The 57,671-nt window shown below is 45.1% G+C and carries 51 protein-coding genes and 1 tRNA gene (2 of these 52 cut by a window edge); 38 read left to right on the top strand and 14 right to left on the bottom strand.

The window, feature by feature from the left end; all coding sequences use genetic code 11:
• The 3 genes from AC0J2X_RS12825 to glpK all read right to left on the bottom strand — a co-directional run.
• Nucleotides 1–59: the 5' portion of an SLC5 family protein gene (locus tag AC0J2X_RS12825; protein WP_039217377.1), read on the bottom strand. Its footprint begins 1,396 nt before the window's first position; the window shows 59 of its 1,455 coding nt (coding positions 1–59); its start codon is at nucleotides 57–59; its stop codon lies beyond the left edge, outside the window.
• Nucleotides 60–125: 66 nt separating this feature from the next.
• Nucleotides 126–2,870: a TonB-dependent receptor gene (locus tag AC0J2X_RS12820; RefSeq protein WP_014947886.1), complete on the bottom strand. Its 2,745-nt coding sequence runs from the start codon at nucleotides 2,868–2,870 to the stop codon at nucleotides 126–128.
• A 305-nt stretch (nucleotides 2,871–3,175) separates the two neighbouring features.
• Nucleotides 3,176–4,660 (bottom strand): glycerol kinase GlpK, encoded by a 1,485-nt coding sequence (glpK, locus tag AC0J2X_RS12815; protein WP_061439046.1) that lies wholly within the window; start codon nucleotides 4,658–4,660, stop codon nucleotides 3,176–3,178.
• 160 nt (nucleotides 4,661–4,820) lie between these two features.
• Here glpK and AC0J2X_RS12810 point away from each other — a divergent pair, with 160 nt between their 5' ends.
• The 29 genes from AC0J2X_RS12810 to tldD all read left to right on the top strand — a co-directional run bounded on the left by AC0J2X_RS12810 (nucleotide 4,821) and on the right by tldD (nucleotide 36,979).
• Nucleotides 4,821–5,579 (top strand): DeoR/GlpR family transcriptional regulator, encoded by a 759-nt coding sequence (locus AC0J2X_RS12810; protein ID WP_014947888.1) that lies wholly within the window; start codon nucleotides 4,821–4,823, stop codon nucleotides 5,577–5,579.
• 304 nt (nucleotides 5,580–5,883) lie between these two features.
• The gene (gene glpD, locus AC0J2X_RS12805; RefSeq protein WP_061439048.1) at nucleotides 5,884–7,431 is read left to right on the top strand and encodes a glycerol-3-phosphate dehydrogenase; all 1,548 of its coding nucleotides are present in this window, start codon (nucleotides 5,884–5,886) and stop codon (nucleotides 7,429–7,431) included.
• A 113-nt stretch (nucleotides 7,432–7,544) separates the two neighbouring features.
• Entirely contained in the window at nucleotides 7,545–8,123 is a 579-nt protein-coding gene (locus AC0J2X_RS12800) for a phosphoglycerate mutase family protein (protein WP_232376016.1), read from the top strand.
• 135 nt (nucleotides 8,124–8,258) lie between these two features.
• Nucleotides 8,259–8,762 (top strand): hypothetical protein, encoded by a 504-nt coding sequence (locus AC0J2X_RS12795; protein WP_061439053.1) that lies wholly within the window; start codon nucleotides 8,259–8,261, stop codon nucleotides 8,760–8,762.
• A 166-nt stretch (nucleotides 8,763–8,928) separates the two neighbouring features.
• Nucleotides 8,929–9,843, top strand: coding sequence for a hypothetical protein (locus tag AC0J2X_RS12790; RefSeq protein WP_061439054.1), 915 nt, complete (start codon nucleotides 8,929–8,931; stop codon nucleotides 9,841–9,843).
• Entirely contained in the window at nucleotides 9,840–10,466 is a 627-nt protein-coding gene (locus AC0J2X_RS12785) for a PilN domain-containing protein (protein ID WP_061439056.1), read from the top strand. The genes AC0J2X_RS12790 and AC0J2X_RS12785 overlap by 4 nt, the downstream gene beginning before the upstream one ends.
• A complete protein-coding gene (locus AC0J2X_RS12780; protein ID WP_014947894.1) occupies nucleotides 10,441–11,088 on the top strand; it encodes an agglutinin biogenesis protein MshJ in 648 nt (215 codons plus the stop codon). Before AC0J2X_RS12785 ends, AC0J2X_RS12780 begins: the two co-directional genes overlap by 26 nt.
• A 9-nt stretch (nucleotides 11,089–11,097) precedes the next feature.
• On the top strand, nucleotides 11,098–11,418 hold the full coding sequence (locus AC0J2X_RS12775) for an agglutinin biogenesis protein MshK (protein WP_014947895.1): 321 nt from the start codon (nucleotides 11,098–11,100) through the stop codon (nucleotides 11,416–11,418).
• Nucleotides 11,402–13,150, top strand: coding sequence for a pilus (MSHA type) biogenesis protein MshL (mshL, locus tag AC0J2X_RS12770; protein ID WP_014947896.1), 1,749 nt, complete (start codon nucleotides 11,402–11,404; stop codon nucleotides 13,148–13,150). Before AC0J2X_RS12775 ends, mshL begins: the two co-directional genes overlap by 17 nt.
• A 2-nt stretch (nucleotides 13,151–13,152) precedes the next feature.
• Nucleotides 13,153–14,055 carry an ExeA family protein gene (locus tag AC0J2X_RS12765; RefSeq protein ID WP_039236883.1) on the top strand — a complete coding sequence of 301 codons (903 nt, stop codon included), beginning with the start codon at nucleotides 13,153–13,155 and terminating at the stop codon, nucleotides 14,053–14,055.
• Entirely contained in the window at nucleotides 14,052–15,278 is a 1,227-nt protein-coding gene (locus AC0J2X_RS12760; protein WP_342340799.1) for a tetratricopeptide repeat protein, read from the top strand. Before AC0J2X_RS12765 ends, AC0J2X_RS12760 begins: the two co-directional genes overlap by 4 nt.
• Nucleotides 15,278–16,990, top strand: a complete 1,713-nt coding sequence (locus AC0J2X_RS12755) for a GspE/PulE family protein (RefSeq protein ID WP_039236887.1) — start codon at nucleotides 15,278–15,280, stop codon at nucleotides 16,988–16,990. Before AC0J2X_RS12760 ends, AC0J2X_RS12755 begins: the two co-directional genes overlap by 1 nt.
• Nucleotides 16,990–18,225, top strand: coding sequence for a type II secretion system F family protein (locus AC0J2X_RS12750; RefSeq protein WP_342340800.1), 1,236 nt, complete (start codon nucleotides 16,990–16,992; stop codon nucleotides 18,223–18,225). Before AC0J2X_RS12755 ends, AC0J2X_RS12750 begins: the two co-directional genes overlap by 1 nt.
• Nucleotides 18,226–18,252: 27 nt before the next feature.
• On the top strand, nucleotides 18,253–18,747 hold the full coding sequence (locus AC0J2X_RS12745) for a hypothetical protein (RefSeq protein WP_061439071.1): 495 nt from the start codon (nucleotides 18,253–18,255) through the stop codon (nucleotides 18,745–18,747).
• A 44-nt stretch (nucleotides 18,748–18,791) separates the two neighbouring features.
• A complete protein-coding gene (locus AC0J2X_RS12740; protein WP_014978004.1) occupies nucleotides 18,792–19,379 on the top strand; it encodes a prepilin-type N-terminal cleavage/methylation domain-containing protein in 588 nt (195 codons plus the stop codon).
• Nucleotides 19,380–19,401: 22 nt separating this feature from the next.
• Nucleotides 19,402–19,914 (top strand): prepilin-type N-terminal cleavage/methylation domain-containing protein, encoded by a 513-nt coding sequence (locus AC0J2X_RS12735; protein WP_061439073.1) that lies wholly within the window; start codon nucleotides 19,402–19,404, stop codon nucleotides 19,912–19,914.
• A gap of 1 nt (nucleotide 19,915) precedes the next feature.
• Entirely contained in the window at nucleotides 19,916–20,377 is a 462-nt protein-coding gene (locus AC0J2X_RS12730; protein WP_061439074.1) for a type II secretion system protein, read from the top strand.
• Nucleotides 20,367–20,921, top strand: a complete 555-nt coding sequence (locus AC0J2X_RS12725) for a type IV pilus modification PilV family protein (RefSeq protein ID WP_061439076.1) — start codon at nucleotides 20,367–20,369, stop codon at nucleotides 20,919–20,921. The genes AC0J2X_RS12730 and AC0J2X_RS12725 overlap by 11 nt, the downstream gene beginning before the upstream one ends.
• Nucleotides 20,921–21,676, top strand: coding sequence for a PulJ/GspJ family protein (locus tag AC0J2X_RS12720; RefSeq protein WP_061439078.1), 756 nt, complete (start codon nucleotides 20,921–20,923; stop codon nucleotides 21,674–21,676). Before AC0J2X_RS12725 ends, AC0J2X_RS12720 begins: the two co-directional genes overlap by 1 nt.
• On the top strand, nucleotides 21,666–22,121 hold the full coding sequence (locus AC0J2X_RS12715; protein WP_061439080.1) for a hypothetical protein: 456 nt from the start codon (nucleotides 21,666–21,668) through the stop codon (nucleotides 22,119–22,121). The genes AC0J2X_RS12720 and AC0J2X_RS12715 overlap by 11 nt, the downstream gene beginning before the upstream one ends.
• Nucleotides 22,121–25,813, top strand: a complete 3,693-nt coding sequence (locus AC0J2X_RS12710; RefSeq protein WP_061439082.1) for an H-type lectin domain-containing protein — start codon at nucleotides 22,121–22,123, stop codon at nucleotides 25,811–25,813. The genes AC0J2X_RS12715 and AC0J2X_RS12710 overlap by 1 nt, the downstream gene beginning before the upstream one ends.
• A 355-nt stretch (nucleotides 25,814–26,168) precedes the next feature.
• Complete coding sequence (locus tag AC0J2X_RS12705) at nucleotides 26,169–27,212, top strand: rod shape-determining protein (protein ID WP_014947909.1); 1,044 nt, start codon at nucleotides 26,169–26,171, stop codon at nucleotides 27,210–27,212.
• Between the two features lie 37 nt (nucleotides 27,213–27,249).
• Nucleotides 27,250–28,152: a rod shape-determining protein MreC gene (mreC, locus tag AC0J2X_RS12700; protein ID WP_014978010.1), complete on the top strand. Its 903-nt coding sequence runs from the start codon at nucleotides 27,250–27,252 to the stop codon at nucleotides 28,150–28,152.
• Entirely contained in the window at nucleotides 28,145–28,621 is a 477-nt protein-coding gene (mreD, locus tag AC0J2X_RS12695) for a rod shape-determining protein MreD (RefSeq protein WP_014978011.1), read from the top strand. The genes mreC and mreD overlap by 8 nt, the downstream gene beginning before the upstream one ends.
• A 36-nt stretch (nucleotides 28,622–28,657) precedes the next feature.
• Nucleotides 28,658–29,248 carry a Maf family protein gene (locus AC0J2X_RS12690; protein ID WP_039236916.1) on the top strand — a complete coding sequence of 197 codons (591 nt, stop codon included), beginning with the start codon at nucleotides 28,658–28,660 and terminating at the stop codon, nucleotides 29,246–29,248.
• Nucleotides 29,245–30,711, top strand: a complete 1,467-nt coding sequence (gene rng, locus AC0J2X_RS12685) for a ribonuclease G (RefSeq protein ID WP_014947913.1) — start codon at nucleotides 29,245–29,247, stop codon at nucleotides 30,709–30,711. Before AC0J2X_RS12690 ends, rng begins: the two co-directional genes overlap by 4 nt.
• 26 nt (nucleotides 30,712–30,737) lie before the next feature.
• On the top strand, nucleotides 30,738–34,733 hold the full coding sequence (locus tag AC0J2X_RS12680) for a YhdP family protein (protein WP_239302011.1): 3,996 nt from the start codon (nucleotides 30,738–30,740) through the stop codon (nucleotides 34,731–34,733).
• Nucleotides 34,726–35,544, top strand: a complete 819-nt coding sequence (locus AC0J2X_RS12675; RefSeq protein WP_171336922.1) for a carbon-nitrogen hydrolase family protein — start codon at nucleotides 34,726–34,728, stop codon at nucleotides 35,542–35,544. Before AC0J2X_RS12680 ends, AC0J2X_RS12675 begins: the two co-directional genes overlap by 8 nt.
• On the top strand, nucleotides 35,537–36,979 hold the full coding sequence (gene tldD, locus AC0J2X_RS12670; protein WP_039217280.1) for a metalloprotease TldD: 1,443 nt from the start codon (nucleotides 35,537–35,539) through the stop codon (nucleotides 36,977–36,979). The genes AC0J2X_RS12675 and tldD overlap by 8 nt, the downstream gene beginning before the upstream one ends.
• An 87-nt stretch (nucleotides 36,980–37,066) precedes the next feature.
• Here tldD and AC0J2X_RS12665 read toward each other — a convergent pair whose 3' ends face one another.
• On the bottom strand, nucleotides 37,067–37,495 hold the full coding sequence (locus AC0J2X_RS12665) for a hypothetical protein (RefSeq protein ID WP_156085774.1): 429 nt from the start codon (nucleotides 37,493–37,495) through the stop codon (nucleotides 37,067–37,069).
• Nucleotides 37,496–37,556: 61 nt separating this feature from the next.
• Complete coding sequence (gene yjgA, locus AC0J2X_RS12660; RefSeq protein ID WP_014975398.1) at nucleotides 37,557–38,114, bottom strand: ribosome biogenesis factor YjgA; 558 nt, start codon at nucleotides 38,112–38,114, stop codon at nucleotides 37,557–37,559.
• A gap of 72 nt (nucleotides 38,115–38,186) precedes the next feature.
• Between yjgA and pmbA the strand changes: the two genes are divergently transcribed.
• Nucleotides 38,187–39,518, top strand: coding sequence for a metalloprotease PmbA (pmbA, locus tag AC0J2X_RS12655; RefSeq protein ID WP_039236933.1), 1,332 nt, complete (start codon nucleotides 38,187–38,189; stop codon nucleotides 39,516–39,518).
• Here the strand turns inward: pmbA and AC0J2X_RS12650 are convergent.
• Complete coding sequence (locus AC0J2X_RS12650; RefSeq protein ID WP_472996073.1) at nucleotides 39,515–40,369, bottom strand: AraC family transcriptional regulator; 855 nt, start codon at nucleotides 40,367–40,369, stop codon at nucleotides 39,515–39,517. The two genes, pmbA and AC0J2X_RS12650, sit on opposite strands and share 4 nt — an antisense overlap.
• A 104-nt stretch (nucleotides 40,370–40,473) precedes the next feature.
• On the opposite strand from AC0J2X_RS12650, the gene AC0J2X_RS12645 reads away from it, so the two are divergent.
• Nucleotides 40,474–43,593 (top strand): beta-galactosidase, encoded by a 3,120-nt coding sequence (locus AC0J2X_RS12645; RefSeq protein WP_472996072.1) that lies wholly within the window; start codon nucleotides 40,474–40,476, stop codon nucleotides 43,591–43,593.
• A gap of 157 nt (nucleotides 43,594–43,750) precedes the next feature.
• Here AC0J2X_RS12645 and arcA read toward each other — a convergent pair whose 3' ends face one another.
• The 6 genes from arcA to AC0J2X_RS12615 form a co-directional block, all read right to left on the bottom strand.
• Nucleotides 43,751–44,458, bottom strand: coding sequence for a two-component system response regulator ArcA (gene arcA / locus AC0J2X_RS12640; protein ID WP_014947922.1), 708 nt, complete (start codon nucleotides 44,456–44,458; stop codon nucleotides 43,751–43,753).
• Between the two features lie 154 nt (nucleotides 44,459–44,612).
• Entirely contained in the window at nucleotides 44,613–46,259 is a 1,647-nt protein-coding gene (locus AC0J2X_RS12635) for a sensor histidine kinase (protein ID WP_278711766.1), read from the bottom strand.
• Nucleotides 46,260–46,366: 107 nt separating this feature from the next.
• Nucleotides 46,367–47,791 (bottom strand): glycogen synthase GlgA, encoded by a 1,425-nt coding sequence (glgA, locus tag AC0J2X_RS12630; RefSeq protein ID WP_014975403.1) that lies wholly within the window; start codon nucleotides 47,789–47,791, stop codon nucleotides 46,367–46,369.
• A gap of 149 nt (nucleotides 47,792–47,940) precedes the next feature.
• Entirely contained in the window at nucleotides 47,941–49,023 is a 1,083-nt protein-coding gene (locus AC0J2X_RS12625) for a methyltransferase (RefSeq protein ID WP_014947925.1), read from the bottom strand.
• Nucleotides 49,023–49,742 (bottom strand): tRNA (guanosine(46)-N7)-methyltransferase TrmB, encoded by a 720-nt coding sequence (trmB, locus tag AC0J2X_RS12620; protein ID WP_014947926.1) that lies wholly within the window; start codon nucleotides 49,740–49,742, stop codon nucleotides 49,023–49,025. Before trmB ends, AC0J2X_RS12625 begins: the two co-directional genes overlap by 1 nt.
• A gap of 91 nt (nucleotides 49,743–49,833) precedes the next feature.
• Nucleotides 49,834–50,538 carry an alpha/beta fold hydrolase gene (locus tag AC0J2X_RS12615; RefSeq protein ID WP_472996071.1) on the bottom strand — a complete coding sequence of 235 codons (705 nt, stop codon included), beginning with the start codon at nucleotides 50,536–50,538 and terminating at the stop codon, nucleotides 49,834–49,836.
• 113 nt (nucleotides 50,539–50,651) lie between these two features.
• On the opposite strand from AC0J2X_RS12615, the gene mutY reads away from it, so the two are divergent.
• The 6 genes from mutY to AC0J2X_RS12585 all read left to right on the top strand — a co-directional run bounded on the left by mutY (nucleotide 50,652) and on the right by AC0J2X_RS12585 (nucleotide 55,454).
• Nucleotides 50,652–51,719 (top strand): A/G-specific adenine glycosylase, encoded by a 1,068-nt coding sequence (gene mutY / locus AC0J2X_RS12610; protein WP_014975407.1) that lies wholly within the window; start codon nucleotides 50,652–50,654, stop codon nucleotides 51,717–51,719.
• 59 nt (nucleotides 51,720–51,778) lie between these two features.
• On the top strand, nucleotides 51,779–52,051 hold the full coding sequence (locus AC0J2X_RS12605) for an oxidative damage protection protein (protein WP_014947929.1): 273 nt from the start codon (nucleotides 51,779–51,781) through the stop codon (nucleotides 52,049–52,051).
• A gap of 151 nt (nucleotides 52,052–52,202) precedes the next feature.
• Nucleotides 52,203–52,278: transfer RNA gene (locus AC0J2X_RS12600), tRNA-Phe, on the top strand.
• 741 nt (nucleotides 52,279–53,019) lie between these two features.
• Nucleotides 53,020–53,907 (top strand): TIGR04255 family protein, encoded by an 888-nt coding sequence (locus AC0J2X_RS12595; protein ID WP_278711999.1) that lies wholly within the window; start codon nucleotides 53,020–53,022, stop codon nucleotides 53,905–53,907.
• A 2-nt stretch (nucleotides 53,908–53,909) separates the two neighbouring features.
• Nucleotides 53,910–54,521 (top strand): hypothetical protein, encoded by a 612-nt coding sequence (locus AC0J2X_RS12590; RefSeq protein ID WP_278711998.1) that lies wholly within the window; start codon nucleotides 53,910–53,912, stop codon nucleotides 54,519–54,521.
• A 33-nt stretch (nucleotides 54,522–54,554) separates the two neighbouring features.
• Nucleotides 54,555–55,454 (top strand): hypothetical protein, encoded by a 900-nt coding sequence (locus AC0J2X_RS12585; RefSeq protein WP_472996070.1) that lies wholly within the window; start codon nucleotides 54,555–54,557, stop codon nucleotides 55,452–55,454.
• Between the two features lie 40 nt (nucleotides 55,455–55,494).
• Here AC0J2X_RS12585 and AC0J2X_RS12580 read toward each other — a convergent pair whose 3' ends face one another.
• Complete coding sequence (locus AC0J2X_RS12580; protein WP_278711996.1) at nucleotides 55,495–56,361, bottom strand: tellurite resistance TerB family protein; 867 nt, start codon at nucleotides 56,359–56,361, stop codon at nucleotides 55,495–55,497.
• Nucleotides 56,362–56,473: 112 nt separating this feature from the next.
• On the opposite strand from AC0J2X_RS12580, the gene AC0J2X_RS12575 reads away from it, so the two are divergent.
• Complete coding sequence (locus AC0J2X_RS12575; RefSeq protein WP_278711995.1) at nucleotides 56,474–57,085, top strand: hypothetical protein; 612 nt, start codon at nucleotides 56,474–56,476, stop codon at nucleotides 57,083–57,085.
• Between the two features lie 200 nt (nucleotides 57,086–57,285).
• Here AC0J2X_RS12575 and AC0J2X_RS12570 read toward each other — a convergent pair whose 3' ends face one another.
• Nucleotides 57,286–57,671, bottom strand: partial view of a serine protease gene (locus AC0J2X_RS12570; RefSeq protein WP_278711994.1) — the end only. The gene runs 526 nt beyond the window's last position; the window shows 386 of its 912 coding nt (coding positions 527–912); its start codon lies beyond the right edge, outside the window — the gene reads right to left on this strand; the stop codon is at nucleotides 57,286–57,288.

The following is a 57,671-nucleotide window of genomic DNA, read 5'->3' as shown; positions in this document are numbered from 1 at the left end:
AGCCCGATAAGTGCGGTGATGAAAATAAAAACGACAAGTTGGGTTAAGCTGCCTGACACGAAAAACTCCTCAGCAGAATAAAGACAAAAGGGGGCAACAGCGCCCCCTTGATAGACTAGTTGTTATTAGAAGCTAGCACGAACACCAACAGCGTAACGAGCACCGTCAGCAACTTGTTGAACGAAATGTTCTGATAAGCGACCGCGACGCGTTAGCTCTTCGTCAGTAATATTAATTCCTTCGAAGAATACCGTAAGAGACTCAGTTACATCGTAACTTACACTCATATCAACTTGGGTGTAAGTCTCAGTGAAACGAGGCTCAGTACCACCAAGAGTACTTACCGCTTCTTGCATAAAGGTTTCACGATTGTTCAGTGCAACACGCGCTTGGAACGCATCTTTTTCGTAGAACAATGTAATGTTTTGTGAGTTACCTAAACCTGGTAGGCTAAATTCTGCATCTGAGTTAACGATAGTAGCATTAGCTTGGATACCGAAGCCGCTTTCAAGCGTGTGCAACCAAGCAAGCTCTAAACCTTCAACTTCAAGCGTATCGCCGTTACGAGGGCGCAGAACGCTAAATACATACTCGCCACTTTCTAAGAAAAGAGACTCATCAGCAACATCACCTGCAATGAAGTCTTCCACTTCTTTGTTAAAGGCTGCTGCTGAGAAGTAGCTAGTATCATCGTAGTACCATTCTAAAGATACATCCCAGCTGGTCGCTTTATATGGCTTAAGTTCAGTGTTACCCGCTTGTGCTTGCAAGTTACCCGGACGGCTCACAGTAACATTAAATACAGGCACTAAGTCATCCATCATTGGACGCGTTAGCGTTTCAGAAAACGCATAACGTAGGTATAAATCGTCTGTTAACTGTAGCTTAACGTTTAAGTTAGGAAGCAGCGAAGAGTAGCTGTTTTTCTCGTTAACCGGCGCACCTACTTCTGTTTCATAAACTACATTAAGGTCTGACGGATCGTTAGGGATTGGCTGAAGATCTCTTACAATCTGACTTGTCCCGTCTACTGAAGTGTCAGTTTCGCTGTAGCGGAAGCCAAAATTCACATCAAGTGGCATCTCTGAGATTTCAGTAGTGAAGTAGAATTGTGCGTACGCACTTAATACTTCTTCGCTCACTACGAATGAGTCATTGCTTGGCTGTGGGTTGCCAATATTTGTTGCATCAATCGCTGCGCGAACATCATCGAATGATTCACCTGTAGCGTCTGCAATTTGCTGTACTGCTGCATCAGACGTTGCGTAGTCAAAGAACGCTTCAGGGTCGTAAGTTAGCCACTGATTAGGCACACCACCGAAGTAGTTTTGTGCAGTAAATACACTTAGAAGCTCGTCAGGAAGATCGAATGTGTAGCCACAATAAATGTCACAACCAGAAGCGAACAAGCGAGTGTTAGATTTTTCACGATCTTGGAAATAGATACCGAAATCTGCTTTATAGAACGCATTGTCTGAATCAGGTACCCAAGAGAAGTCTGCACGGTATTCACTGATGGTATCTTCCGTGTCAAAACCGTTACGCTCATTGTAGTGCATACGACCTAGTGAAGGTGTTTGCAAAGCGGCATCACCACCGGCAACAGTCAATGATGGGGTAGCACCTGTGAAATCTACACTGTATTCATTGTTATAACCCACAACAGTGAAGAAGTTGTCACCGCCACTGCTGTCTTCGGCAGTTGAAGTTGAGATATCAATGTTTGCAGTCAAGTTGTCGTTTACTAACCACTCAAAGTTTGCACCGAATGCTTGGATTTCAACATCTCGGCCGTAGCGGCGGCGAATAAAGTCAGTCGCACCACCAACACCGTCTACAACGGTGCTTGTTACACCTGATAGACTACCGTTGTCAGTAAAAGACATGTTGTCGAGGTTGCTATCAGAGAACCAATGGCCAACACTGTGTGCGTCTGAGTCAACTTCAAATTTAGAGTAAAGACCATCTAAAGTAAGCGTCATGTCATCGTTAGGAGCATACTGAACAACAAGGTTACCAGATGTTCTTTCACGATCGACTAAATCAACGATTTGGTCAAAGTTCTGCGGAATGTACACACCGTTGAACTGAGCATTGTCAGCGTAATCAGGGTTATCTAGCTCAGAACGATTGGTTAGGCTTACTTCAGGACGCCAGTAACGCGTTTCTAGCATGTTTGTTTGTAGCTTACGCTGTTGGAATGATGCAGCAGCTAACACACCTAGTTTACCATCCATAAAGGTATTGGTAATTAAGCCCGACATTTGTGGCGTTGTTTCTTCAGAAATGTCTTCGTACATGCCTTTTACACTTGCAACGGCCTTGAAGCCGTCAAATGCGAATGGGCGAGCAGTTGTGATTTCTACGGTTGAACCGATACCACCTTCTTGCATAGAAGCGAGAGGGCTCTTGTAAACTTTTGCACCGCTGATTAGTTCAGCTGGAAGCGTATCGAAACTAAAAGCACGACCTTGGTTTTCTGTAGCAATCTGGCGGCCGTTAACAAGTACGGTGTTAAAATCTGGGCCGAAACCACGCACAGTAATAAATTGACCTTCACCACCTGAACGATCAATGGCAACACCAGTAATTCTTTGTAGTGATTCAGCTACGTTTTGGTCTGGAAATTTACCTAGGTCTTCAGCCGTAATACCGTCGTAAACAACATCAGATGCTTTCTTATCTAGCATTGATGCTTTCAGAGAGCTGGTAAAACCTTTAACTTCGATAACTTCCACTTCTTTATCAGTAGCAGTAGTTGCTTCCTGTGCCAGTGAAATAGGGGCGTGTAGGGCAGAGGCGATAGCAACACCTAAAAGTGAGCGTTTCGCGATAGGGCCTAACTGTGATGTGTTAATTTTATGTGTCACTGTGTTTTCTCCGTGAGTAGGCTACGTTTTAACGTACTTTGCACTTAAATTACGTTTTTAGTATGTGCGGATCAAGATTATTAACAATATTTTTACACATTTAACGTTATATTTTCGTGATTATTATTTGTAACTTTATGAAAAATATAGCGTTTCTGATTTAAGGTAAAAGGTGAAACGTTTACCTTGGATCCAATACTAGCACAAAATGACAATGTAATTACAATGTTATAAAAAATTTTTTTGTATAAAAAAAGTGCGGCCTATAGCCGCACTTTATTAACAATCAGAAAAATAAAGGAAAATTAGCTGCAGCGGATACGGTCGACGGCGGCTTTCCAACCATCATAGGCTTGATCACGTTCTTGCTTGGTCAATCTTGGAGTGAAAACGCTATCACTCTTCCAACAATGGGTTAAATCGTCGATTGAATTGAAGACACCAGATTGTAATCCTGCTAAGAAGGCAGCACCAAGAGCGGTGGTTTCCGTGATCTCAGGGCGCTCTACTTCAGCGCCCAATATGTCTGAAAGAAAGCCCATAACCCAATCATTACGCGACATACCGCCATCTACACGAATAGTTGTGGGGCGAGCACCATCGCTTTCCATTGCTTTTTGCAGGTCCTTCGTCTGGTAGCAAACAGACTGAAGTCCCGCAGCAACGATTTCGCTAATGCCTGTGTCGCGGGTTAAACCTAAAATTGCGCCACGGGCATCTGGATCCCAATAAGGTGCGCCTAAACCAGTAAATGCCGGGACAAGGAAGACGCCGTTATCTTGTCTTGCTCGCTGTGCAAGTGCCTCAGATTCGGCGGCATCGTCGATAAGCTTCAGACCATCTCTGAGCCATTGAACGGTTGCGCCGGCCATAAAAATACTGCCTTCAAGCGCATAAGTCGTTTTGCCGTTTAAACGATACCCAACGGTGGTGAGTAATCGGTTTTTCGATTGCAAAGGGGCGTCACCAGTGTTCAATATCATAAAACAGCCGGTACCGTAGGTGCTCTTGGCCATGCCTTTTTCAAAGCACGCTTGGCCTACTAATGCTGCTTGCTGGTCGCCTGCTACGCCTTGGATAGGAATAGCTCTACCTATGATGTCTTCTTTCATTACACCAAAGTCAGCCGCACAGTCCATCACCTCGGGTAGCATTGAGCGTGGGATATTGAATTTATCTAGTAACTTCTCATCCCAGCATTGGTTATTGATGTCGAACAGCATTGTACGCGAGGCATTGGTGGCATCAGTTTTGTGTGACTCACCACCCGTTAAGCGCCATATAAGGAACGTGTCTACGGTTCCAAACAGCAGCTCTCCATCCTCGGCTTGCTGTCTTGCACCTTCTACATTGTCTAATATCCAAGCTACTTTTGTGGCAGAGAAATAAGGGTCTAACAGAAGCCCTGTCGATTCAGTAATGTGTGAGACGAGCTCTTCGTCTTCACTTAAATCACGACAAAGCTGGGCTGTGCGTCTGTCTTGCCAAACGATAGCCGGGTAGACAGGCTCGCCAGTGTTTTTATTCCACACTAAGGTTGTTTCGCGCTGGTTAGTGATACCAACGGCTGCGATATCTGATGGTGTTAATGAACATTTCTTGAAAACATCTTTGAGGGTAGAGACAACGCTTTCCCAAATTTCCTCTGGATCATGCTCAACCCAGCCATCTTTCGGATATTTTTGAGAGAATTCCTGCTGTGCAATAGCGTCTATACTGCCCTTTGGAGAAAAAATGATGCTGCGAGAGCTTGTTGTGCCTTGGTCAATGGCAAGGATATGTTGTCCCATAAGGTCACTCCTGAAGATAGTTTTAATAGAGTTTGCATCATTTACACAGGATTAACAATGCTATATTTTCGAAAACGAACATTGGCGTTTCGTTTTGTTATGGGAACATTGAAGTTAAGCACGTATAATTGATGTAATTTTCTAATTCTGAGGACTCACGATGAATCAAACGCAAAGACACGAAAAAATTGTTGGGCTTATAAAGCTACATGGTTTTATGTCTATTGACGATTTGGTCAGTGCTTGCGAAGTTACGCCGCAAACAATCCGCCGAGACCTTAACCAGCTTGCTGAAAATGGTGTGGTTAGCCGCTATCATGGTGGTGCTGGCCTTAACAGAAGTTGGGAAAACACGCCATATCAGGAAAGGAAAACCCAAAACAGCGAAGTCAAAGAGAAAATTGCTGAAGCAGTGGCTGCGATGATCCCCGACGGCGCATCGTTGTTCATTAATATCGGTACGACGACGGAAATGATTGCAACTAAGTTGCTCAACCACAAAAACCTTCACGTGGTAACCAACAATATTCACGTTGCTACCATTCTTTCGGCTAAAGAGGATTTCTCCGTCATAATTGCTGCCGGTGAAGTTCGCTATCGCGATGGCGGAATCATTGGCGAGGCAACCTGCGATTTTATAAGCCAGTTCCGCATGGATTACGGCATAATCGGTATCAGTGGCATTAGTTCGGACGGTGCACTACTTGACTTTGATTTCAGAGAAGTGAAAGTGTCCCAAGCTATTTTGGAACATACTCAACACGTTATATTAGCTGCCGACTACAGTAAGTTTGAACGCCGCGCAATGGTGGAGCAGGGGCACATTTCACAGGTTGATTGCTTAGTTTGTGATAAAACGCCGCCGCCCAGCATAAGCAAGATAATCGAAGAAAATAACATCACCTTTGTCAAAGCGTGACCATCTATTTGCTATAGTTTTCCACTACTTTTAAACCTGTTCTCGGTTTTGCTCGCATTGTACTTTTTGGCAGCCTTCTTTAAACATTACGCACTGTTGCCGCAAGCGCTTTTACACACCACGTATTTTTCAATGTAAATCAGTCAAATATTGTTGCGATTGGATTTGTTCATTCCTTTTAACTACGAATTTTAACTTTCTTTAATGTTCGTAAATGTTCGTTTTGTGTTGACATGTTTTCTTTTTGCTTGTCAAATAGACAACCATATGAGGATATCCATATAAATACCACTAGAGGCAATGTATGAGTCAAAGCAATCAAACTGAACAGACAGTCGACGTTTTAGTCGTTGGCGGCGGTGTTAACGGCGTAGGCGTCGCGCTTGACGCTGCGGGACGCGGGCTTTCGGTTGCTTTGTGCGAGAAAGGTGACCTCGCAGGCGCAACGTCTTCTTCTAGCAGCAAATTAATTCATGGTGGACTTAGGTATTTAGAACATTATGAATTTCGCTTAGTGAAAGAAGCGCTGGCAGAACGTGAAGTGTTGTTGAAGAAAGCGCCTCACATCATGTGGCCGCTACGTTTTCGTTTGCCTCACCAAAAGCATTTACGCCCTGCGTGGATGATACGAATTGGTTTATTCCTCTATGACTCACTGGCTAAGCGCAATATGTTACCGCGCTCACGTAAGCTAACGACCACCAGTGAAAGCCCGCTGGTTAGCGATATTTCAACGTGTTTTGAATACTCAGATGGTTGGGTAGATGACGCACGCTTAGTGGTTCTAAATGCGCTAGCTGCCCGAGATCAGGGGGCGAAGATATATACGCGTACTGAATGCGTTAAAGCTGAAAAGTTAGATAATTTGTGGAATGTGGAGCTTAAAACGTCTCAAGGGAAAACGTTTTCAGTTGAGGCCAGATCAATTGTCAATGCGGCTGGGCCGTGGGCAGTATCGTTTCTAGATCGCTTGGTAAATATTCACAACCCCAATGCGATGCGCATGGTGAAGGGAAGCCACTTTGTCGTTCCCAAGCTATATAACTCTGATGAAGCGTACATTCTGCAAAATAAAGACGGGCGTATTGTATTTGTGATCCCTTACGAAGGTGATTTCTCACTTGTGGGCACAACAGACGAAGACTTTAAAGGTAATCCGTCTGACGCTGCAATTTCAAACGAAGAGACTGATTACTTAATTGACGTCGTAAACAACTACTTCAAGTCCAAGATAACACGCGAAGATATAGTCCATACTTACAGTGGCGTGCGCCCACTCTTAGAAGAGAAAAACGCGTCAGCACAAGAACTTACTCGGGACTATAAAGTAGAGCTTAAGGGTGAGGCTGGAAAGCCCGTATTACTTAATATCTTCGGCGGCAAGATTACAACCTATCGAAAGCTTTCAGAGCACGCGGTAGATAAACTTGTCTCATGTTTCCCGAAAGCGAAAAAAGCGTGGACCAAAGAAGTACCGCTACCAGGTGGTGCATTTGAAAGTCAAGAATCGCTAGTTGCTCAACTAACTTCCGAGTTTTCTTGGCTGGACAGCGCTATCGCTGAACGCTACGCAAGACAGTATGGCTTACTATGTTATAAGTTTCTTAAAGGTAAAGCGTCAGTCGATGCTATGGGGGTTCATTTCGGGGCTGGTATGTATCAGGCAGAAGTTGACTACCTTATAGATTGCGAGTGGGCTTGTTGTCTAGAAGACGTGATTTGGCGCAGAACAAAACATGGATTACGCTTGGACAAAGCCCGACAGGAAGCGCTGTCTTCTTATATCTCAACGAAAGTTTCTGGCGCAGTTCAATCGGATGAGTCTGTGGATGCTGTATTGGCAAGCGCCTAATCCGTGAGAGTTACGCATTAGAAGGAGCCATCTTTGCTTGAAAAGCGATAAGGTGGCTCAATCGCCATTGATTAGCTAGCCCAACAGGATAAAGTAGACGACTTAAAATGAACATGGACGTGATAAACAATACTTCCGTCAAGGAAGTCGTACTTATTAGACACGGTAAGCCTCTCTCGGCGCATAATGACAAAGTAAACTCAGCTCAATATGCTCAGTGGGTGCGTAACTATGATAAATCGATACTCGATCCAACAAGTCACCCAAAGCAGAAGACCCATATCGACGACAGCTACATTGTGGTTAGCCCGTTACTAAGGGCTAAATTGTCTGCGGCTTATTACGGCGCGACTGAAATTGATGAAGAATTGCCCCACCTTAAAGAAATGGATATTCCTTATTACAAACTTCCGTTCACCTTGCGCAGTTGGCACTGGGTCGTCTTAAGCCGTGCACTATGGTTTATAGGATTTAAAGGTCGATTTGAAAGTTTCAAAGCTGCCAAGCAAAGGGTTAACCTTGTTTCCGAGCGTATCGAAAAACTGTGTGAGAAACACGAACGGATAGTGCTATTCGGGCATGCTATGACTAACTATTACACCCGAAAATCACTCATAAAAAATGGCTGGCAATTAAAGCAAAAAGACGGTGATTTTTGGGGAATTACGATATTGCACAAGCCGTTGCCATAATGCTGAGCCTTCGTTTTTAACCAGAAATTCTTAAGGTTTATTTATACCTACTTCATTTTTTCTTCAAAATGTCGATAAAATAGAACAATGCCTAACAAGCGCTAACGACTTGAACAAAGGCATGGGGAATCGACAATGAATAAAACCAACAAAAAGAAACCTTCCACGTCTAATGTTTTTAAAGCGGCTATTGCAGCTATTTTTGCAATTACCTTTGGCGTCACTATCAACTTTCTTCATACCGACGAGCAAGACACCACAATCATCGCATTTGCACTAAATCTAGATACGTTTAAGCGTCACGTCGTCTCGTCTCACTGGCAATGGCGAGTCCGCCAACCCACCACTATGATAATGCTGATTCACTACAACGAGTCGGGCAAAGAAACGAATCGTACTCCGGTGCGAATGAATCACAACGGATGGCCGACCGCAGAGCTTTCTAGTGAAGGGTGTGAAAAAATATGGACGTCGCTAATGGCGACACCACTGCGCGTGGACGGCTTTAAAATCCATGCAGACTATTACGCTGAACTTGAAGAGAACGAAGACAACTATTGGTGTCGCTTCAGCTTAAGTAGCGGCGCGTATTTCGACTATTTTCCTGCAAACGGAACAGTAACAAATTTAAGCGATTAAACTGGACACATAAACGAGGATACACAATATAGGCCTATGCTTATATAGGTATTTGTTCTATTTAGATAATTAGTCTACTTTTGAGTTAAGGCCATGTTACTCATTGGCGCCATAAGGTATTGTTGGTTATAAGATAATACTCGGCATTAACGAATTAAGTAGATATATGCTTTCAAGCTTATTTTCTTCGAAAAGTAAAAAAACTAGCGTCACTGTAGGCGTGTCGGTCTGTGCTTCTGAGCTACACATTGTGGCTATAGAGCGCAGTGGCGACGCTGTTTCACTTAATTCTGTTTCTTCAATTCCCTATGATCAGCATCAGCCTCTCAAGCAACAGCTATCGGCGGCGTTAAGCCCGTTTGCTAAGTCGACCTGTAATGTTTCTATAGTGCTTTCACAGCATATGTACCACATGGTACAGGTTGATAAGCCAGAAATGGCAGAAGAGGATATTACAACAGCGTTACCGTGGACTCTCGGAGAGCTGGTTCCCTATGACTCCAGCAACATGGTTTTAGACTATGTCGACTACCCGGTTAAAAGTCGGAGTGGCGGCCAAAAGATAAATGTATTCGCTGCCGAAAGGTCCTCACTTGCTGCCGTCGCAGCGAGCATGGCAAAAAAGAAAGACAAGCAGCTTACACATATCCACACCAAAGAAGTGTTAGCAACTGAAATGGTGCCAAATGATGACTATGCGCGACTACTCATCATCCAAGAGCCCAACAGTGAACCGTTTTTAATGATAGTGCGCTCTCAGGCTATTTGGTTGGCACGTCGCTTACGTGGATTTGTAAGCAAAGTTAATGAGCAGACAGACCTGTCACAGCTAAGTGATACTTTGGGATTAGAAATTCAACGCTCAATGGATTTCTATGAGTCGCAACTTAAGCAGCCGCCTTTAAAAGAAATTCTGTTTAAAACTCAATTTGACTGTGTGCCAGTGATCGAACGGCTGAAGCCGTTTCAGCCCGTTGCCATGAATGTCTTTACTTCACAGCTTAATTTAGCCGATGTAGTTGAACCTGCCTGCCACTTTGCGTTAGCAAGTGCACTTGTTGCAGCAAGAGAGGTGGCATGAAAAGAACGATAAACCTCTATCAGGACTCCCTAAAACCAAAGAAAGAGCGGTTACCATTCTCGAAGGTACTTTGGCTGAATGGCGCGGCAATAGGTGTCATGTTGGTGGTGGTAATCGCGCTCAATATTACGTTGGGGGCGAAGCAGAAAAAGTTAAATGAAAAAACAAACGCGATTAGCCAACTGAATAGCGAAATTAAAACCTTAAGCGCTGCACTCGAGAAGAAACGAGACACCCAGTCGCTTCAGCAACAGCTTGAAAAGGTGAACGCCAAAATTGAAAACCGAAGACGTCTGTTAGCGTATCTTGATAGCGGAGAGTTGTCATTTGACGCAACAAAGTACGGCGAGGTTATGGACGATTTGGCTAATTTCCACAATCAGAACCTATGGCTGACGAGTATTGATATCGATACACAAACCATTCGCCTGTCAGGCCAAACCTTGGCGCCTTCATCTATACCTGTGTGGCTTAAAAAGTTGCAGCAGTCTCCGTTTTTCCAAGGTAAGTCATTTTCTTCAGTGCAGTTTGATGAAGTAGACGGCAAAGAAAACGTGAAACAATTCTTGATATCCACAGATTTTGAAGGAGACGCTGATGAATCAGTACCAGCAGCTCTCTGAGAAATTCTCCGCTCTTGAAAGCAGAGAAAAACAGCTAATTACATGGGTGAGTTTTGGTCTCATTATCTATCTATTCTTCTGGTTCGGTGTTTCGCCTGCACTTGATGACTTGTCTGCAACCGATAAAGCAGTCATCAGAAAGGAGAGCGAGCACAAAGCATTGGTCATTCAAAGAGATGCCATTCAAGAAGCGCTAACCATCGATTATACAAAGCGCACGCAGCTAGAACTCGATAAGGCCAGAAAAGACCTACTATCAATTGATGAGGCACTACTTTCACTTAATGAAGGGTTTGTCGCAGCCGATCGAATGCCCGAGCTGCTTATGACGCTTCTAAACGAAGAAGACAACGTACGCTTAGTGAATTTTAAGGTCGAGCCTACCGAAACAGTACGCTTCGGTGACGGTGAGTCTCAAAGCACACCGTTTTACCGTCATAACATGCGCTTAATTATTGAGGGAAGTTACTTTGACCTGCGTAGCTACCTAGCGCGCCTTCAAGCCGCCCCTGAAAAAGTCGTAGTAACAGATTTTGCTTACAACGTTGAAGCTTACCCAAGTGCCACGTTAGCACTGGGGTTAGCAACGGTAAGCAATAATGAAACCTTTATCTCGCTGTAAGGAGAGAGTGTGAAACGGTTAAGAATTGTGGTCACAGCTTTAGCGATAGCAACATGCTTACCTGCAGTTGCGTCTGTCGACCCGACTAGGCCTGCAATCGCCAGTGCATCAGTGTCTAGCAATGATGAAGCTGTAGCAGGAGAGCTAGCACTTCAATCTATCTTTAAACGCAGTACAGGTTATAGCGCCATCATATCAGGTAAATCTTACCGCGTGGGCGATACACTTAACGAATACACCGTATCAAAAATTAACCCCAAGAACGTGGTTATCACTGACGGACGTCAGCAGAAAATACTAAGAATGTATGCATATGAAATTAAAAAATAGCCTCATTGTTAACACATTGGTTTTGTCTGCAGCGTTAGTTGTGGCAGGTTGCCAATCTTATGGTGTTGGCGAGGAAGTAAAACCTCATATTCGCGATGAACTAGCACGTTCTCAGAATACGACATCAAGTAAACCAACACCGCCCCCTCAGCTTAACCAAGAACTGCTGGCAGAGGTTGCCCGTTATCAAGCGTTACCTGCGCCAACATCACAGAAAATGTTCGCAGTTTCTGCTAACAATGTAGACGTGCGTCCGTTTTTCGACGCGTTAGTTGAAGACACACCTTACAGTGTCGCCGTTCATCCAGCCGTGTCAGGGCAAATTAGCTTAACGCTCAAAGAAGTGGCGTTAGAAGATGTGTTAACCATTATTTCGAGAATGTATCCGTTAGACGTGTTTTTGGAAGGGAAGGTAATTCAGGTTATGCCTTCTCAACTAAAGACGGAATCTATCCCGGTTAACTTTCTTATGATCAAGCGCTTCGGTGTATCTAACGTAAGCGTTATTGCCGGTGGGGTAAGTGAGCAAGACCAAAACAATGGTGGCAACAACGGTGGAATTAACGGCAATAACAACATTAGCGGGAACGCGCTAGGTGGTCAGGGTGGTTTTGGAGGCCAGGGCGGACTTGGCGGCAATAACATCCAGCAGCTCAATGGCTCAAACATTCAGACTACCAGTGAAAACGACTTTTGGAGCGATTTAAAAGAGGCACTAAAAGTACTGGTCTCTCCAACAGAAGGCCGCCAGGTTGTGGTTTCACCCCAAGCGGGCTTAGTGACCGTTCGAGCATTGCCCAGTGAAATCGCAGTGGTGAAAGACTTTTTAAACCAAAGCCAAGAGAGCTTACAGCGACAGGTGGTATTAGAGGCGCGCATTATTGAAGTCACGCTAAACGATGGCTATCAGCAAGGCGTGCGCTGGGATCGTATTGCAAGCGGCTTGACGGGCAGTGTGAACTTTGGCTTCAGTGGCGGAGCTATAGCGTCAAACTTCGCTGCAAATACCGCTGCAGGTATAGATCCAGCCATAAATGCAGTTAATGGCATAGGGAACTCAATCTCTACAGATATTGGCGGCGTTTCTACTTTGAGAATTTCCCGAGGTGACTTTGACGGCGTTATCAATATGCTGCAAACCCAAGGTGATGTTCAGATGTTGAGTAACCCCAGAGTGACCGTCACTAACAACCAGAAAGCAGTGATTAAAGTCGGTCAGGACGAATACTTTGTCACCGATGTGTCGACCAGTGAAGATCAAAGCGCGACTCAAACCGAAAACGAAAATGACATCGAACTTACCCCGTTTTTTTCAGGTATTGCCTTAGATGTTACCCCTCAAATTGATAGAAGCGGCTCGGTTATATTGCACGTTCACCCATCAGTAACGGAAACGGCAGAGCAAACTAAAGTCATTCAGGTGGGCGATCAACAAATCTTGCTGCCACTGGCACAAAGTAATATCCGAGAGTCAGATACGGTAATTCGTGCCCGCGATGGAGAAATTGTCGTTATTGGCGGTTTGATGGAAACCGTTACCAGTGAGCAAGAATCAAAAACGCCTTTGTTGGGTGACATTCCATTCATTGGTAATGCGTTTAAAAACAAAGCCAAAACGCAGAGTAAGCGCGAGCTGGTGATCTTGATACGCCCATCAGTTGTGCAGCCGGACACGTGGGAAAAACAACGTCTTCGCACTCAGTCATTACTTGATCAGTGGTATAGAAACTAATTATGTATCAGGGCTTTTTTCACTTCACAGATATGCCGTTTTCGCTTACCCCGAATACGGATTTCTTTTGTGCGCTTGCGCCACACAATGAAGCGTTGAAAGTCATTTTATCAGCATTGAGTATGTCTGAAGGCTTTATAAAAGTAACCGGTGAAGTCGGTACAGGTAAGACATTGTTATGCCGTAAATTAATTAATCATCTGTCTGATAAATTTGTAGCCTGCTATTTACCCAATCCATACCTTTCGCCTGATGAATTACGCCAAGCATTTGCGAGAGAGTTAGGCATTGTTACGGAAGGAAATAGTGATAATCAAGGCTTACATAATGCAATAGAGACAAAGCTATTAGCCCTTAAAAAAGAGGGACGACAAGCGGTATTAATCATTGACGAAGCGCAGTCGCTGAGTTGGGATGCTCTTGAGATGCTGCGTCTTTTCAGCAATTTGGAAACGGAAAAAAGTAAGCTGCTTCAAATTGTCTTGTTTGGACAGCCTGAACTTGATGACAACCTGGCAAACCCTAAAGTAAGACAAATCCGCCAGCGAATAAGTTTTTCCTACACTTTACGCACAATGACGTCAGCCGAAGTCGATTACTATATTGGTCACCGGTTGACGACAGCAGGTGGTGACGAACAGTTGATATCTAGAGGGCTGCGCGCATTTATAGCGTTGGTTACCAAGGGTACGCCTCGCTTGGTTAACATAGTTTGTCATAAGATTCTTTTGCGCGCATATGGTCAGGGCAAGGCGTCGGCGACCTGGTCACATACCCTAAGCGCCGTTTTCGATACACATGACTGTAAACGCCGACTTGTCCCAAGGCAGAGTCTTGTTATTTTGTCGCTTGCTGTGGTGGCAGTTGCAAGTGTACTACATGTATACGGCGCAGGTGGCATATGAGTATTTTGAATGACACCTTAAAGTCACTGGATGAACGCAATAAAAGTGAAGACTTTGGTTTGCCTCCAACCGTTGAAGTCAGTCAACGTCCAGTGTGGCCAAAGGCGCTCATGATCATCGCCGTTTTGGTGTTTGTAGTATGGTTAGTAATTACACTTTTATCTGGTACTTCCCATCGCGAAAAAAATGAAGATGGGTTAAGCACAACGGCCGTTTCAAGTGCCGCACGTGTTAACAACCCGCCTGCTGAAAGTACAATATCAGAGCGCGTTGCCGATAGCACAGCAGATATAAATGCGCCGTCACAAGGAATGCAATCAACCCCGTTATCTGAAAGTGATATGGCGCTACAAAACCGTGCGTCAGATGTGGCTGAGCTGGTTTTTAATACCGTTGATGAGTCATTAGAAGATGATGAAGCTCAATACAGAAAAAGGGTTACAACTACGGCATCAGCAACCAGCACAGCTGATGAAGCGAAGGCGTCAAACGTCAATAACAGCGCAAACGCCAGTAGCCCTCAATCAGAACTGTCTGCGGTTAGCAAAATACAACCCTCAAGCTCGAAGGCCGCAGAGCCTAAACCCACAAATATCATAACCAGAGAGCCTGTAGTTGAGGTAGCACCTAAGTCACCTGAACAACAAAGTGCTGTGCATTTAGAAGCAGGACTTAAAGCGTATAACTTTGGCATTTTTGATGAAGCTCAAAAAAGCTTCACGCTAGCACTGGCAACCTTTCCGCAAAATGACGAGGCGCGCAAGCAGCTGGCTGCACTTTATTTTGGACAAAACAATAATTTACAGGCACTGCAGGTACTTTCAGAGGGCATTGTGATCTCGCCTAGCGAATTAATTTGGCGAGAGCTAATGGCCAAAATTCTGGTGCAGGAAAGCCGCTTCGAAGAAGTATTGAATTTGATGCCTGATAGCTTGGATGCTAAAGCGTTAGCCGAAGGCCGTGCCGACTATCTAATTTTAAAGGGCACCTCTGCTCAAACCATCAATAAGTCAGAGCAAGCGATATCAGCATTCAGCGCTATGACATCGCTACAGCCTAATAATGCGAAATGGTGGTTGGCACTAGGGGTGAATTATGACGCATTGGCAGATGAGCGCCTGGCGATATCATCTTATTCCAGGGCACTCGCCATTGGCGGGCTTTCCTCTGCATCTGCACAATATGCAAACTCGCGTCTAACTGATTTACAGGAGCAGCCTTAATGCGACCTCGATTAAAGATGCGCCTTGGCGACTTACTCGTTCACGAAAACATTATCTCCAGTGAGCAGCTTGACAATGCGCTTGCGGCGCAGCGAACGTCAGGCCGCAAACTAGGGGATACACTTATCGATTTGGGCTTTATCGGCGAACCCCAGCTTCTTCGCTTCTTGGCACAGCAGTTAAATATTCCTTTCTTGGATATAACACAGCGCCGTATAGATCCAGAGCAAGCTCAGCTTATCCCAGAGACTTACGCACGTCGCTACCGTGCCTTAGTGTTAGAGGCGGACGACGATGAAGTGCTGCTGGGCATGAGCGACCCAACGGACTTGGGAGGCTTAGACCAACTCGGCCCGTTAGTCGCTCCTCGAACCATTGAGCTGGCTATTGTGCAAGAGAACCAAATGCTAGAGGCATTTGATTCTGTTTACCGCCGTACCCAGGACATTGCGTCGTTTGCTGAAAAACTGGGTGAAGAGTATGCAGACGAGGCTGATTTTGAGTTGTCAGCCCTTGATGACACCACCTCGGATGCCACGGTCGTTAAGCTACTTCACTCAATATTTGAAGACGCCGTTCAAGTTAGGGCATCAGATATTCACATCGAGCCCGATGAAAAAATCCTGCGCATTCGACAACGTGTTGACGGCGTTTTGCAAGAAAACACGCTCAACCAAGTGAAAATAGCGTCGGCGCTGGTACTACGACTCAAACTCATGTCTGGCTTGGATATATCTGAAAAGCGTATTCCACAAGACGGACGATTTAATATTAAAGTAAAAGGACACACCTTAGATGTGCGTGTGTCGACCATGCCGGTAGCCAATGGAGAAGCGGTAGTTATGCGTTTATTAGACCAGTCTGCTGGCCTACTAACGCTAGACCAAACCGGTATGCCCGATGCTATGGCAGAGAAATTTAGAGCTGCCATTAATCGTCCCCACGGTATGATCCTGGTAACGGGGCCTACGGGTTCCGGTAAAACTACGACTCTGTATGGGGCACTTAGCGAACTCAATAAGCCTGACCTTAAAATCATAACGGCTGAAGACCCCATTGAATACCGTCTACCGCGAATCAACCAAGTTCAGGTTAATGCCAAAATTGGGCTGGACTTTGCCGCCATTCTTCGCACTACGTTACGTCAAGACCCTGACATTATCATGGTGGGGGAAATGCGTGACCAAGAAACCGTAGAGATTGGTCTTCGAGGTGCATTAACCGGCCACTTGGTATTAAGTACGCTTCACACCAACGACTCAGTAACCAGCGCTATTCGCCTTATCGATATGGGCGCGGCGCCGTATTTGGTTGCTACTTCATTACGAGGAGTGCTTGCACAGCGTCTGGTTCGTAGGGTGTGTGAAAACTGTAAAGAAGAAAAGCCTGCAACCGCCCAAGAACAAGCGTGGGTTGGCTTCTTGAAACCTGAATTAGCCACTGCCACCTTCTATAAAGGGCGCGGGTGCAACAGTTGTAATCACACAGGATACAAAGGCCGGATAGGTGTTTTTGAATTTCTGGAAATGAACGAGGACATGATGGAGGCCTTGCGTGAAGACGATACGCAGGGCTTCGTAGATGCGACTAAGGCGAATAAAGACTTTGTTCCTTTATCTCACATGGCGCTGGACTACGCAGCTCAGGGCAAAACTTCTTTAGATGAAGTGTTCAAAGTCGCTGAATTTGTTCCTGAAGTGGTGAATCACTAATGCCACAGTTCAAGTACGCAGGTAAGTCAACGCAAGGCGGGCCGCAAAAAGGGGTTATTGAAGCCGCGTCAGCGCAAGCCGCAGCACAAGCCTTGCTGTCACAAAACATTGTGCCTCTTACCATTGTTGAATCAAAAAAACGCAGTGCAGAAAATGAAGGAGACGGCTTCGATATCACGCGTTTATTTCAACAAAAGGTGGGACTGGATGAAATGATCATATTCTCCCGCCAAATGTACTCATTGCTAAAGGCCGGTATTCCCATTATTCGCGCCATTAAAGGCCTAAGCGAAAATGCATCGCATAAACGCTTTCAAGAGATTTTGAAAGATATTGCAGACCAGTTAGAGCAGGGGCGAAGTCTGTCTTCTTCTATGGCTAAATATGAAAAGGTGTTTACGAGACTTACCATATCCGTGGTGGTGGTAGGTGAAAATACCGGTAAATTAGACGACGTATTCCTACAGCTTGCCCTCTATTTCGAACGCGAGCAAGAAACCCGCAAGCGCATCAAATCGGCGCTGCGCTATCCCACTTTTGTGTTAATTGCGCTAGCAATTGCCATGTTTATTTTGAATCTATTTGTTGTGCCAGTGTTCACCCAAATGTTTGAGCGCTTTGACACTGAACTTCCAATTATGACCCGCGTGTTAATTGGTACTTCCAATTTCTTTGTGAACTATTGGTGGCTGCTAATTATTGTGATTGTGGGAGGGATTTTCGCTGTTAAACAATACGTTAATTCGTCTAATGGACGACTCAAATGGGACAAATTTAAACTAAAGTTGCCTGTCGTGGGCAGCATTATTGAGCGATCATTACTTTCAAGATATAGCCGAAGTTTTTCAATGATCTTACGTGCAGGCGTGCCGTTAACCGCAGGGCTTTCACTTACTGCCGACGCCGTTGACAACGCGCACATGCAAAAGCGCATTAAAGAAATGCGTCAAGGGATCGAAAAAGGCGAAAGTTTGCTTAGAGTTTCGAAAAATAGCGAACTGTTTTCTACACTTGTACTACAGATGATTGCAGTAGGTGAGGAGACGGGACGACTAGAACCATTGTTAGAAGAAAGTGCTGACTATTACGAACGTGAAGTCGACTTCGACTTGAAAAGTTTAACGGCCAAAATCGAACCTATTTTGATTGGTTTTGTTGCGGTAATGGTATTGATCCTGGCGCTTGGCATATTTACGCCAATGTGGAACATGATGTCGGCGGTGAAAGGCGGCTGATAAAGCGCTTTATAACTGGGGAAAAGCGTGGCAAGCACCAAAACGGGGTTACTTAATTTTGTTGTTATAGGCGTATTGCTTGCTGTTATTGGAACAACATACGTGTTTTACGCGACACCAATTATTGATGAAGCGGAAAAGGTTAACAAAGAGAACGCGGTTGCACAGTTTCAGCGAGTGGTGATGTTAGCCAGGGCACAATGGATAAAGACTAAGCAAGATACTGTGCTTATTTACGAAACTGAGTTTGACGCTGGTGGCAAAGTTAAACAGCACAAAGATGTGGCGGCAGAGCTATACATTAATGAAAAAGGCTGGCCCGAAGGACTTGAAAAAGAACAGGGGAATGCGTGCGAATACATGCTGACACTTGCAACCTTAAGAGAAGGTGAAGCGCTGTTAACAGTGACTGTAAGCGACCAGTATGCAAACGGTTACTTACAATGTGCATTCTTTTGGGAAAAAGAGATTTGGTTTGAATATAACGCTGGTAGCGGCGTTGTCAGGCAAAGAAACAGTTGATTAAACGGCGGCACGATTCGCCTTATCGTCATCAAGGAGATGTTATGAACACCAAGCAACAAGGCTTTACGCTAATCGAGCTGATAATTGTTGTAATCATTCTAGGGTTGCTTGCGGCCACAGCATTACCACGCTTTATTGATGTTACTGATGAAGCTCGTGAAGCAAGTGTTGAAGGCGTTGCTGGCGGTTTTGCCGCAGCGGTAGGTCTTGTAAGAGCGCAGTGGGAAGTTGAAGGCCGTCCGAGCGGAAACAATGGAAATGGGAACGGCACTGTAATCACTTACGATCAAACGCAAGTAGGGGTAGACGGCACCATTGGTTACCCAACGGGAAGCTCTACAGGCAACACACTTATTTCTACCGTTAACGACACTGAATGCAAAAACGTATTTGACCTAATTCTTCAGTCAGCACCAACAAACACAACGTCGACGAACGACACCGTTGTTGCTGATTTCAGATATGCCGTTCGTGAGGACGACTCAGGTGCAAATACACTTTGTGTTTACTACTTAGTTGAATCTATGGGTTTACCTAATAGCTCAGCACCGGCAGACGGAACGCCAGACGGTACAACGTACGATGGTTTCACTTACAACCCAGCCACTGGCCAGGTTACTGTTTTTTAATTAATACCTAGGAAGTTTAATTATGCAAAAATTATCAACACAACAGGGTTTTACCCTAATCGAGTTAATCATTGTTATTGTACTGCTGGGTATTCTAGCGGTAACCGCAGCACCTAAGTTTTTGAACCTTCAAGATGATGCGCGTGATTCTGTATTGGAAGGTATTGCTGGTTCTTTAGAATCTGCTTCATCGGTTGTTTATGGTAAGGCACTTATCAATGACGTAGCCGCTTCAAGCGACGGATCAGAGTCTGTAAATATTGGCAACAGCACTACGGTTTCTTTGGTGTATGGTTATCCTGATGCTGCAACTGCTGCGAATTTTACAAATATCCTCGATGCTGATATCGATAACACTGGCGGTGAATATGCGACTGAGTCTGTAGATGAAGACACTATTCTTATCTATTACACGGGCGCTTATGACGGGGCTCCAGATCCTGCAGCGGCCAATAGTGCCTGTTCTGTTGCTTACACTAATTCAACAGCTGAAGGCGCGCGACCTACTATCACAGTAAATACTTGCGTCGAATAATGTGAAGAAAACCGGTTTTACATTAGTAGAACTTATCATAACCATAATGGTTATTGGGGTGCTGGCGGTAACCGCCGCACCTCGCTTTCTTGGTAACGATACGGAAGAAGCTATCGCCCTTCGCGATCGCACACTTCAAGTCGTCCGTAACATGCAGTTTCGTGCTATGCAAAATGTGCAAGACACTAGCTGTGTGAAAATAACCGCCACAATCATTGCCCCTCCCGCTGGCCACGATTGTACAAACGCCCTTTCTACCGCTTTTGATGCCGATCAGGTAGTCGATGCATCAAGCACCGACTTTACTTTTCAAACGGCCGATGAAAATGGCGATAGCTTTTCTCAAATTCAGTTTGATGGGTTTGGCAGGCCGCGAAATATCGCGTGTTCAACGAATTGTAGAATTCAAATAAGTACCTTTGCCATGTGTTTACAAAGCGAAGGAGCAGTTTATGCGTGCTAGGGTTGTGTTGCCTGTACATAGAAAATGCGTGAACGGCTTTACCCTGTTAGAGCTGGTGATTGGCATTGTTGTATTTACGATTAGCCTAACCGTAGTACTGTCACTTATTGTCCCGCAAGCTGAACAAACCGCAGAGCCATTTCGTCAGGTGAAAGCGGCCAAGCTAGGTCAGTCGTTGATGAACGAAATTCTAAGCCGTTCTTATGATGAAAACAGCGACCGAAGCCCGCCTTTTGTCACCTGTGTCGATAAACCTGATCCGCCTGATGACAATGATAACTTGTGTTCAGACGTTCTAGGTCCCGACGCTGGTGAAACCTCTGAAGATGCTTATGACGATGTAGATGATTATAATGGTTATGCTATTAGCAATGTTGGCGGCAATTATAATGGCTTTGCTTACCGTGTCGGTGTTACTTATGACTCTTCAATTGAGTCAGACTTAAACAAAAGAGCACCAAAACAATACAAGCGTATCGATATTGCGGTCACAGCTCCAGACGGCCAAGTTTACAACTTCAGTGCTTATCGAGGGAGCTATTAATGTCCCTACCAAAAGCAAGACGCCAGCGCGGTTTTACACTTATAGAACTTATTTTAGTGATCACTATTTTAGGTGTGATTAGCGTATCTGTAGCTCAAGTGATTTCGTTGAGTGCTCAAATCTATATAACTGGCGCAGAGCGTACCCGACTCGTTTCAGATGCGCGCTTTATTATTTTGCGATTGGAAAAAGAACTTCGAAATATTGTGCCTAACTCGGTCTCTTTTGACGCTAGTTTAGGGTGCTTGACCTACTATCCAATTGTCATGAGCGGTACATATACCGCAGACCCTTTCGATGACAAGCTGCATTCCGTAGTGTTTGAAATGGAGGCTCCTACAGCGGACGATAAATTAGTTATTTACCCAACGAGTCCGCAAAGTGTGATTGACAACAGCGTAGACTATAATGGATATACCGTCGCCACCGATGACGAAGGCAATGATTTGGATCACCAATACCTAATTGAGTTAGGGACGGAAAACACTCAATCGTCTCCAGGGAAGCGTTTTTTTGTGTTTAACGAAAACCCAGTGTCAGTGTGTAAGGAAACAACGGCGCAAGGTGAGTCTTTGGTCCGCAGAGATGGAATGAGTTCAGGTATTATTGCAACGAATGTAAGTAGCTGGAGTGCAGATGTAATAACGGTAAGTTTGCGCCAAAATGCTTTGGTCAAATTAGACTTGACGCTCATCGGTAATGATGACGAGGCGTTGGCTTTCTCGCACGAGGTACACTTCCCCAATGTTCCCTGATAGACAATTTACTTTATCGCCTTCTCGCACCCTATCAAAACAACGTGGCTCTACCACTATTGTGGCGATCATTATTAGCATTGTACTTCTAGGACTTGGCATTGCGTTGTCTAATCAGATTTCATCAAACATACGTCAGCAATCCATTGAATATTATGGTGCTCGCGCCTATTTAGCAGCGCAGAGCGGGATGGAAGTTGCGGTTTCCCGGTTAGTTGAAATCCAAGACCGAACATGCCCTTATCAGACCGAAATAATGTTTACAACAAGTGGTCTTAAAAACTGTAAAGCGGACATAGAGTGTATAGGTCCTGCAGTAGCACCAGAACCGGAAGTTACCTCTGATGCAGTGGAAGTCTACTTGCTGACATCGGAATCTAGTTGCTCTGCGGGACAAATAGAAACATCGAGGAAAGTAAGCGTTGAAGTAAGGCAGGAACAATAATGAATTTAAAGTCTATTTCGCTGTTTTGTTTGTTTCTCACGTTATATGTTGCACCCCCGGTACTAGCCGTCCCTCAAATCGAAGGCAGGTTCATCGAGCTTCAAAACACCTACAATAAAGCAGAGTGGACAACCATTAGCTTTTCACAGGTATACGACGAGCCGCCAGCAGTGTTTATGCTCTCTACCAATCAAGGTAGCAACCCAGCGATTGTCAAAATTCGCAACGTTACCCGCACAGGTTTTGAAGCTTTGCCCCTTGAGCCTTCTGGAGAAGATGGTCCGCATATCACGATGGGAGCTCATTACTTAGCGATTGCGTATGGCGTTCATGAATTTCCTGACGGTGATATTGTTGAAGTCGGTAAGATGGAGCTCGGAGGGGGGACTATTCAGGCATCGACAAGCTCTCCTTGGTATGAACCTAACGGCCCCTTGAAGGTGGGTGAAGAAAATGCGAGATATGCTCGCGTTTCACTTGAAACTGATTTTGGTGAACAGCCTGTTTTCTTTCACTCTATTCAAACGTTAAATAACCAAGTTGACGTTAATGGAAAGAAGCCACCCAACGAACATTTGTTACCGTTTCTAACTATTGCAGCAAAGTATGAAGCACCGTCTTATTTTATGGCGTTGGAAGCGTCTGAAACAGATTATGCGCCAGTTACACGCAATGAAACGGTAGCTTACATGGCGACAACAGAGGGATTCAATCGTAGATTTTTCGATGACAATGGTATTGAAGTGGTTTGGGAAGCCGATTTTGCCGACGTACGCATACAGGGGTGGGACGATGGTTGCTTTCGAAATGACTTTAAAAATAACTATGCGCAAACTCCTTTGGTTGCAGCCAGTAAAATAAGTAGAAACGGCGGCGACGGCGGTTGGCTTCGCAGCTGCGGCGTAAACAAAAATAGGCTTGGACTGCGTGTAGATGAGGATAGAAGCTTAGACTCTGAGCGCAACCACACTGAAGAAGACGCTAGCATTCTGGCTATGACTTCAGAGTTTGTGTTTAGTGGCGAAGTTCCTAGTTGTGATGACGCCTTTCCTGGCGCGGTTGCCGCTTTTAGTGGTTCTGCAATTTCACTCGCAGCTGGTAGCCGAATGATTGATGAAAATGCAGGTGTGTTGTCAGCACAGCAGTTTATCACCGATGCTACAAGTGGATCTGCAGACTACCCAAAATGCGGACAGAACCCTGTCGACTGTACCGTGAACAATACAGATGCGCTTACCGACTCACAAGCGAGAGCGATACCTACAATTACCATTGACGATAGCGGCCCAGAGATAGCAGAAGGGGATTTAGCGGGGGATTATTATTTTAACCGTCAACTGGTAACCATGGCGGCGGGTAACTACAACGTAATTGCACCCACGCGAATTTATGTTTCTGACCCGGGGGACAATATAGGTGGCGTTGCTACAAAGTTCACTATGGTGAACGCAAATATCACTGTCGCTGAAGGGGCTTATCTCGCTATTTATGTCGATGGAGATGTGGTCATCGATGGCTCAAACCCCAACGCATTGGTTTTAGCAAAAGGTGAAATAACCTTTGCCAATGTGTCTGAAGGCACATTGAGAGGCCGCTTTACCGCAGGAGGTGGCGTCGGCTCACCTGCTACTCTGAGGGTGACGGCTAATGAAGTGCCAAACAATATTCCTGGCATCTGCGGTCGGGAAGTCATTGAAGTACTGAATCATTATCGTTTTGAACTGGCTGATAACAAGGGTAGCAGCTGCGCCGCGAAAGAAGTTACCCTAAAAGCCTGTGCAGACGTCAACTGTGATTTACTCTACTCTCAGCCATCTACAGTCAACTTAGTGCCCGTTAATAGCGGTAACTATCGATGGTCGCCTGACGACAGCGTAACGTTTATCGGGCAGACCTCGCTAACACTCGATAGCCTAAGAGGCGCAGATCCTGAACTTGCTACTTCGGGAGAAAATCCATCTTCTCAATTGCGTTGCTTTATCGGTGGTAAAGAAGTGAATTTAGGTGGCTGTAAAATAAAGTATGAATCCGACGGGCTGGTGTTTAAGAATATCACTGATGATTCAGAAACCATCGTTACTCAGCTTTCTGGTAAGCCTTCAGACACTGGCTTTAACAGCAAGACCTATGCTATCGAAGCATGTGGGAATTCTGACACGCTAAAAAATCAAATTGTCGATGTTGAATTAAATTATAACTGTTCTAGTTCGAGCAATTGTTCTAACACCCTACTGCTTATCAATAACGGTAATGAACATCAACTGGGGCTAACCCCACGCACCTTTCCTATCCAATTTGATGCTGACTCGCGAGCAGCCTTTACGATTCAATACCCAGATGCGGGAGAGTTGTCGTTGTCAGCAGACATAACTAATCGAAGCGGTATTGCAGGTTCTTCTAATACTTTTAAAGTGCGTCCGTTCGGCTTTGCTATGAATATCTTAAATGATAGCGGCACGAGCTCCAATCTTAACGGTTACGCGAATAGTGCGAATGGTTCGCTGCTCAAACTGACAGGGGAAGACTTTGTCTTAGGCTTGCGAACAGTACAGTGGGTCGATGGTGAAGACAGTAACAACGATGGAATACCAGATAACTTTGCAGCACTGGAAAACAATAATACCGCGGAGCATTTTTCAGGTAGCGCGTTGTTAACACCCTTAAATATACTTCCTAGTGGCGGCGCAACGGGTACATTGAGCGTGCCCAGTGTTTTATTTAGCGACGAAGGTAAAGTTAACGTTGGTGTTAATTACGATGAGGTAGGTACAATTTCCATTGCTGCACAGAGTACTTATTTGTCAGATACCACCGTGCAAGGGCTGGTGCAAAACGTTGGGCGTTTCGCACCTTCTAATTTTGCCTTGAGCGGAAGTGTTGAAGCAGCGTGTAACGTCAATGGCGCATTTAATTACTTTGATCAACCCATTAGCGAAGTAAGCTTCTCGCTAACCGCACTTAACCAACATGGCAGCCGCACCACAAACTACTACGATGGTTTTGATAAACTGATCAATATCAGCTTACAAGTCGAGCACGGCACAAGCTTGCTAAATAGGCTTGAAAACATTAATTCAATAAGTTGGCCGCAAAATGCCAGTGCTGGTCTTATTTCATTTTCTGACAACGATATCGTATTTAGTCGCCTTGCTGATAACAGCGTAGATGGGCCTTACCTCGAAGCACACATTGCGCTGGTGGCAGACCAAGCACAAATTGAGGGCGCAAACTTCAATGGACTTTCTTGTTCCGGTCAGTGCGTTGACGATTTTGGTGATTCAATCAGCTTTGCCTACGGTCGCGCAACGTTGATAAATAACTACGGTGCAGCCGACGAAGCGCTTTTGTTACCGCTTCGCACCCAATATTGGGACGGAAATAATTGGCGAATTAATAAGTATGACAGTTGTACGGCTTATGACCACGATAACGTGAATGACGAATCTGGTGAATTGGTTTCTTCGGGGGAAGAGTCGTTAAGTGAAGGAGCCTATAGAAATAGTGACGGAATACGCCTGTCATCACCAAACGGTGCTGGCAATTATCCTGTTAGTTATACGCCTGATGCTTGGCTATTGTGGGATTGGGATGGAGATGGCGAAGCTGATAATCCTCCAAACGCAACGCTCACGTATGGTGTGTACCGAGGAAACGACAATATCATTTACAAGCGCGAGCAAATCAATAATTAGCAAAGAAGGTTGTCCCGCTTGGTCGTAATGCTGGTTGCGTAGCACACCGTAGTGGCGCCAACATAAAGAGATGTAAATTATTAGCAAATTGTTTTTGAACCTTCTAATTTTCACAGGGTCACTATGTGGGTCTAATTTTAAAATTATTTGGAAACGCGTGTGTGGTATCCCTTCATGGGTAAAGCGCTAAAACTACTAAGCAAAAATGCAGTTATTTCGTCACTTAATTACAGCATTACTTGCCCAAAATAGCCCCCATTGTTAAAGTGTGCGAATAAATATCGACTTCACGTTAAAGCGTCGCCATCTCACCTTTGCAAATACGCGTTAACACAGAAACAGGAATACACTCTTCATGTTTAAAAAGCTTCGAGGCATGTTCTCTAACGATCTGTCCATCGACCTCGGAACAGCTAATACGCTGATTTATGTAAAAGACCAAGGTATTGTTCTAAACGAGCCTTCAGTAGTAGCTATTCGTCAAGAGCGCGCAGCAGGACCAAAAAGTGTTGCAGCAGTAGGTGCAGAAGCTAAGCGAATGCTTGGTCGTACGCCGGGTAATATACGTGCAATTCGTCCGATGAAAGACGGTGTTATTGCCGACTTTTACGTCACTGAAAAAATGCTTCAGCATTTTATTAAACAAGTTCATGACAATAATTTCTTGCGCCCAAGTCCTCGTGTATTAGTGTGTGTTCCTTGTGGTTCAACACAAGTAGAGCGCCGCGCAATTAAAGAATCTGCATTGGGTGCAGGTGCCCGCGAAGTTTATCTTATCGACGAGCCAATGGCGGCTGCTATTGGTGCGGGTTTACCTGTATCAGAAGCAACAGGTTCAATGGTGGTCGATATTGGTGGTGGTACAACAGAAGTTGCCATTATCTCACTTAACGGCGTAGTTTATTCATCATCTGTTCGTATTGGTGGTGACAAGTTTGATGAAGCTATTATCAACTACATTCGTCGTAACTTCGGTTCACTAATTGGTGAAGCAACCGCTGAACGCATCAAGCATGAAATAGGTGCTGCCTATCCAGGTGAAGAAGTGCGCGAAATTGAAGTGCGCGGTCGCAACCTAGCAGAAGGCGTACCTCGCGGGTTCACGCTAAACTCAAACGAAATTCTTGAAGCGCTTCAAGAACCACTAACCGGCATTGTTTCAGCCGTTATGGTGGCGCTAGAACAGTCTCCGCCAGAGCTTGCTTCAGACATTTCTGAGCGCGGTATGGTACTTACCGGTGGTGGCGCGTTACTTAAAGACTTAGATAGATTGCTAATGGAAGAAACGGGCATTCCAGTTGTTATTGCTGACGATCCGCTTACTTGTGTAGCACGCGGCGGTGGTAAGGCATTCGATATGATTGACCTTCACGGTGGCGACCTGTTTAGCTACGAATAAACAGGAAAGGCAACCGTAAGGTTGCCTTATTTGTATCATGGATACTATTTTTACCCGCGGCCCTTCGTTAAATAACAGGCTTACACTGGCGCTTGTGCTGTCGGTGATTCTGATATTTGTCGACCATAAGCTAGACGGTTTCAAATCAACGCGGGTTTATCTCAACTCATTAATGAGCCCACTTCAGTATTTAGCAAACCTTCCCGGTTTAATGCTAAATGAAAGTGCCCAGCGTCTTACCTCTCAAGAGCAATTGCTGGCCGAAAACCAGAAACTTAATAATCAGCTGTTGTTAATGAGCGAAAAGCTCCAGCAGTTCGATGTCATTGCAAAAGAAAATGCACAATTAAGAGAGTTACTGCAGGCACCTATTCGGGTTTCTTCTCGAAAAATGGTTGCTGAGTTAATGGCGGTGGATAAAAACCCGTATAGCCAGCAGGTGGTTATCAACAAGGGTGCGATAGACGGCGTATATCTGTCTCAGCCAGTTATTGATGATAAGGGCATAGTGGGTCAGGTAATGGAAGTTGGGTCTACAAACAGCCGTGTATTGCTGATTGCCGATGTTACCCACGCTATTCCTGTGCGATCTCTTCGAAACGATATTCGCTTTATCGCAACCGGAAGCGGCGCACTAAACGAGCTGTATCTAGAGCACGTTCCTCATAGTGTCGATATTCAAGAAGGTGACACATTAATTTCGTCTGGCTTAGGAAAGGTCTTTCCAGAAGGTTACCCTGTGGCAAGAGTGTCACAAGTCGTCCGAGATGAAAGCCGCCCTTTTGCTCGTGTTATTGTCACACCTTTAGCAAACCTAGACAGGCTTCGACACCTATTGCTGTTATGGCACACGCCTGAGTCAGAGAATGAGTCTGATGCTAACTCAACCGACGACACTGATAAGCCAGCTGTAAACGAGGAAGAATCTTCAGATGCGTAAACGTAACCTCGTTATATGGATTAGTTTGTTAGTTGCCCTGGTACTGCAAATTGTTCCACTGCCCACTCAAGTAGATGTGTACCGTCCTGACTGGGTGCTGGTTGTATTAGCATATTGGAGCATGGCGTTGCCCCACAGAGTGAATGTGGGTGTAGCCTTCTTAACGGGCGTAGCCATGGATGTATTGGTAGGCACAACCTTAGGTATTCATAGCCTTGGGTTGAGTATATGCGTATACGTTTTAGCAGCTAACTACCAGCGGTTGCGTAATTATTCTGTATGGCAGCAAGCCATTATTATCGGCCTACTATCGGCGCTATATCACTTACTTACATTTTGGGTGCAGCATCTACTGACTGATATTTATTTCCAAGTCGATTACCTGTGGCCAGTGATAACGTCAATGGTGTTGTGGCCGTGGGTATTTTGGCTGCTTCGACGCACGCGCAGACAGTTTTCAATTTCGTAACCCGAACACGTTCTCGATTAAACCAAAGGTAAGCCAATGACAAAATCGGTAGTGTTAGCGTCAGCCTCTCCACGACGCACCGCTTTGCTCAAGCAAATGAACATAGCCCATACAATACAGCCTGCCGATATTGACGAGTCGCCCCGTGACAACGAGCCACCGATGGAGCTTGTCGCAAGGCTAGCCAGTGAAAAAGCCCAAGCGGTGAAAGCATACCTTGAGGATCAGCAGGCAATGACCGACGACAAGGTTATTCTGGCCAGCGACACGCTAATATCGTTTAACGGACAAAGTGTTGGCAAGCCAGAAGATAAAGCAGATTCTAAGCGCATCCTCACTATGCTTTCTGGTAAAACTCATGACGTCCTTACCGCTATTTGTGTGCTTGATAACGCTCAGCAGCAGACTCAAGTAATTACCACATCTGTGACTTTTGCAGCATTGACGGATGAGCAAATTGACGCATACTGGGAAACAGGAGAACCTGCCGACAAAGCAGGGAGTTACGCTATTCAAGGTATTGGTGGTGAGTTTGTAGTTTCCATTAACGGCAGTGCTAGTGCCGTAATAGGCCTACCACTGTACGAAACCCGCCAATTACTTAATGCATTTGGAGTTGTGTCGTGAGTGCTGAACTGCTTATTAACGTTACCCCGTCAGAGTCACGGGTGGCGCTTATTGAAAACGGAATACTGCAAGAAATTCACGTAGAGCGTCATACCAAACGCGGTTTGGTTGGCAATATCTATCGCGGTAAAGTTAGCCGTGTATTACCGGGAATGCAGGCAGCATTTGTTGATATCGGTTTAGAAAAGGCCGCCTTCTTACATGCATCTGACATTGTCATTCACAATGAAATTGCTGAAGAAGTCTCGGCAAGCCATATTCAAAAGCAAGACATTCGCGAGTTGGTGCGAGACGGTCAAGATATTGTGGTTCAGGTGGTGAAAGATCCTATCGGTACCAAAGGCGCACGCCTTACCACAGACATTACTATCCCCAGCCGTTATCTTGTATTTATGCCTTCGGTAACTCACGTAGGCGTATCTCAACGCATTGAAGAAGAAGCAGAAAGAGAGCGCTTAAAGTCGCTGGTGCAAGAGTTTTGTGATGAAAACGGTGGCTTCATTCTGCGTACTGCGGCTGAAGGTGTGGGCAAAAACGAACTGCAGTCCGATGCAGCATTTTTGCGAAGGCTGTGGGATAAAATTCAGTCGCGTATGAAAAAGCGTAAGTCGAACGTGCTTTACGAAGACTTACCGCTAGCACGACGAGTGCTACGCGACTTTGTTGGTACAGAGCTCGACAGAATTCGTATCGATTCGAAACTATCATTCAATGAACTTCACCAGTTCACCAAAGAGTATGTGCCTGAAATGAACGGCAAGCTCGAATACTACCCGGGTGATAGACCTATTTTTGATTTATACGATGTGGAAAATGAGGCGCAGCGAGCCTTGGAACGCCGTGTCGATTTAAAATCTGGCGGCTACTTGATCATTGATCAGACCGAAGCGATGACCACAATCGATATTAATACGGGCGCTTTTGTTGGCCACCGGAACTTAGAAGAAACAATTTTTAACACCAATATTGAGGCGACGCAGGCAATTGCCCGTCAGTTAAGATTGCGCAACTTGGGTGGGATGATCCTTATCGACTTCATCGATATGATTGAACCAGACCACAAACGACGTGTCTTACACTCACTAGAGGTGGCGACGAACAAGGACAGAGCCAAGATAAATATTCACGGTTTTACTGCGCTAGGGCTAATTGAAATGACCCGTAAACGCACCCGTGAAAGCATTGAGCATATATTGTGCGGAGAATGCCCGGTGTGTAAAGGGCGAGGCACGGTAAAAACCATTGAAACCATTTGCTTTGAAATTATGCGTGAAATTGTACGGGTGAATCGCGCCTACGACGCAGACAAGTTTGTGGTTTACGCTTCACCAAAAGTGGCGGAAGCCTTAATGGGTGAAGAGTCTCATATGCTGGCAGAACTGGAAGTATTTGTGTCTAAACAAATCAAGGTTCAAACAGAAACATTGTACAATCAGGATAAGTACGACGTCGTCATGATGTAACGCATTAACGTATACAAAGGCAAAATGTGACAAATTTTTCGTCGGTAGCCGCTTATCTACTTAAGAAGTTTTGGCTGCTACTCGCCGTATTGCTTGTACTTTTCGCGCTTGTTTTAAGCGCTGCACGCTATGCTCTGCCGCATATTGAGCACAACAAACACCTGTTGGAAAATTATATTAATGAGCAGTATGGCGTAAACCTATCCATCCAAAGTGTGCATGCTGTTTGGCAGCGCAATGGTCCAAGTATTGTGCTCAATTCGGTGTCGTTGGCTAAAAACGATGCTTCCCCTGTTGCATTGGATATCAGGCAAATCTACGTCGAGCTAGATTTTTGGGAATCGCTACGCCACCAACTTATCTCATCTACCCGTTTTGAGCTGCGTGGTCTTAAGCTTGATATTGACGCCGATCGCCTTTCTGGAGGCGATAAGAATAACTTCCCTGTAGTAAATGCACTAGAGCGTCTGTTTTTAGAGCAGCTTCAAAGCTTCTCGTTAGAAGACGGGGTGGTATCTGTCACTCACCTTAATGAAACCAATTCATTTGATATTGAAAGTTTATCGTGGAACAACCATGAAGAGCGACACCAAGGTTTAGGTCAGCTTAAGGTTGCAGATTTAGCGGCTAACTCGGCGTCGTTTATCATTGATATCACGGGCACGCGGGAAGACTTTGACGGCGTGTTTTACGCCAAAGCAGAAGAGCTCGATATTTCTCCGTGGGTAAGCGATCTCATCAAAACCAAGCGCCCACTAGCGCAAAGCCGCGCAAACTTTGAAGTATGGACTAACTTTTCCCAAAGTGAAGTTACTAGCGTACAAGCTGAGCTAAGTGAGAGTCTTCTAGAGTGGGGTAGTGGCCGCGCGAAAACAATAACAGGTATAAGCGGTGGTAGTCTTCAGGCGTTGCCTAACGACGAGAACAGACAGGGAGGCTGGAATGTCCGAGTGGATCAATTGGTGCTTAATTCGAGCAACGAGACCCTTACAACAGACCTAATTGGCAGTATAAGTGCAAATGGTGATGCGCTGATAAACACCGTAAAGCCGGTGCAAATTAACCCCTTTCTGCTGCTGTTACCGCTTTTCATGGATGATACCAGTGAAGAAGAAATACGCGGGCTTAATCCAAAAGGCGAGTTGGCCACGTTGCAGGTTCAATGGCACAACGGCCAGCCTTCTTTAGCGGCTAAAGTGCTAGATTTGCAGTGGGACAAAACAGATAAGGTACCAGGTCTTTCGTCGCTAGATGCAGACTTTTTCTGGTATAAAAATAATGGCGCTATCTACTTAGAGAGTGCGGATAGCTTACTAAGTGCCAACGGCGTAATTAAGAAAGACGTCAATATAAACCTGTTTAAATCTCAGTTTTATATTTACCCAGAGCAGATAGATAGCGAAGACAAGCAGTGGGTAGTAAAAGGCAGCGATATGCTGTTCGATAGTGATGCCGTTACTCTTCATCCGCAGTTTAAACTGAATACGTCGACAGGGTTTATGTCGCTTTATGTGGATGTAAGCCCATTGGCGCTAAATGAGGTGAGCAGTTTATTTCCCCCTTCTTTAATGGGGGCCAATACCGACAAATACCTTACTCGTGCGTTTACAGGAGAAGGTGAAATCGCAAATGCGCGCGTGCTGTGGCACGGTCGCACGAGTGACTTTCCGTTTGACGACAACACGGGCATTTTTCAGGCGTATGTCGATATTGAGCAGGGGGATTTTCTTTTTGCGCCAGACTGGCCGGCACTTAATAACTTAGACCTATCTTTGTATTTTGTGAATAATGCATTAGTGATGGAGAGCCCTAGTGCGACGCTTGCTGGTATGAAAATCAGTGATATGTCGGCTGCCATTCCAAGCTTTAGTCCAGATGCTCGCCTGATTATTTATGCCAATGGTACTGGCACTGGTAACGCGCTAACCGCGTTAATGATGGATTCGTCCCTTAAAAAATCTTTAGGCAAAGTACTTAACGAAGACGTGCAAATTGGCGGGCCTCTATCTGCCGATATAAAGCTTGATATCCCGTTTAAAGGCAAAGATGTGGTGGCATCGGGAACGGCGCACTTGTCGAATAATCCCGTTTTTGTTGCGACCACAAATATGCTATTTGATAAGGCATCGGGAAAGGTGTCATTTGTTAATGGCGATATAGACGCAAGTGGGCTTCAGGCGCAGTTTCTTAAACAGCCGGTGAACTTGTCGCTATCCGGTAGACAGGGCGACACATACGACCTAAATGTAGAGTTAGGTGGGCGATGGCATGTACACCCGCTGGCTAACTATGTGAATACAGACCTCACCGAATACATCGACGGCGAAAGTGATTGGAACACTACAGTTCAACTGTCGCTTTCAAACAGTGGGTTTAACTATACTGCCAATTTAACTGCAGATTTAACGGCGACACAAAGTGTATTGCCTGCTCCCTTCGATACGCCAGCGGGCAGCAGTTTACCGCTGCTTATTACCAGTAAAGGCGATGGCAAAGCATCAAATGTGGAGGCGTCACTTGGTGATAACATTCGTTTTGATGGCGTACTACCGCACAAAGAAATGCAGTTTTCACGTGCGCACTTGGCACTTGGCGAAAGCGATATAGCCAACATTGGTACAGGTTTTAGTATCAGTGCTAATCTAGCTCAAGCTGATGTGCAAGAATGGTTTACCACTATAAATATGTTACTTTCCGGTAAAGGGAAAGACACCAGCACCGCCGTTGCAAAAACAAATGCTCAATCGAGTATCCAATCAAACGAAAGCAAAAAAGCGAATTTGTTTGGTACTCCCTCGCGGATATTCGCCAAAGCCGACAAGCTAAATTTTGCTGGCCACAGTATTAATGATGCGCAGCTCAGTGCAACAGAACGCAATAAAGATTGGATCCTAGACTTAGCGTCGCCTCAGGCAAGAGCCACTATTCGTATTAATAGTGATTTAGACGAGCAGGGCATTGAGATAAATGCCGACTATTTATCACTAGAGAAGCCTGCTCAAGCCGGGGGAGCGACAAAAACCGGTTCAGAGAGCGGCGTTGAGTTAGCTACGAATAGTGCTATGCCAAGTGAGGAAGGCGAGTCGCCCTACAATATTGACCCAAATACGCTACCGCCCATTTATTTTTATTGTCAGTCCTGTGGCGTGCACGGCATCGATTTAGGTGAAATTACCTTAGACATCGCGAAGGAAGAGAATGGTTTAGCCATTCGCCAGCTTCTAGTGAAATCTGATGAAACTAACGTTACCGCAACGGGTTATTGGAAGCACATGGGAGGCGAGATTCAAAGCGCGTTAAACGGAACATTAACGTCTCCCGACGTTGGGCAGATGCTAAAAGAGTACGGTGTTGAATCAGGTATAAAAGATTCTAGCGCAAATGTGGTGTTTGATATCAACTGGCCAAATGCGCCGATGGATTTCGGGTTTGAACAGCTAAACGGTAATGTTGAGTGGTCGCTCTCAGATGGGTATCTAACTGAGTTGAGTGATAAGGGGTCACGTATCTTTACCCTGTTTAGCTTGAACTCGTTAGTGCGGAAGCTCAGCCTCGATTTTCGAGACGTTTTTGCTAAGGGTTTTTTCTACGACGATATGGGCGGTACGTTAAGTATTGTTGATGGCAAAGCGTATACCGACGATACTGAAATTGACGGCGGCGCTGGTGAAATAGAGATCACGGGCTTCACAGACCTCAATACCGGTGGATTAAATTACAACGTATCGTTCGCACCGAACGTAACTGGGAACTTACCGTTTTTAGTGTATTTCTTGGCTACGCCGCCTACTGCACTCGCTGCTCTTGCCATAGATCAGGTGCTAACCTCTGCGAAAGTCATTTCAAATGTGAACTATCGCGTTACAGGTACCATAAAAGATCCTAAGTTCGACGAAGTTGAGCGCAACAGCAAAGACATCAGCTTACCTGCGCAAAATGCGCCTGTACCGGCCAACCCGCAAGACAGGCCATTAACGGAAGATGACGTACGCAGGCTTAAAATGGAGGTGATCGATGGTTAATTTAGTTGCATTACAAATGACATCTGCGCCAAGCGTGGAAGAAAATCTCGACACCGTTGCAAACGAAATGGCATCGGCAAAGATTGAGAAAAACAGTTTAGTTGTGCTTCCAGAGTGTTTTGCTTATTTCGGCGGTAAAGACAAAGGCCAACTTGCTGTGGCAGAAACAAAGGGCGAAGGTGAGATTCAGCGACGTTTGTCAGCGCTTGCTGCACAATATCAGTGCTATCTGGTTTCGGGTACGTTTCCAGTGAAAACCAATAGCCCAGAGAAGTTTTCCGCAGCCTGCATGCTGTTTGGCCCCGATGGTGATGTGTTGGCAGACTACCGCAAAATTCACATGTTCGATGTATCAGTTAACGACAACACGGGCAGTTATCGTGAATCGGCGACAACCGAAGCGGGCAGCAAGGTGGTTACTGTTGAAACGCCAATAGGCAACATTGGTCTTGCGGTGTGCTATGATGTACGCTTTCCAGGATTATTTACTGCAATGGGCGATATCGATATTTTGGTGTTGCCAGCGGCCTTTACCCAGCGCACCGGAGAAGCGCATTGGCATGCGTTGTTGCAAGCCAGAGCCATTGAAAAGCAGTGCTTTGTGGTAGCTGCAAATCAAAGTGGTGTGCATGCAAATGGCCGTGAAACATACGGTCACAGTCTTGTACTGTCGCCTTGGGGGGAGACCCTTGCCGAACGCAAAACCGACGTAGGGTTAGTCTCGGCAAAAGTAGATATTGCAGAAAGAGAAACCATTAAACAGAATATGCCGGTTGCCGAACATAACCGATTCAGGAGTCACTTTGTCTAAATCTGTTGAGCGTCATTTATTATCTGACTCAGGGCTAGATATCTCTAAGCTAGAGCGTGCTTTAGCGACTATTCATCGTCACGATACCGACTATGCCGATTTATATTTTCAGTCAAGCCAGCACGAAAGCTGGGTGTTGGAAGATGGCATTATTAAAGAAGGCAGCTATAACATAGAGCGCGGCGTAGGCGTGCGTGCAATTAGCGGCGAGAAAACAGGGTTCGCTTATTCAGACGAAATAAGCGAAGAAGCGTTGACCAAAGCGTGTAAAGCGGCTCGTGGCATTGCGCCAAGCGGCGGTTCACAACAGGTTGCTTCGCTTGGACAAAAACCAGTGCAAGCGCGATACAGCGAAAATAACCCTATTCTTGCGATGCAAGACGCTGAGAAAATTTCGCTTTTAAAAGCAGTAGATGCCTATATCCGCAAACAAGAGCCGTCTGCCAATCAGGTAGTGGTGAGCTTAAGCGGTGTGTATGAAGAAATTTTAGTTGCTGGCAGTGACGGTACTTTAGCTACTGATATTCGCCCGCTGGTGCGCTTGAACTGCTCGGTATTGCTAGAACAAGGCGATAGACGTGAACGTGGTTCAGCTGGAGCTGGTGGTCGTTATGCCTACTCGTTCTTTAAACAAGACGAAAACGGCAAACCGTATTACGAGACGTTGGCAGAAGATGCCCTTCACATGGCGCGGGTTAACATGCAAGCTGTGGCATCGCCGGCAGGCGCTATGCCTGTAGTATTAGGTAACGGTTGGCCCGGTGTATTACTTCACGAAGCGGTAGGGCACGGTCTTGAAGGCGACTTTAACCGTAAGGGTGCATCAACATTTAGTGGCCGTATTGGTCAGCGCGTTGCAGCAAAAGGCGTGACGGTTGTTGACGATGGCACATTAAACGACCGTCGTGGCTCGTTGTCGGTAGACGATGAAGGCACACCAACAGCGCACAACGTGCTTATTGAAGATGGTATCTTGAAAGGTTATATGCAGGATAAACATAACGCCAAGCTTATGGGCGTTGCGCCTACCGGTAACGGTCGTCGTGAATCCTATGCGCACTTGCCTATGCCCCGCATGACGAATACTTATATGTTGGAAGGCCAACACGATCCGCAGGAAATTATCGCGTCTATCGACAAAGGTATTTACGCGCCGAACTTTGCTGGCGGACAGGTAGACATTACGTCAGGCAAATTTGTATTTTCTAGCGCGGAAGCCTACTTAATTGAAAACGGTAAAATTACTGCACCAGTGAAAGGGGCTACCTTAATTGGTAACGGTCCAGAGGTTATGCAAAAAATCTCAATGATTGGCAACGACACTGCCCTAGATAAAGGCGTGGGTGTATGTGGTAAAGACGGTCAAAGCGTGCCGGTGGGTGTAGGTCAGCCCACACTTAAAATTGACGAGTTGACGGTGGGTGGTACGGCTTAATTCAGCTCAAACCCGTAAACTGGAAAATTAAAAAAGGTTGGGCCTAGGCACCAACCTTTTTTGTATGCAAACTGGTATAAGTCGTGGCTAACTTTCAAATCCTTTTCCATTCAACCACTCAATAGCATCTTCTTCGTTGGTAAAAATACCTAGCTCAAGGCCTGCATTGTCGTAAATTCTCTGAAATTGCGCTCTTACAATGGGCTGCACCGTGGTATCGCCGATAACCAGCGCGCCAAGCGCCATTCCGTGCTTCGCACGCCACTCTATTGAACGCTGCAGTTCTGTCTCACCTGCTTTAGTGAGAAGGGCAGAACCATGCAAAAAACCTAAAAATGCCCAGCTATCCCCACCAAAGCTATTAATCACATCCATCATATCCCGCGCATAGCGTTCAATGGCTGAACCATCGGCAATACCTTCAGCCGACACGCCAACAATGCTACCAAGCACAGCAATTTGATACTGACCGTACTTGCTTTTCAGTGTTGCGTTAGGGTTAGAAAATATTTTCACACTATCCCCCTTTGGCTGGTGAACGAAACTTTGATGTTGAGATTACTTTAATTGCAGACCGTTAATCCTCATGAATAACGTCTTTCAAATACTGAAACAGCTCTCTGAATGCTTTAGGCGGCGCATTTTTTTCACGCTCTTTTTTAACTTGGCGATGAAATTGGCGCAGCTTTTGGCGGTCCAGTTCAGGATGCGCTTCAATCAGCTTTTGAATAGCGGGGTCGCCCTGTTCAATCACGGCTTCACGGGCTTTTTCTAGTGCATGAAAGGCCGCATTGCTTGCCTGATGCTGATGTGTAATTTTAGCCAACGCCTCTTCAATAGGGGCGGTATCTCTATGACGTAAAGCTTTGCCGATAAACTGAAGCTGACGGCGGTAACCGTCTTTTTTCTTATTCACTTTGCGGGCAATAGCTACGGCGTCAGCAAGCTCTTCATCCATTGGAATCGTCGCTATGTGAGCATCGGTCAGGTTAACCAACGTTTCACCTAGTTTGTGAAGTTCTTTAGCTTGACGCTTCAGCTCAGTTTTACTGATTAATTCTTCCTCTTCGAACTCATCTGCTTGCGCATCTTCGAAGTAAGGATCTTCAGGAGAATTGTATTTCTGATCACTCATTTCAAACTCATTAGTGTTACACTTTAGCTAAATTGTAACTATCACAGTCGAATTAAGACAGCGAAACTTACTATGCAAATTGAGCAGCAGTTAGCCGACATTCAAAATGTCGTAGATGATGTACTGAAATTAGCCCTTTCTAAAGGCGCAACACAAGCCGAAGCCAGCATGTCTAAAGTGCAGGGCATCGCCGTTTCTTCACGTATGCAAGAAGTTGAAAACGTTGAATTTACCAACGACGGTGGCTTAGGTATAAGCGTATACGTAGGCAAGCGAAAGGGGAGTGCGTCTACCGCAGATCTGAGCAAAGCGGCGCTAACACTCGCGGTAGAAAAAGCCGTCGATATTGCTCGCTATACCAGTGAAGATCCTTGTACAGGTTTGGCCGATGCCGACCTTATTGCTACCGAGTTCCCTGATTTAGATCTGTATCACCCTGAAGAATTAGATACTGAAAAGGCCATTAAAACTGCTATTGAAGCCGAAACGGCGGCAATGAATTACGACTCGCGCATTACAAATTCAGATGGCGCGTCGTATAACGCAAATCTAGGTATGCGCGTTTACGGCAACACGCACGGTATCAATGCAGGTTATCCTAGCAGCCGTTATTCACTAAGCTGTATGGTTATTGGCGCACAAGATAACGATATGCAGCGCGATTACGCTTACACAGTAAGTCGTAAAGCGTCTTTGCTGCAATCAGCAAGTGCAGTGGGTATTGATGCCGCTAAAGCTACTGTAGACCGTTTGGGGGCTCGTAAAATCAACACGGCAAACGTGCCTGTGCTTTTACACCGTGACATCGCATCTAGTTTGTTTGGTCATTACGTAGGAGCCATTAGTGGTGGCAGCCTTTACCGTCGCTCTAGCTTCTTGCTAGATAGCTTGGGTAAACAAGTTTTCCCAGAATGGCTTAATATTGAAGAGCGTCCGTTTATTAAAGGCGGTCTGGCAAGCTCAAGCTTCGATAACGAAGGTGTGGCATGTTCTGACATGACCATTGTCGATGCGGGTAAATTGGCTACATACCTTTATACTACCTACTCGTCGCGTAAGCTAAACACCCGCTCGAATGGCCACGCCGGTGGTATTCATAACTGGCTAGTAGGTGATACGGGTCACAGCGACGCCGACCTGCTTAAAGAAATGGGCACAGGTTTGTTCGTAACCGAACTGATGGGGCAGGGCGTTAACGGTGTGACGGGCGATTACTCGCGCGGCGCAGCGGGATACTGGGTTGAAAATGGCATCATCCAATACCCAGTTCACGAGGTAACTATTGCTGGCAATCTGAAAGATATGTTTAAAGGCATTGTGGCAATTGGCGCTGAAAAAGATGTGCGCGGTAGTGTACAGACCGGTTCTGTGCTTATTGACCAAATGAAGATAGCAGGCAGCTAGTTTACGCTTTCTCGAAACGCTGAAGGAGACAGCCCGGTGGACTTCTTAAAGCGTTTCGAGAACGTAAATACATTTGCGTAGCCTACATAACTGGCGATATAAGATACGGGCCACTGCGTGCTTAGTAATAAGCTTTTGGCTCGTGTCATACGCAAATGGATAACGTGCTGTTTGGGGCTTCTCCCAAATACTTGTAAGCACAGCCTGTGAAGGTGAGGGGCAGAATAATGCACTTTCTCACTTAAGCTTTCCATATCCCAATCAAACTGAAGCTGTTTTTCAACCGCAGAAAAGAGGCTGTGTAGTCTGCTTACTTGGCGTCGTTCTTTCTCATCGTGAGTATGTACGTCACTCAAAGGCGCATCAATAATACGGTACAGGTAGCGAGACACAACTTGCATCGCCGAATTTCGATTCTCGACGTCACGCTCTAAATACAAAAGTTCCATTGCATGATGCAGTCCTTCCAGCATGGCATTATCCACTATCACAGCACCTAGCTTATTAAATGGTGTCCAGCGTTCGGAGTCTGCCAAGTTTACCCAAATTATATCCCATTGCTCACTGACTATTGTGACTTCGAAACTTTGTCCAGCGGGTAAAATAATTAGCTGTCCTTCATCCAATTGCATCTCGCCTGACGGGACACGAAATTTTCCTTGACCATGAATGCTGTAAAACAAGGTGTGGTTAGGAGGCGAAACGCGACCTACCGTATAGTTACCTGATAAGTTAGAGCATCCTGCTAGTTCAATCTCCAGGTCGCTGATTTCAGGCGTATTACTACTATCAATAAAGCGTTCAAAGCACTTAGGGCCTATGTCTACAATGTCTCTAAAGCTAAGTTGCATAAATGTGAAATGATAGTTTTGGATAAATATATGAAAGATTAGAGCATAAAGGATTTAATGAAAGTTAGCTATATTGCGCTTAACGAAAAAGTAAAGGATATGACATGCTTAATGTTGCGCAAGTAGTGGCTCAAAACGATTGGCAAAACCCGGTTGTATTTCAGAGGAATCGCATCAATGCCCACAGTCCACATCACGGATATAAAACGCTAAAAGACGCATTGCACAATACCAATGCGCAAAAGCGTAGTTTAAACGGTCAGTGGGATTTCCGTTTATTTGAGGCACCAGCAAACGTACCTGAAAGCCTGCTTTCTAAAACATTAAGTGATGATGAATCTGCTAATTGGCAGCCTATTGCGGTACCTTCTAATTGGCAGCTGCAAGGTCACGACAAACCGATTTACTGTAACGTGAAATATCCCTTCGCGGTGAACCCTCCAGTGGTACCCAGCGAGAATCCAACGGGTTGCTACCGAACAACGTTCAACGTTACCAAGGATGAGTTAAAACAGCGCAATCATATTGTTTTTGAAGGGGTAAATAGCGCGTTTCACTTGTGGTGCAACGGCGAGTATGTGGGCTATTCCCAAGACAGTCGACTACCGGCTGAATTCGATTTGTCTGGCTACTTGGTCGAAGGTGAAAACCGACTAGCGGTAATGGTGATCCGATGGTCAGACGGCAGCTACTTAGAAGATCAGGACATGTGGTGGCTTAGCGGTATCTTCCGCGACGTAAATCTTGTCACCAAACCTCAGCATCACATTCAGGATGTGTTTGTTACGCCAAGCCTTGACGCATGCTATCGCGACGCAGTAGTAACCGTACGTACCGCCATCAATGCGCCTTCTACTTACAAAGTGGGTATCCAGCTTTTTGATGGCGATAACGCTGTTACCGAGCAAGTCATTACCGGCACTAACAATAAGCGTATTGATGAAAAGGGCGGTTGGGATGATGTAGTTTTTCAAACGCTTCATGTGAATGAACCTAAACACTGGACTGCTGAAACACCGAATCTGTACCGCATCGTAGTCTCGCTTATTGATGAGAATGGCAATGCCGTTGATGTTGAGGCCTATAACGTTGGCTTTAGAAACATTGAAATGAAAAACGGCCAGTTACTGGTAAATGGTAAAGCCGTGCTAATTCGTGGGGTTAACCGTCACGAACACCATCAAACAAAAGGGCATGCAATCAATGAAAATGACATGCTTGAAGACATTAAGTTGTTAAAGCAAAACAACTTCAATGCTGTGCGTACCGCTCATTATCCAAATCACCCTCGTTGGTATGAGCTTTGTGATGAATACGGGCTTTATGTGGTAGATGAAGCCAACATCGAAACCCACGGTATGTTCCCGATGGGAAGGCTTTCTCGCGACCCGCTATGGGCCGGCGCCTACATGGCGCGCTTCACGCAAATGGTAGAGCGCGACAAAAACCACCCCAGCATCATTATTTGGTCGTTAGGGAATGAGTCTGGTCACGGCCCTACCCACGATGCAATGTATGGCTGGGCAAAGTCATTTGACCCATCGCGCCCTGTACAGTACGAAGGCGGCGGCGCTGATACAACGGCTACCGACATTATTGCACCAATGTACGCACGGGTTGATACCGACATTAAAGACGATGCAGTGCCTAAGTGGGCCATTAAAAAATGGTTGTCGATGCCGGGGGAAAACCGCCCCGTTATTCTATGCGAATATGCGCATGCTATGGGTAATAGCTTGGGTAGCTTTGATGAATACTGGAAAGCGTTTAAGGCTTATCCTCGCCTTCAAGGTGGCTTTATTTGGGACTGGGTTGATCAAGGATTAGTAAAACACACTGATAGCGGCGAAGCTTACTGGGCTTACGGTGGCGACTTCGGCGATACTGAAAACGACAGACAATTCTGTATAAACGGTCTGTTATTTCCAGACAGAACGCCACATCCGCACTTATTAGAAGCTAAATATTGTCAGCAGCACTTAAGCTTTTCGTTGGTTGAGAAAGACAACAAGTTTGAGCTTACAGTAAGCAGCGATTACTTATTTAGACGCACAGACAACGAGTTGTTACGTTGGCAAGTGCTAGAAAATGGACAACCGATTGCTGAGGCGAAGGGCGAATGCGAAATCGACATAGCGCCACAACAAGCGCAAACGCTCAGTCTTAGCCCAGATATTACGTTTAAAGCAGGCGCTGACTACCACTTAAATATTGATGTGGTACTAGCGAATGACTGCTCGTGGGCTAAAGCAGGGCATGTTATGGACACCGCCCAGTTAGCGCTAGTCAACAAGTGTGGAATAGTATCGTTTTCTCTTAATGATAACGAAACAACAAGCGGCACAAGTGAGCTATCAATTGAAGCTCAGGATGGGATGTTGCTGGTACATGCGCAAAATAACGTATTTAGCTTTAATAGTGAGAGCGGGCTATTAACCTCGTGGCTTCAAGGCGCGGAGGAAACACTTGCCGCGCCGCTAGAAGATAACTTCTTCAGAGCGCCACTAGATAACGACATTGGGGTAAGCGAAGTTGATAATCCAGACCCAAATGCGTGGGAGTCTCGCTGGCGTCGTGCTGGAATTGGCAAGTGGACACGCACTTGCACGGGTGTAAACGTTGAGCAGGGTGCGCAAGACGTGCGTATAACATCGTTATTTGATTATCACCATTCAGAAAAGCTGGTAGCCGCAACAAAGTGGGTTTACACCATAAATGTACAGGCCAAGCTATCGGTAGACGTTGAAGTGCTTTTGGATGATGGTTTACCGCCTATGCCGCGTATTGGTATGCAAACGGCGGTACCTGTAGCCGATAAGCCAACGTCGATTACCTGGCAAGGACTAGGGCCATTTGAGAACTATCCTGACAGAAAAGCGGCAGCGCGTTATGGTCGCTACACCTTATCTATAAAAGAGATGCAAACGTGCTACATATTCCCAACGGACAATGGCTTGCGCTGTGGCTGTACACAACTTGAAGTTAGCGGCCTGAAAGCAAAAGGACAGTTCTATTTTAACGTGAGCGAATATGGTCAATCCCAGCTAGACGAGGCAAAACACACCTGTGATTTAACACCTCAAGATTGTGTGTTTGTGTACATTGATCATGCTCACATGGGCGTAGGCGGCGATGATTCATGGAGCCCAAGTACACATAAAGCATTCTTGTTGGAAGAGAAGCAATACCGCTACTCAGTTTGCTTTAGCGCTACTGACAGCTAATCCTCAGTGTGAAGTCGATCATTTAGCACTCGATATCTCAAGTGACAATTCGCGGCATAGCTTAGTTATGCCGTCATTGGGATAAAGTGTTTACATATAAAAAAGCCGCTACACAGTAGCGGCTTTTCATTAATTCAAAACTCGTTCAGGCAAGGTCTTAGCCGTCAACCTGACCGCAGAAACGGTAACCTTCACCGTGAATGGTTACAATCAATTCTTCATCTGAAGGATCTGATTCGAAGTGCTTACGAATACGACGAATCGTTACGTCAACCGTACGGTCATTCGGACGAAGTTCACGCCCCGTCATTTCCATGATTAGCTGCTCACGGGTAAGGATCTTACCTGGATTGCTTAGGAAAAGGTGAAGAGCGCGGAATTCACTGCGTGGTAGACGGAACTCTTTTCCGCTAGGCGAAATCAATGAACGGCTATCACCGTCAAGCGTCCAACCATTGAAGCTTACACGGCTTGGTAAATCGTCGTCTTCTGAAGAGTTTGTAGTACGAGACAGTAAGTTGCGCGCGCGAATAGTCAATTCACGAGGGTTGAAAGGCTTAGTCAGATAATCGTCTGCGCCAATTTCAAGACCTAGAATACGGTCAACGTCGTTATCACGACCCGTTAGGAAAATAAGCCCAACGTTTTTACGGTCACGTACTTCACGTGCCAAGATAAGGCCATTTTTACCCGGCAGGTTAATGTCCATGATAACCAAATTGATAGCGTGATTCTCGAAGAAATCATGCATTTGATCACCGTTCTCGGCCTCAAACACATTATACCCTTCCGCTTCAAATAAACTCTTAAGCGTGGTACGGGTTACCACCTCATCTTCAACAATTAACACATTTGGCGTCTGCATGGTGTTCTACACTCTTTCTAAAATACGATTTAAGCAACTAACTGGTTAAATTTTAATATTCATGTACTTGATTGCAAGCAGCTTGTGAATATTCTTACTGTTAAGGTATTGGGGTTAGCCAATAAAAATCAAGAAAAGTTCATACTTTATACAACTATTCTGACGTTTTCGCATTAACAACGGGGAAGATAATTACAAATTCTACGCCGTTGCCTTCCTCACTGGTAATCGATATTGAACCATTAAGGGCTTGCGTTACTAAGTTGTATACCAAGTGCATTCCCAATCCGGAACCACCTTGCCCACGCTTCGTGGTGACAAAGGGGTCAAATATCCGTTTGCGAATTTCTGGGGAAATGCCTTTTCCGTTATCGGTATAAACAAGCTTGAGCTTATTGCTACTCACCATTTCGGCACGAATATCAATTGTGCCTTCATCCATGGTTTCAAACCCATGAATAACCGAATTCATGATTAAATTAATCAAGATTTGATTTATTGGGCCAGCCTTCGTTTCAACGCTAAGGGTAGGGTCGCAATCTACGTTGATGTTGTGTTTTAATTTTTTGAGTCGAGGCTGCAATGACAATAGTATCTCATTAACTAGCTGTACAACGCAAAAACTTCGACTAGATTCTGAGGTTTGATCTACAGCAACCTGCTTAAAACTGCTAATAAGTTCGGCAGCTCTGTTCAAATTGCGGTAAATAATGTTGAGGTTTTCGTTACTTTCATCCAAAAAGCGTTTCATTGCACTGGCTTTCAGCGTTTTATTTTCAAAGTCTTTTTGAATAACCGCTAACCTGTCTAACATCATTGTCGACGCAGTAACGCCTAAACCTATCGGAGTATTTACCTCGTGCGCAACGCCCGCAACCATATCACCGAGCGAGGCCATCTTTTCATTCTGTACAATTTGACGCTGGAACTGATGTAGCTTTTCTAGCGTTTGAATAAGTTCCTGGTTTGCATCCTTAAGGGCGGTGGTTCGGTGACTTACCATATCTTCAAGGCTGGCATTGAGCTTTCTATGTTGCTCCTCCGCCTGTCGTTGCTTTTGCATATACTCTTGCATGCGAAACAGCATCACATTCACGGCGTCAGCCAAGATATCGAGTTCTCTAATAGTGGAGCCGCTGGCACGGGCTGAATAATCACGTTGTCGTGAAGTACGCTGCAAGAAGTTAGCAATGTCTTCAACGGGGCCAGTTACAATACGCTGCATATGCACTGCAAAGTAAAAGCTAATAGCCAATAGCGCCAAGGCTACTGCTAAATTAAGCCAAATCGACTTTCCAACAAGCTGGTTAAAATTCTCTGAGGAAATTCGTAAATATATCCAGCCCAACTGAATGTTTGTCTCAGTGTCGAAGACTTTTGCACTTAATTCAAGGTATTGCCCATTGTCGGCCAACTGAGGTGTCATAAACATGGACGCCAGTTGATTTTCCTTGCCTCCTAGCAATAACTGGCCTTCCTTGTTATAAGAGGCGAAAATCTGGGGCTCTAAGTTACCGCTTTGCGCTTTGTAAACGTGGGCATTTAATACATGGTCGGCGGCAGCAAGGTTACTTAGGGCAAGTTCAATGCGCTCTGGCGTTTCGTCATAAAGATACATAGCTGAACTGCTTGCGACCAACTTGGCTAACATGAGTGCGTTAGACTCAAGTTCATGACGGTAGGTTTTAATTTGCGTGTAGACGGCAAGACTGGATAACACTGCAAGCGAAAACGTAGTAATTGACATTACCACCCAAATGAAAAGGCTTTTAATCGTAAGCTTGACTACTTTATCCGTCATATCCGTTTTGCGTATTGTCCATTCGCGTCTTCCATATATTCATAGTGGCGCAAAAATGCGCAAAAAGGAAGACGCCCATAAACAATAATTAATGTACGCAAAGCCCTTTAGTTGAGGGTTGAAACGTATAGTTGCTGGTAATTCTTCGCCGCTGCTTCCCATGTGAATCGCGTTCGCATTCCACGTTGCTGCATCGCCCTGAATTTTCCGGCATCTTCGTAGAACGCCAGCAGAGCTCGACGAATGCAAGATAGCAGTGCATGTGGCGTAGGTTCATCAAACACAAAACCCGTACCTTCACTATCGTTGCTGTAATCGATAACCGTGTCTTTGAGTCCGCCTACCGAACGTACGATGGGGATGGTTCCATAAGCTAAGCTGTACATCTGGTTCAATCCGCACGGCTCAAACTGAGAAGGCATTAGGAAGAAATCAGCGCCGGCTTCTACCAAATGGGCATGTTCGGAACTAAACCCGTTTATAAACGCGAATTGGTCAGGGTGTTGTTGAGCGAATTCGCCAAGGTCCATACACACTTTAGGGTCGCCCGTGCCCACAATTACCATTTGAACATTGTGCTTAATTAAATCGTCCAAAATGGGCAGTATGTAGCCAAAGCCTTTTTGTTCAGTCAGCCGGCACACCATTCCAATAAGCGGTACGTTGCCATTCTCAGGTAATCCCGACTTCTCCTGTAATACTCGTTTACATGCGGTCTTTGGATGAAGATTCTCTACACTGTAATTCTCAGGTAGGAATGTATCCGTCTCGGGGTTCCACTGCGTGTAGTCACATCCGTTAAGAATACCGCTTAAGTCGGCTTGACGATTCACAAGCCGCTCGTGCAGGCCATGACTACCCAGGTCAGTAAGTAACTCGCTCGCATAGTTAGGGCTTACGGTTGTCACTTTCGTGGCAAACTCAATTCCGCTTTGCAGCATATTGATGTAACCGCCGTGCACTTGCGCCAGAATGTTTGGATGATGGCGAAGAAAGGGAATGCTCTCAAGCTTATGCACGCCTTGAAAAGCCGCGTTATGAATAGTGAATATGGTTTTAGTACCGTCAAAATACCCAGATTTGTCGTGGGTAAGTAAAAACGGCAGCATGGCCGCATGCCAGTCGTGACAGTGAATAATGTCAGGCTTTTTATCGATAGCTTTTAGCGTTTGGAGTACGGCGCCACTAAAAAAGCTAAAGCGCTCACCATTGTCTTCATAGGCCTCAAATGCGTTGGCGTATAGCCCTTCACGCATAAAGTATTCGGGCGAGTCTACAAAGTAAATAGGAATACCGTGCCATTGCATGTAGCGAATATCAAAATGGTACACCTGACCTTCAGTAAACAGGGTTTGTTGCTCGGTTACAGTTGGTAGGTTCAACTGTTCAGCCAGTACTTGGTAATAAGGCATAACAATGGTGATGCTTTCGCCCAAGGTATCAAGCGCGAGTGGGAGTGCTTTTCCAACGTCTGCAAGGCCGCCGGTTTTTACCAATTCTTCAACTTCTGAAATAGCAAATACAATATTCACAGGTGATCCCCCAGAGCGTAACGTGCAGTGCACTTGTAATGCTTAAATATAGTGTACGGAAAAAGCGCCGTATGCCATTGCGTGGAGTACGCAATGGCATGAGCAACAGGTAGAAAAGCTAAATTAGCACAAGCTAATGGTTTTTTTAATTACAAAGCCGCTTGATAAACAGAAAATTGCGACGTTTGTGCTGTGGTATAGACCGTTTGGAAGTGCTCAGCGAGTAAACCTGGGTAGGGTAAGAATCGGTTTGCCACCATCTGCATAGTGCCGCCACGACTTAAGCTTGCTTTAGCGTCAGAAATAAAGCGCTTAGTGATGGTGTAGTCAGTTTTAATGCCAGTATGAAATGGCGGGTTGGTGACAATATGCTGTACTTTTTGGGTAAAACCGTGCAATCCATCTGCAGCATAGAGTGTTGCTGATAATCCGTTGTCTGCTAGGGTGAGTGCACTACAGTAAACTGCAAGTGCGCTAACATCAGTAAGATGAAGCTTCAAATGCGGATACTTAAGCATTATATAACTGGCAATCACGCCAGCGCCGCATGCGAAATCCAGAATTTCACCACTCAATGATGTTGAGAGTTTTTCTAGTAAAAGCTCAGTTCCCGCATCCAGTTCCTTGTAGCTGAATACGCCAGGCATAGAGGCCACTTGCCAAGCCGTGCCCTCAACGTGATACGTATTCATGTCAAGCCATGCATCCGGTTCAAAGGCAAGATGTGGCTCTTCAACTAAAACGGTGATAAGACTGCAGTGGCGAGCAGAATCAACCTTTTGGGTTGGGCCGTATTGGTCCATTAACTTAGCAGCACTTTTTATACCGCCCTTATTTTCACCCACCACGTGAATACGACCATTTTGGCCCACCATGCTGGCTGCCATTCGCAATAGCATCTGAAAATGGGTTTTTGCTTTGGGTAAGAAAATCATCACGTCAGTGTGAGATTTCTCTAGTGCAACGAAAGGCGTAAATATATGAGTATGATTTCCGACTTTTTGCGTCACCTCAAAACCTGTGCGCGTAATATCTCGGCTATCAAACGATACCGAGGGTACGACTCTTACGCACTCTGAAAAAATATCGAAATATTGGTGAATTACCGTGACTTCTTGCGATTTAAGACCGTCCAGAAAATACGCATCAGAAGGGTTGATAAATGCCCACTGACCTTCGTCGAAAAGCGCGATATTACGTTCTAACAGTTGGCTTTGAGGAGATAAAATCATTACTTAGTACGCTCGAAAATTAGATCCCAAACGCCATGACCTAATTTTTGGCCACGGGTTTCAAACTTGGTAATTGGGCGGTAGTCTGGACGAGGTACATAGTCGCCGTCAGTTGCAGTATTGGTGTAACCGTCGGCATTGATCATAACGTCTAACATGTGCTCAGCATATTGCTCCCAATCCGTCGCCATATGAAAACAACCGCCAATAGCTAATTTGGTGCGAACCAGCTCAACAAATTCAGGCTGAACAATACGGCGTTTGTGGTGACGCTTCTTGTGCCAAGGGTCTGGGAAAAATAGCTGTAGGCGAGACAACGAACCGTCTGGGATCATATTTTTAAGCACTTCTACCGCATCATGGTCCATTACACGCAAGTTCTCGACGCCTTGTTCACTCGCTTCAGCTAAGCATGCGCCAACGCCTGGACGGTGAACTTCAATGCCGATAAAGTCTTTCTCAGGTGCATTTGCGGCCATTTCAACCAATGACTTGCCCATACCAAAGCCAATTTCTACAACAACAGGCGCACTTCGGCCAAAAATTTCTGACAGCGATAACGGTGCTTCAGCGTAGTCAATGCCCTTGGTTGGCCAGTAATCTTCTAGCGCTTTTTCTTGTGCTTTAGTAAGTCTACCTTCGCGTTTCACGAAGCTTTTTACCTTGCTTACGTATACTCCAGCGGCTTCTGCTTCCGCCTGACTTTTGAATTGCCTCATTTGCAATGCCTTTCTTACCCAATTTTATGGTGGCGCATTATCCACTTACCCACGGCTTATGCAACGCTATCGTGGCAAAAATGCTGTAATTTTATACGCCAATTTGTTTCGCAATAATAGACGCTACGGCGTCAGTTTTCTCAAGTACTACCATATGCCCGGCGTCACTGATGGTGTGGAACGTCGCTTTGGGTAGCACATTTTTTAGCTGCTTAATTGTTTCTGCTGGTGCAATGGCGTCTTGCTGGGCAGTAATAAACGTTACTGACGCGTTGATCTTTGCGAGCGCTTTAACGGTACTTTCTCGTGGTGTGGTTGCTAGCGTGTGGTTGAGTAACGTTGTTTTACCTAAATCCTGCGCCATCGATTTTACAACGCCAGCCACGTTTTCATCCGCTAAGCGGGAAGGGTGGATAAATCGCGAAAGATAAGCGTCGTTGTCGGGCTTAAAGTTACCTTGCTTAAGCATAGTAGTAAGCTGCTTACGCTTTACAATTTCTTCTTTTGATAACCCTTCTGGGTTGTAACCGATTAAGGTTAGCGAAGCAATATTGGCAGGATTGCGCTGTGCTACTAATGCAGCTATAAACCCGCCCATCGAATAACCCACAAGGTGCACTTTTTCGTTATCAAGAATACGATCTTCACTTAATGCCAGCATTTCTTCTAGCGATGCTGCCCATTGAAGCGGTACATAACGACGTCGTGCAATATTTAGTTCGCGCCAAAGCGGTAGAAATACGCGCTCGTCACAGAGCGTACCGGGAAAAAATAAAACAGGGTGCTGCACAGACACGTGTGCTCCTTAACAATAAACTGGCTAGTTACATGCTACCATAGCGCGCTTTTTAATGAATGGTCGCTAAGTAGAAAACGACCAAGCGGTAGTAACTGCCCATACAGACGATTATGACAGAACAACAATATACAGGTAGCTTTGCAGAGCGAGCACTCGCATGGTTTGATAAACACGGGCGAAAGCATTTGCCTTGGCAACAAGACGTTACGCCTTATAAGGTGTGGGTGTCGGAAATAATGCTGCAGCAAACTCAAGTCACCACGGTAATTCCCTACTTTAAACGCTTTATGGCGTCTTTTCCCACCGTGCACGACTTGGCTAAGGCTTCTCAAGACGACGTGCTTCATCATTGGACTGGGCTTGGCTACTACGCAAGAGCAAGAAATCTTCACAAAGCTGCGAATACGCTGGTAGAAAAATACAACGGCGAGTTTCCCTATAGTCTAGAAGAAGTTATGGATTTGCCCGGCATAGGGCGCTCTACCGCTGGGGCGATACTTTCGCTATCTCGCAATATGCGCTTTCCTATATTAGACGGCAACGTGAAGCGTGTGTTGGCCCGATACTATGCAATCGGCGGGTGGCCGGGACAGAAAAAGGTAGAGAATCAGCTTTGGGAAGTGGCCGAGAAAAACACGCCCACCAATTCAGAAGGCGGACGTTGTGCCAACTATACGCAGGTGATGATGGACTTGGGCGCGATGATCTGTACGCGAAGCAAGCCAAAGTGTGATGAGTGCCCGCTTCAAGCCGACTGTATTGCCTACGCCCAAGGCGCGCAAGCCGACTACCCGGGTAAGAAGCCGAAAAAGGCGCTACCGGAGAAATCCACCTATATGATGGTGGCACAGTTTAACAGCCAAGTGTATTTAGAGCAGCGTCCCTCAACAGGGCTTTGGGGTGGCCTATATGGTTTTATTGAGGTGTCTTCAATAGAAGAGGGGATTGAGCAGTTGGCCAAGCGAGGTATCAGTGTCGACGAAACCCGAACGCTTGAAGGGTTCCGTCATACCTTTAGCCATTTTCATTTAGATATCACCCCAGTAGTGGCCGTGGTAAACTCTGCTCCAACAAAGCGCGTAGCCGAAACGGCATTTCGTTGGTTTTCGTTGAACGAGCCTATTGAAGTTGGTTTAGCGGCACCTACAACCAAGATTATTCAGCAGTTAGTGCGTTAGGCCTTCTAAGCCCAACGTAACTTTTATTGCTTAGCAGATAGCGAACGAAAGGAAATAACATGGCAAGAACGGTATTTTGTCGCAAGCTTCAAAAAGAAGCTGACGGCTTAGATTTCCAACTTTACCCGGGTGAGCTGGGTAAGCGTATTTTCGACAACATTTCTAAAGAAGCATGGGCCGAATGGCAGAAAAAGCAAACCATGCTAATTAACGAACACAAGTTGAATATGATGGAGCCGAATGCCCGTAAGTTTTTAGAAGAAAAAATGTCGGCATACTTGTTTGACGACGTAGAGCCTACGATTGAAGGCTACGTTCCGCCTGAAAAATAAGCAAAAAAGCGTTTTTTGAGCAAACAATGCGCAAACAGTAATAAAAGCGCAAAAAAAGCGAGAAAAACGGTTGACTTGTGAAGGCGAAAACCGTTTAATACGCACCCACAGCAGGACAGGTAGTAAACGCCTAGAACGCTAACAAGTTTCAGCCTCGATAGCTCAGTTGGTAGAGCAGCGGATTGAAAATCCGCGTGTCCCTGGTTCGATCCCGGGTCGAGGCACCATCATTCAAGCCCTTGCAGAGATGTGAGGGCTTTTTTGTTCTTGATGTTTTATCGGTAGTAAATACATCGGATTCAAAATCCGTTGCTAGCGATAGCGTGGCGGTTCAAGTCCGTCCAATCTACCATCTCGTATTTTTGTATCATTACATAGCTCTTGTTCAGCAGTTAATTCATCAATAGATTCATGGCATTTCTTTCACGGTTGTAGCAAGATGGCAGACTGGAGAAGCTCCAAACCAGATTCTCTATCTACCCGATCCTTCCATACCACTGAAAGGCTCGCTACTACTAGATTCCGGGGACTTTGAGCACTCAACTCTTCGACGCATGCGTATATCGCTTGGCAGTTGCTTGCTGAAACTAGCATGGACGTGATCGCTCGCCAAAGTGGAACGAGTGCAGCAATGATTGAGCAGCATTATAGCCATGTATAGCCTGAAATGTTTGCAGATGCTTTATCAGGTGTGACATTCGACGAAGAGAAACCAAAGCCCAAGTCGAAAAACGCGTTAGCCCGACAAGAAAGGAGTAAGGGGCGTGCTGAGAGAATGTTTAAGGATTGGACGGCTGAATATCAGAATCGCGGATGCATCTGACTCGGCTCCTTGTTGTTTTAACATAGCATTTAAGGATATACAGCTTTCCCAATTAAAACTCCTCTTGGGTAAATTGAACTATATTGCTACACTGTGTCTAAAAAAGTGTCTAATCAACTAAAAGCTTTTGGGAATTGCAAAGTTTATGAATGGAAAATTTCAGGACGCACCTTTGGTTTATGTCTGTGCTCAGTTTAAATTTAATTTTCTAGATCTAACCCTTGAGCAAGAAATAGCGGTTGGACAAGCTCTACAAAAAACAATTTTCAGAAAGCGGTTAAATTCCAAGGACTCGGTCACATCAATTACTCCCGGGGCTACTCCTAGGGTAGAAAACCTAACGGTGGAGCGTGAGGCGTACTTCTCCATGAACCAAAGAAACTGCCTTGTTATAGATAAAGACAATAATCTAATCGAATTTAGAACAAGCAGATACGAAAGATCGAATGATTTCATTGGAAATATATTCGCAGCTTTGAAAGCTATGACCGAAGCAGTTACACCCATGCAAGATTTTTCTGTTGCTGAAGTCAGTTTCAATTATGTTGATATAATCGCGCCTAAAGCTGAACGGCAGTTGCAAGACTATTTTGCTCATGGGGATAAAGCATTACCACTATCTGTAATTAAAAATGTCTCTGACAATGATGTTTTACAAATAGGTAGCACGCGATTCACAAGGGTTCTCAAAGACAATAGAACAAGATTAGATATTGAGATTGAACAGCTTCCAAAGTCACCCTCGACTCCAGAAATAAAATATCTACCAAATCAGTTAGTCGAGAGAAATAGAGCCTTTTCGATGCCTATTGATTTACCTTCGACATTGAATGTATTGGAAGAAGGTTTCTATGCTATGGTATGGACAAAAGCAAGTAAACTGCCACAGGATGACATAGGACTTGGCAGTCAAGAAGTTGAACAACTCTGCGTCAAGACACATGGTTTGGCAAAAGAGAGCTTTCACTCACTAATCAACCAAGATGTTTGTAAAACTGACTGGAACTGGGTTGATATCAAGCAGGAGCATTAAGAATGGATGGATATGTAGCAGAATCTCCTAATCCTGAAACATATGTAGAGCAGCGAGCATATGCTAGCGGTAACACCTATGCAGACAGATTTCTTTCGATAAAGCAGCAGTCAAGCTTTTCAAGAGGCGATGATATTCATACAAAGCACAGAGTATATGTGTTTGTCGTAAATCAAACCGAAGATCTTGAACAGCCAGCACAACCTCAAGAAGCGTTATCAATTAGCGAGATTCAAAAACATATCGAGTCCGTTCTGAACTTTAACTCAACTCAAGCTGCTAAAATGGTAGGCGTGTCCAGAGCCACTTATTACAATCATAGGAACGAGTCTCAACCAAGCGAAGGTATTGTTCGCCTATATAATTCAGCATTTGAAACCGTGAATAGAATTAGTGCATCGTATCCGGACGCACTAAAATCAATCAAACGAGTCCTTGTAAATGGCAAAACTTTATTGTCTTGGATGACAACAAACAAAGTAGACAATGAGGAGCTAGTCGAGCTAGCAAAGGTCGTGCACGAAAAGGTGCAAGGTCAAACTCACCCCGAACCAAAAGCTATATCGAGAGAAACTCAAGATAAGCGAAAATTGATGAATTCGCGTTACGCGTAGCCAAAAGTCGTTTGAGGAAGTATGGACACAACGATGTCGACTGGTTTTTATGAGAACGGGATTACTCAAGGCTGTGTTATTCCATTACGTATTTTTGATGCTACTCAAAAGCAAGCGGTTTTAGATGCATTACCTAGAAAGAAACATCGCGCCAAAATAAGCATTGTCAAAGATGCGAACTTCGCGGTAATTTTAACCCAAGAGTGCGACCTCAATGCACCTCCACAGCGCCAGCCGACAATTGAATTAGCGATAGCGAAGCCTGCGAAGAAAAATGAACGTCTAATCCTTGCTAAAAACCTTCATAAAATCCATGTACTTCATGATGATATCGGCTATATCGAGTTAGAATCAGACCTAATTGTTCAGTTGGAGAAAACTGAGTTTCAACAGACTATAGTTGACGCTCGGGACAGTATCATAAGTAGCAATAATAACTTCAAGAATCTTATTATTAAGTGGCGATTACTTTCGTATGCAAGGGAGCCATTTCCTCATGAAGTTAATCAGCTAGTTAAAACTGCTATAAACGATAATGAAGTTACGAGACTTCATGACCTTCTGACTGGCAACACGGCAATAGACAAGCTAGTGGCGTATGTTTTTCCTGAGAATGAAGACGCCGAACACTATTATCTTGCTCTATCGCTACTATTGTATGAAGTAGATGACGACGCTAAAGAAGACATCGCCAGTGAATTTTATAGCATTTTAGAAGACCTTCACGGTAAAAGCGATAGGGTCACGCTCCTCAGCGTCGCAGATAACCTGATAGACGCACCAGAAGAGGTTGTGGAGGCTGATATTTATCCAGAACCTGCGTTCAGGCCATCAGATATTCAGCTAAGTGACTTCTTTAAATACCGAGAGTATAACGTCGAATACTTATGCTACTCTGATGATAGTGGCGAGAGAATTGACGAAGAAGATTAGTTGTACAGGTGATTTGTACTAACCAGTTCTTTTTTGTTATTTACACAACAGAATCGAACTCGTTACAGGTATGAACTGAGAGTACAAGCCTCTTGCCGCCCGGAGACTTTGCACAAGCACCTCGTGGTTGTCCATTTGCGTTGACGGCAACCTGCTTTTTCTTCCAATCCACTTGTCGGTCACCACGCCAATGTGCACATAAAGCACATTTCCTCCCTCCCTTTCGGTGAACATACTGCGTGGCAGATTGAGGTTGAGAGCTCTGGGTTTTGAGTTCTTTATTGCCTGTAGATGTAGGTTTTTTATTAGACCTACTCGAAGCTCTACCAGAGGGCTTTCCTCCATCAGTTAATAGCATTGCTATCAGAGCGACTCCCACAGCAGCCGTTATAGCTGCACCTTTTCCTACTGTTTTTACAACCCCACTAGCAATCTCAAACTTACGCTTTCGGGCAGCATTTCCAGTTTCAATGTTTAATTTATCTGCTAGTTGATCAAACTGAGGTACAGAGATTTTGAACGCCTGCGCAACTTTGGCAATAATATTGTATTCCGCCCTATCAAGAGTACCATCAGCGGATGCGACCTTGATCAAACATCTTAGAAGCGTAAAGCGTTGCTCTTTAGTTTGAAATACTTCAAGTAATCTCATGACTTCATGAAACTTTATCTGACCCTTCACTACATCTCTCATAGCACAAACATAACTGTCCAATTGAGAACGTGTTGAAATCACACCAAGACCTTCAATTATTTTGGGAATCTCTGACTTTTCCTCATCCTGAATGGTCCCATCTGCTTTGGCAATACTCCAAGTTAGTGCTGCTAGCACATAGCAGAGAAGATCTTTTTGACTACTAATGCCGGGATGTCTCTGAATTAATGCTTCGAATATCGTATTTTTCACTTAATTACCTCAGCACCATGTGATGACCACCGGGTCTGGTATATTTGTTCTAATCCTTTACAGTACAACTACACTGGAAAAGTATCCAATGCAGGCAAAGGATTGAACCAGAATGAGTAGCGACCTAAATATTACAAACTCTATCTTTAAAGGTTTTAACGATAAGAATGGACTTATGATTTGCGACTACGAGCATGGCCACTCCATCTCCGATCAAGAGCGTAATAAAAATACCACTGGTCCATTCCACAATACAGAGCTTGAATGTACATTTGCGAATCAAACTCCTAGATTTGGCGAGGTCGCTAAAACATGGCCGTACCAGAAAACTATCAAAAAGTGGTTTAGTAGTTGGGTGGGTCCTCTTGATGAAAACGGGTTAGGAGGGACGTTAGAAAAGTCGATTATATTGACTAACTGGGCAAATACCCAAGGCCATAAAATGGGTATAGAAACGAAAATCTCTTCAAAACTTCTTTCTGATGAGCAGGTCGACAACTTTTTGCTCCATATTGATTCATTTAGACCTCGGGTACTATTGTTAATGGGCTCTCAATTAATTCATTGCCTTAATAATCAGAAAGTTATTTCAAGGTTCGAGGCTATCGTTGGCAAGAGAGTTGTGTTGCAAAAAGCATACAGCAAGATATTGATGAGGAGTGGAATTGCTTATAGCGTGTTAATGAATTCTACTCTGTACTTGAAGGTTCCTGTAATAGTCTAATGTTCATCTATTGAAAAACTAGAACGTTATTTCCAAGGGCAACGAGAGTTAATATAGCGTTTTGGCAATACAGTACTGTATTGCCAAAAGAAAGCATTGTCCTGCTTCACAAATGTAAAAAAGCTTTCCAGCCTTCCATCTAATACATTGCAAAAATAACGATCTAGCTTATTAGGTTTCAGCAAATTGCTTCTAATAGATTATTCAAAGGAGCAATCATTACTGTGTAAATCAGTCAAACAAGCGTAGACACTGCGCGCATAGACGCTGACCCTTGTGTACACCCCAGGTCTATTGGGTAGTGCGCAGCCCTCTCCCCAGCTAACAATTCCTGTTTGAATACTTTTACCGTCATTTGTGGTAAGAATATGGGGGCCACCACTATCACCTTGACAGGAATCTTTCCCGCCTGGGATGAAGCCCGTACATAGCATGTCTGCCTTGATAGCCCCACTGTAAAAGGATGTGCGATTGCATGTTGCACTATCTATTAAGGGAACATTATCGATAAATTGTAAAATACGACTAGCGTTTCCTCCCATAGAGGTTGCCCCCCAGCCAGAAATAGTAAACTGACTGTTACTTT

It is taken from the genome of Alteromonas sp. R7 (genome assembly GCF_055755235.1).
This window is presented reverse-complemented; position numbering and strand designations above follow the sequence as displayed.

Coding starts and splice junctions, on each gene's coding strand:
- glpK (WP_061439046.1), bottom strand. CDS start 4,660: ATGGGACAACATATCCTTGCCATTGACCAAGGCACAACAAGCTCTCGC.
- AC0J2X_RS12810 (WP_014947888.1), top strand. CDS start 4,821: ATGAATCAAACGCAAAGACACGAAAAAATTGTTGGGCTTATAAAGCTA.
- glpD (WP_061439048.1), top strand. CDS start 5,884: ATGAGTCAAAGCAATCAAACTGAACAGACAGTCGACGTTTTAGTCGTT.
- AC0J2X_RS12800 (WP_232376016.1), top strand. CDS start 7,545: ATGGACGTGATAAACAATACTTCCGTCAAGGAAGTCGTACTTATTAGA.
- AC0J2X_RS12795 (WP_061439053.1), top strand. CDS start 8,259: ATGAATAAAACCAACAAAAAGAAACCTTCCACGTCTAATGTTTTTAAA.
- AC0J2X_RS12790 (WP_061439054.1), top strand. CDS start 8,929: ATGCTTTCAAGCTTATTTTCTTCGAAAAGTAAAAAAACTAGCGTCACT.
- AC0J2X_RS12785 (WP_061439056.1), top strand. CDS start 9,840: ATGAAAAGAACGATAAACCTCTATCAGGACTCCCTAAAACCAAAGAAA.
- AC0J2X_RS12780 (WP_014947894.1), top strand. CDS start 10,441: ATGAATCAGTACCAGCAGCTCTCTGAGAAATTCTCCGCTCTTGAAAGC.
- mshL (WP_014947896.1), top strand. CDS start 11,402: ATGAAATTAAAAAATAGCCTCATTGTTAACACATTGGTTTTGTCTGCA.
- AC0J2X_RS12765 (WP_039236883.1), top strand. CDS start 13,153: ATGTATCAGGGCTTTTTTCACTTCACAGATATGCCGTTTTCGCTTACC.
- AC0J2X_RS12760 (WP_342340799.1), top strand. CDS start 14,052: ATGAGTATTTTGAATGACACCTTAAAGTCACTGGATGAACGCAATAAA.
- AC0J2X_RS12755 (WP_039236887.1), top strand. CDS start 15,278: ATGCGACCTCGATTAAAGATGCGCCTTGGCGACTTACTCGTTCACGAA.
- AC0J2X_RS12750 (WP_342340800.1), top strand. CDS start 16,990: ATGCCACAGTTCAAGTACGCAGGTAAGTCAACGCAAGGCGGGCCGCAA.
- AC0J2X_RS12740 (WP_014978004.1), top strand. CDS start 18,792: ATGAACACCAAGCAACAAGGCTTTACGCTAATCGAGCTGATAATTGTT.
- AC0J2X_RS12735 (WP_061439073.1), top strand. CDS start 19,402: ATGCAAAAATTATCAACACAACAGGGTTTTACCCTAATCGAGTTAATC.
- AC0J2X_RS12725 (WP_061439076.1), top strand. CDS start 20,367: ATGCGTGCTAGGGTTGTGTTGCCTGTACATAGAAAATGCGTGAACGGC.
- AC0J2X_RS12720 (WP_061439078.1), top strand. CDS start 20,921: ATGTCCCTACCAAAAGCAAGACGCCAGCGCGGTTTTACACTTATAGAA.
- AC0J2X_RS12715 (WP_061439080.1), top strand. CDS start 21,666: ATGTTCCCTGATAGACAATTTACTTTATCGCCTTCTCGCACCCTATCA.
- AC0J2X_RS12710 (WP_061439082.1), top strand. CDS start 22,121: ATGAATTTAAAGTCTATTTCGCTGTTTTGTTTGTTTCTCACGTTATAT.
- AC0J2X_RS12705 (WP_014947909.1), top strand. CDS start 26,169: ATGTTTAAAAAGCTTCGAGGCATGTTCTCTAACGATCTGTCCATCGAC.
- mreC (WP_014978010.1), top strand. CDS start 27,250: ATGGATACTATTTTTACCCGCGGCCCTTCGTTAAATAACAGGCTTACA.
- mreD (WP_014978011.1), top strand. CDS start 28,145: ATGCGTAAACGTAACCTCGTTATATGGATTAGTTTGTTAGTTGCCCTG.
- AC0J2X_RS12690 (WP_039236916.1), top strand. CDS start 28,658: ATGACAAAATCGGTAGTGTTAGCGTCAGCCTCTCCACGACGCACCGCT.
- AC0J2X_RS12675 (WP_171336922.1), top strand. CDS start 34,726: ATGGTTAATTTAGTTGCATTACAAATGACATCTGCGCCAAGCGTGGAA.
- yjgA (WP_014975398.1), bottom strand. CDS start 38,114: ATGAGTGATCAGAAATACAATTCTCCTGAAGATCCTTACTTCGAAGAT.
- pmbA (WP_039236933.1), top strand. CDS start 38,187: ATGCAAATTGAGCAGCAGTTAGCCGACATTCAAAATGTCGTAGATGAT.
- AC0J2X_RS12650 (WP_472996073.1), bottom strand. CDS start 40,369: ATGCAACTTAGCTTTAGAGACATTGTAGACATAGGCCCTAAGTGCTTT.
- AC0J2X_RS12645 (WP_472996072.1), top strand. CDS start 40,474: ATGCTTAATGTTGCGCAAGTAGTGGCTCAAAACGATTGGCAAAACCCG.
- arcA (WP_014947922.1), bottom strand. CDS start 44,458: ATGCAGACGCCAAATGTGTTAATTGTTGAAGATGAGGTGGTAACCCGT.
- AC0J2X_RS12635 (WP_278711766.1), bottom strand. CDS start 46,259: ATGACGGATAAAGTAGTCAAGCTTACGATTAAAAGCCTTTTCATTTGG.
- AC0J2X_RS12625 (WP_014947925.1), bottom strand. CDS start 49,023: ATGATTTTATCTCCTCAAAGCCAACTGTTAGAACGTAATATCGCGCTT.
- trmB (WP_014947926.1), bottom strand. CDS start 49,742: ATGAGGCAATTCAAAAGTCAGGCGGAAGCAGAAGCCGCTGGAGTATAC.
- mutY (WP_014975407.1), top strand. CDS start 50,652: ATGACAGAACAACAATATACAGGTAGCTTTGCAGAGCGAGCACTCGCA.
- AC0J2X_RS12605 (WP_014947929.1), top strand. CDS start 51,779: ATGGCAAGAACGGTATTTTGTCGCAAGCTTCAAAAAGAAGCTGACGGC.
- AC0J2X_RS12595 (WP_278711999.1), top strand. CDS start 53,020: ATGAATGGAAAATTTCAGGACGCACCTTTGGTTTATGTCTGTGCTCAG.
- AC0J2X_RS12590 (WP_278711998.1), top strand. CDS start 53,910: ATGGATGGATATGTAGCAGAATCTCCTAATCCTGAAACATATGTAGAG.
- AC0J2X_RS12585 (WP_472996070.1), top strand. CDS start 54,555: ATGTCGACTGGTTTTTATGAGAACGGGATTACTCAAGGCTGTGTTATT.
- AC0J2X_RS12575 (WP_278711995.1), top strand. CDS start 56,474: ATGAGTAGCGACCTAAATATTACAAACTCTATCTTTAAAGGTTTTAAC.